Source organism: [Actinomadura] parvosata subsp. kistnae (assembly GCF_900323885.1).
Classification (GTDB): Bacteria; Actinomycetota; Actinomycetes; order Streptosporangiales; family Streptosporangiaceae; genus Nonomuraea; species Nonomuraea composti.
Window position 1 is genome coordinate 680314 of record NZ_OOHJ01000022.1, and the last position, 57070, is coordinate 737383.

Here is a 57070-nt window from a genome sequence, read left to right on the forward strand (position 1 = left end):
CCGGTGGAGACCGTGGTGGACAACCGCAATCTGGGGGCGCGCGGCGAGGCCGCCGTCCGGGTGAACGGCGAGCGCTGGAACACTGAGGCGGCGAAGGCCGGCGGCCACGGGTGGGCGGGCGCCGCGCGGGGACGGCGGGCCGGGGTCACCTGGATGCACGTGCCCGGCCACGCCGGCTACGTCTTCCCCTCCCCCGCGGACGTGCACCTCCTGCTGGAGGCGCGGACCGGCTCCTGGCGGGACGTGAACGCCGGCGGCTCCCCCGACCCGATCACCCGCCGCTACCTGACGATGTGGCTGGACCACGGCCGCGACCCGGCCGGCGCGGCCTACGCGTACGTGCTCATGCCCGGCGCCACCGCGCAGGCGACCCGCGCCAGGGCGGCAGCAGGGGGCCGGCTGCGGATCCTGGCCAACGACCGGGACGCGCAGGCGATCAGGGTGCCGGAGCTGGGCCTGACGGCGGCGAACCTGTGGGCGCCGGCCCGCGTGGGCCGGATCGCGGCCAGCGCTCCGGTGTCCGTGCTCGTCCGCGAGCGCGCCGACGGCACCGCGCAGCTCTGCGTCTCGGACCCGCCGCGCGGCGCCGCCGCGCTCGCGCTCACCTGGGACCGCCCGGTACGCGAGGTGCTGTCGGCCCCACCGTCGGTCCGGGCGGCCGGCACGGGCGACTCGTTGCGCCTGACCTTCGGCGACCTGCGCGGCACGGCGGGCGCCACCCAGAAGATCACGGTCTCCCTGGCGTGACACCCGCGGGCCCGCCATCACCCGGGGCCGACGCCAGCCGGCGTTCTACCGCAGGGCCCCGGGGTCGCGCTCTCCCGGCCTGACCACGGCGGACAGCAGGCGGTCGGCCTCGGCGGCGATGCGCGGCAGGTCGGCCGCCGGCTCCTCGGAGCGGGCCAGCAGCATGCCGCCCTCGCACAGCGCGCCGAAGACGAGCCGGGCGCGGGCGTCGAGGTCGCCGTCCGGCGCCAGCCCGGCCGCGACGGCCAGGCTCAGGCCGTCGCGCAGGATGCGCAGCATGTGATCGTGCTCGATCGCCCGCACGGTCTCCCACCCGAGGACGGCGGGCGCGTCGAGCAGCACGATCTGCCGGAACCCGGGGTCGAGGCAGTGCTCCAGGAAGGTGCGGCAGCCGCGCCGCAGCGCCGTCCACACGTCGTCCTCCTCGGCGGCGACGGCGAGCAGCTTGGCGTCCACCGCCTCCAGCTCGGCCACGAACGCCGCCCGGAACAGCTCCGCCTTGCCGCCGAAGTGGTGGTAGGCGGCCCCCTTGGTCACTCCGGCGGCGGCGGCGACCGCGTCGATCGAGGTGGGCGCGTATCCGGCGGCGCCGAACCGCTCCCGCGCGGCCCGCACCAGCCGCCCCGTGGTCTCGTCGGAACGCTCTGCCTGGGTCCGGCGGATCATCGTGCTCCCGTTGACTTACATACTCGCGGTACGTAACTTCGAACATAGTTACGTACTCGGAGTATCTCAGTGGAGCGCTCATGTCACCACCGCACATCGCCGTCTACGGCGCCACCGGCCACACCGGCCGCCTGGTGGCGGCCGACCTGCACGACCGGGGCATGCAGGTCGTCCTGGCCGGGCGCGACGGCAACAGGCTCAAGACCCTGTCCGAGGAGCTGGGCGGCGCCCGCGTGCACCAGGCCGCGATCGACGAGCCCGCCGCGTTACGCGACCTCGCCGGTTCGGCGGACGTGCTGATCCACTGCGCGGGCCCGTTCACGGACACCGGCGCGGCGCTGGCCACGGCCGCCGCCGAGGCCGGCTGCCACTACGTGGACCACGCGCTCGAGCAGCACCACACGAAGTGGATGTTCGAGGCGATGCAAGGCCCAGCCCGCGCGGCCGGCATCACCATGGTCACGGCCATGAGCTTCTACGGCGGGCTGGGCGACCTGCTCGCCGGGGCCGCCGCCACCGGCCTGACCGGGATCGACCGGGTGATCACCGCGTACGCGGTGTCCGGCTGGCGGCTGACCACGGGGGCCAGGAAGACGGCCGAGCTGCTGTTCGCCGACACCCGGCGGATCACGTACACCGACGGCGCCGAGCACGTCGGCTATGTGGAGCCGCGCAACGCCGTCTTCCCGTTCCCGCCGCCGCTCGGGCCGCGCACGATGATCGCGCCGGTGCCGTTCCCCGAGGTCGTCACGGTGCCCAGGCACGTGGCGGCGCGGCAGGTCGAGGCGCAGCTCACGGCGCACACGTTCGAGGAGGAGCAGGCGTTCACCAGCGAGCACGTGGACGCCCAGACCAGGGCGGGCTCGCAGTTCACGGTCGCCACGCAGGTGATCACGGAGGGCGGCGGCGGCCGGGCCGGCCAGGCGCGCGGGCAGGACCTGTGGCGCATGAGCGCGCTGGCCTCGGTCGAGGCGGCCGTCCGGCTGGCCGGCGGGCGGGGCCCGGGTCCGGGCGTCTTCGGCCCGGCCGAGGCGTTCCCCGCCGAGCCGTTCCTGCGGGACCTGGAGCGGCTCGGCCTGTTCCGGCTCACCTTGCAGGAGGCGAGATGATCCCGGCCACCTTGCAGGAGGAGAGATGATCATGCCCACTTCGGAGGAGGAGAGATGATCCTGGTCACGGGGGCGGCCGGCGGGCGGCAGGGCTCGACCGGGCGGCACGTCGTGGAGCTGCTGCTGGAGCGCGGCGAGAAGGTACGCGCCTTCGTGCGCGCCGACGACCACCGGGCCGCCGCGCTGCGCGAGCTGGGCGCGGAGGTGGTGGTGGGCGACCTGCGCGAGATCTCCGACGTCCGCCGCGCCATGCGCGGGATCAGCCGGGCGTTCTTCACCTATCCGGTCACGGCGGGCCTGATGGACGCGACCGCCGCGTTCGCCGCCGCCGCCAAGGAGGAAGGGGTGGCGCGCGTCGTCGAGGTGTCGCAGCTCGACGCCCAGCCCGAGGCGGGCACGCCGCGGATGCGCCGGCACTGGCTGTCGGAGCAGGTCTTCGACTGGGCCGGGGTGGGCGCGGTGCACCTGCGGGCGGCGGTGTTCTTCGAGAACCTGGCCGTCGTCGTGGCCGCCGCGGGCCGGCTGGCGCTGCCGCTGGGCCCGCCCACGACGCGGATCCCGCTGGTCGCCGCCGAGGACGTGGCCCGCGTGGGGGCCGGGCTGCTGCTCGATCCGGCTCCGGCCGACCCGGTGTGCCCGGTGACGGGCCAGATGTCCACCGCCGGGGAGGCGGCGCGGGCGCTCGGCGTCGAGTACGTGGACGTGCCGCCCGACGAGTGGGAGGCGGGGGCGATGGACGTGTACGAGGACGCGTACGCGGTCGAGCACCTGACCCACCTGTGGGCGCTCTTCCGCTTCATCGGCACCGGCGACCACCCGCTCTACCGGGTCACGGAGACCATCGAGCGGTATGGCGGCCGGCCTCCCCTGACGCTGCGGGAGTTCGCGGCCGGATAGCCGACCCCTTTTCCGACAAGATCGCGCCATGTATGGTCAAGGAAAGAAAGTTTCACCCATGGAGGAAGAGTGGGCAAGAAGCTTCACCTGCTGGCGCTCCCCCTGGCCGCCGCCGCCGTGACCGCCCTCGGCGCCCCGGCACACGCCGCCACGGGGTACGACCGGTGCCAGGACGGCTACTACTGCATGTTCTCGGGCCTCGACGGCACCGGCGACATCATCCAGATCAAGACCGACACCCCCGACCTGGCCGCGCTCGGCATGGCCGACCGTGCCAAGTCCGACTGGAACCGTACCGACTCCTGGATCCACCTCTACTCCGAAGCCGGCTACGGCGGCTGCTCCGCGGTGACCCAGCCGCGCGACAAGGGCAACTTCTTCGTCAGCTTCCGCGACTTCTTCGACTCCGTCCGCTTCGACGGCGCGAACGGCCCGTCCTGCTTCGCCACGTTCAAGGGCTCGGTGTCCGACTCGCACGGCTGACCGGAAAAGAGAAACCCCCGGCCGGAAGGGCCGGGGGTTTCCTCATGCGGCGGTGATCAGGAGGTGAAGCCGACCTCGCCCCAGTTGAAGTACTTGTAACCGGGCGCGCCGTAGTTCGCGACCGTCTTCTTCACGGCGCGGATGTCCGGGAGCTGGTACAGCGGGATGGTGTGCACCATGTCCCAGATCAGCTTGTCGGCGGCGTTGGCCAGCTCGGCGGCCTTGGCCGGGTCGGTGGCCTTGCCGACCGCGTCGATGGCGGCGTCCACGGCCGGGTCGTTCGACTTGGGGAAGTTGCTCTCGGAGCCGGTCTTGTAGATCTGGGGCAGACCGCCGAACGGCAGCGGCGTGCCGATCCAGGAGAACGCCACCAGGTCGAAGTCGCCCTTGATGATGAAGTCGGTGAAGAACTTGTCGACCGGGACGGTCTTGACCTCGACCTTGACCCCGGCCTCCTTCAGCATGGCCTGGGTGAGCTCGCTCTCCGTCTTCGAGGTCGGCGTCGAGGCCGGGATGACGAAGTCGAGCGAGAGCTCCTTGCCGTCCTTCTTGCGGACCTCGCCCTCCTGCTTCCAGCCGGCCGCGTCGAGCAGCTGCTTGGCCTTCTCCAGGTTGTACTTGCCGAGGTCACCGGAGTTGTCGACGTAGCGCTTGTCGTTGTTCATGAAGACGTGGTTGCCGAGCGTCTGGATCGGCCACTCCATGTCCTTCAGGTCCGACTGCGTGATCACGTCACGGTTGATCGCGTACTGGATCGCCTGGCGGACCGACTTGTCCTTCAGGAACTCGCTCTGGTTGTTGACCGTGATGTGCCGCCAGTTCGGGCTGAGCGCCTTGCGGATCTCGGCGTTCGGCACCTCCTTGGCCCGCTTCAGGTCGGCCGGGCTGCCGCTCGGGATGTCCACGGCGTCGAGCTCGCCGTTGGCGAACGCGTTGACCTCGGCGGACGGGTCGGGGATGGCACGGAAGATCAGCTTGTCGAGCTTGGCCTTCTTGCCCCACCACTTGTCGTCACGCACGAGCGTGAGCGTCTTGGTGCCCTCGTCGATGGACTCGACCTTGAACGGGCCCGCGGTGACCGGGATCTTCTGCAGGTAGTCCTTCTCGACCGCCTCGGGCGAGCCCATGTGCTCGGCCGGGAACAGCCACGAGGTGGCCCGGGTGAACAGGCCCTGCCACTCGAGGTACGGCTCCTTGAAGGTGACGACCGCGACCTTGTCCGAGTCGCCCTTCTCGATCGACTCGATCTTGTCCCAGCCGTCGGTGGAGGCCGGCTTGAACTTCTTGTTCTCGCCGTTGTTGGCCTTCCACTCCGCCTGAAGGTCCTTGTACGTGATCGGCGTGCCGTCCGACCACGTGGCCTTCTCGTTGAGCGTGTAGGTGACGACCTGCTTGCCGTCCTTGGTCTCGTTCTTGATGTCGGTGACGTAGTCGGGGTTCGGCGTGAACTCCGCGTTCTCGTCCGACAGCATGAGCTGCGGCATGATCGGGTCGAGCATGACGGCGGTGTCGCGCTGGTTGCCGTCGACGTGGTTGCCGTTCCACTGGGTCGGCCACTGGCCGATGGAGAGGGTGAAGGTGCCCCCGTCCTTCACCTGCTCGTACGGAACGGGGTTGATGGCGACCGACGGCGTGGACGCCATCTGCTCCTGAGCCTGCTTCGACTGCTCGGCGTTCGGCTGCTTGTTCTGCGAACCGCCGCCTCCGCCACAAGCGGCCACGGCCAGGGCCAGGACCGCCAGCCCAGCGGCCGCACGGTAACGAACCTTCACTCTTCCTCCTGATTATCCGAGGCCGTGATGACCTCGATCTCCTCCGCGTAGTGGCAGGCGGCGCCGTGATCGACGACGTTCGCCAGCCGGGCAACCGAGGGCTCCTCGTCCACACACCGCCGGCGCTCGGCCTCGCTGAGCCGGGCGAACTTGGGGCAGCGGGTGCGGAACCTGCATCCAGACGGCGGGTCGGCCGGGCTGGGCAGGTCGCCTTCGAGCAGGATCCGCTTGCGGGTGCGTTCCATCTCGGGGTCGGGCAGCGGGATCGCCGACAGCAGCGCCTGCGTGTAGGGGTGCGCGGGACGGTCGTAGACGTTCGCGACCGCCCCGATCTCGGCGATCCTGCCCAGGTACATGACGGCCACACGATCGGCCAGGTGCCGGACCACGGCCAGGTCGTGCGCCACGAACAGGTAGGACAGGCCCAGCCTGTTCTTCAGCTCCTCCAGCAGGTTGATCACGCCTGCCTGGATGGAGACGTCGAGCGCCGACACGGGCTCGTCCAGCACCAGCAGCTTCGGCTCCAGGGCCAGCGCGCGGGCGATGCCGATGCGCTGGCGCTGGCCTCCGGAGAACTGCTGCGGGTAACGCTCGGCGTGCTCCGGCGCCAGGCCGACGAGCCGCAGCAGCTCGGCGACCTTGGCGGCCACGTCCTTCCTGCCGTGCGCGCGCAGCGGCTCGGCGATGATGTCGCCGACCGGCATGCGCGGGTCGAGCGCGGCCATCGGGTCCTGGAAGACGATCTGCAGGTCCCCGCGCAGCGCCTTGCGCGCGGTCTTGTCCAGCTTGGCGCTGTCCTTGCCGAGCACGACGACCCGGCCGTCCTGCGGCGGTTCGAGCTGCATGATCTGCTGCAGCGTGGTGGTCTTGCCGCAGCCCGACTCGCCGACCAGGGCCAGCGTCTCGCCCTCGGCGATGTCGAAGCTGATGCCGTCCACCGCGAACACGGTGCCGACGCGGCGCTTGAAGATCGCGCCCTTCATCAGCGGGTAGTGCTTCTTCATGCCGTCGAGCTCCAGCACGGTGGCGCGCTCGGTGCGCGGCACGCGGACGACGTCGCTCGGCGGGATGACCGGCACCGGGAACACGTCGGCGCCCGTGAGCCCCTTGTGCTCGATCTCGTGCGCGCGGATGCAGGCGACGTGGCGCCCGCCGCCGAACGGCGTCAGCGGCGGCTCCTCGTCGTCGCACATGTCCACCTTCATGGGGCAGCGCGGCGCGAACGGGCAGCCCGGCGGCAGCGAGGCGGGCGAGGGCGGGTTGCCCTCGATGGGCACGAGCGGCCCCTCCTCGCCGTCCACCCGGGGGATCGAGGCGAGCAGCCCCATCGTGTACGGCATGCGCGGCCGGTAGTAGATGTCGTCCACCGGCCCCTGCTCGACCGGGCGGCCCGCGTACATGACGAGCACCCGGTCGGCCATGCCGGCGATGACGCCCAGGTCGTGGGTGATCATCACGATGCCGGCGCCGGTCTCCCGCTGCGCGGTCTTGAGCACCTCCAGGACCTGCGCCTGGATGGTGACGTCGAGCGCGGTGGTCGGCTCGTCGCAGATGAGCAGGTCGGGGTCGTTGGCGATGGCCATGGCGATCATCGCGCGCTGCCGCATGCCGCCGGAGAACTCGTGCGGGAACGCCTTGGCCCGCAGGTTCGGGTTGGGGATGCCGACGAGGTCGAGCAGCTCGACGGCGCGCTTGGCGGCCTTGTCCTTGGCCATCTTCTGGTGGACGCGGACGGCCTCGGCGATCTGGTCGCCGATCGTGTAGACGGGCGTGAAGGCCGACAGCGGATCCTGGAAGATCATGCTGATGGCCTTGCCGCGCACCTTGACCAGCTCGTCTTCCTTCATGCCGAGCAGCTCGCGGCCGTGCAGCTTCACCGAGCCACTGACCACGGCGTTCTGCGGCAGCAGGCCCATGACGGCGAGCGAGGTCACGGACTTGCCGGAGCCCGACTCGCCGACGATGCCGAGCACCTCGCCGCGCTCGACCTCGTAGCTGACGCCGCGCACGGCCTCGATGCCGCCGGGGAAGGTGACGGTGAGGTCCCTGACCTCCAAGATGCTCACGAGTTGCTCCCCGGGTCGAGTGCGTCACGCAGGCCGTCGCCGATCAGGTTGACGCTGAGCACCAGCGCGACCAGCAGGCCGGCGGGGAAGGCGAACAGCCACGGGTAGCCGGTGGCGTTGCGGGAGCCCTCCGCGATCAGCGTGCCGAGCGAGACGTCCGGCGGCTGGATGCCGAAGCCGAAGAAGGACAGCGCGGCCTCACCGATGATGGCGCCGCTGACGTTCAGGGTGGCGTCGATGATCAGCAGGGAGGCCAGGTTCGGGACGATGTGCCGCAGGATGATCTTCCAGCGCGGGATGCCCATGTAGACGGCGGCGAGCACGTACTCGCGCTCGCGCAGCGAGAGCGTCATGCTGCGGACCACCCTGGAGGTGATCATCCAGGAGAACGCGGCGAGCAGCACCACGAACCACCACCAGGTGCCGTCCCTGAGCTTCGGGGAGATGATCGCGATGATCAGGAAGCTCGGCAGGACGAGCAGCAGGTCCACGCCCCACATGAGGACCTTGTCCACCCAGCCACCGAAATATCCGGCGAACGCGCCCACGATCGCGGCCACGCCGGTGGAGATCACCGCGACGAGCAGGCCGATGATGATCGACTTCTGCATGCCGCGCAGGGTGACGGCGTACATGTCCTGGCCGATCGAGGTGGTGCCCCACCAGTGGTCGGCGTCGGGAGCCGACATGAAGGCCATGAAGTCCTTCTCCTGCCAGTCGTACGCGCCGAAGTACGGCCCGACGTACGCCAGCGCCACCAGCAGGAGCAGCGCGATGAACCCGTAACGGGCCTGCTTGTTGCGCAGCAGGCGCCTGAAGACGACTTTCGAGCGCATCTCAGCTCACCCGCACCCGAGGATCGAGGGCCGCGACCAGCAGGTCCGACAGGAACGCCGCCGCGAGCACGCACACCGCCGCGAAGAACGTCACCGCGGCCACCGAGTTCACGTCGTTCTGGTTGATCGAGTCGACCAGCCAGGCACCCATGCCGTGCCAGTTGAAGATCTTCTCCGTGAACGTGGCGCCCGTGAACATCGTCCCGAACGCGAACGCGAAGTACGTCGCCGACGGGATCAGCGCGGTGCGCAGCGCGTGCTTGGTCAGCGCCTTCCTGCGCCGCAGGCCCTTGGCCATCGCGGTGCGCACGAAGTCCTGCCCCAGCACGTCGAGCATCATGTTGCGCTGGATCCGGCTGTAGAAGGCGATCGAGCCGAGGCTGAGCGAGATCGTCGGCAGGATGAGGTGGTTCAGCCGGTTGACGAACTGGTCCCATCCGGACAACTGCGGGTTGTACTCGCCGGTGTACTCGATCAGCGTGAAGCCCAGCCCCCTGTTCAGGTTGTACGTCGCGATCGCCAGCAGCGTGGCGAGCACGAACACCGGGATCGCCATGATCACGAAGGAGGTGACACCTATTAACCGGTCACTGAGCTTGTACTGCTTCACCGCGGAGAACGCGCCCAGCGCCACACCGAGGGCGAAGCCCAGCAGCGTGCCGATGAGCAGGAGCCGGAGGCTGACCATCACGCGTCGGCCCATCTCCTGGTTGACCGAGCCGCCGTTCCAGGTCTTGCCGAAGTCTCCGGTGACGACCCCCTTGGCCCAGGTCGCGTAGCGCGTGAGCACCGGAGTCTTGTCGTTCAGGTTGTAGGCATCAAGTGTGGCGTCGATGGTCGCCTCGGGCACGGGAGGTTGCCGGCCCTCGTACGCCGCCCGCGGGTTCATCGTGGTGGCCGCGAGCATGTACGCCAGACTGGCCGCGATGGCGACCAGGATCACATTTATTGCCAACCTGCGGAGCAGGTACTTGCCCATCACTCTCCGTTCGCGCTGACCGGAGGCGCAACCTTCCTGTTCGGAGAGGCGCCCCCCGCAACGAAAACCCATCTCGCATCGTGAAATGACAACGCGATGTCGGGATGGCGATCAGGGCGCAGAATATAAGCAAAAATATAACAGTCAGAAACAGGGGTATATAACGGTAAGGTCACCGACAATAGATCAACGAGCCACTTGAGACCCTGTCAACACGGGCCTCCACCTGCGGAAACGCGGCTTACCAGAGGGCCACTGAGACCGCTCCCATAACCCTCTGTGTCACAGAATCCGGACATAAATTGCACGATCTACAAAGGCCCTCATATCATATTGACTTGGGGCACTGTAACGCGGGTCCGGCTCATCTTCTCTCGCCGCTTGTGCGTGCCGTCATCGGGCTACGGCATCCACTTGCCGCCCGCCACGTCGATCGTGAGGCCCGTGAGCCACGAGGACGCGCTGTCCGAGGCGAGGAACGCCGTCACGTTGGCCACGTCCAGCGGCGTCCCCAGACGGCCGAGCGGGTGCTCGGCCAGCATGCGTTCCTTGAACGCCGCCGGCATCCGCTCCTCCAGGCGATCCGTCATGATCGTCGAAGGCGCGACGGCGTTGACCCGGATGCCCGCCGGGGCCACCTCGTGCGCGAGCTGCCTCGTCAGCGCGATCACGCCCGCCTTCGCCGCCGTGTACGCGATGGAAGCCGAGGTGGGCGTGCGGGCCGCCAGCGACGACATCGTGATGATCGAGCCACGGCCGCGCTCCCGCATGCCCGGCAGGAAGCTCTTGATGACCAGGTACGTCGAGGTGAGGTTGGCCTGCACGGTGGCCTGCCAGTCCTCCTCGGGAAGCTCGTCGATCGGCCGCGGCCGGCCACCCGTGCCGCCGCCCGCGAAGATCGCCAGCACGTCCACGGGGCCGAGACGCCGCTCGGTCTCCACGCGCATGGCCTCGATGGCGGCGAAGTCGGTGGTGTCGGCCCCGATCCCGATCACCTCACCTGATCCTCCGGCCCGCTGTCCGGCGCCCTGCTCGACGCCCTGCTCGACGCCCTGCTCGGCGCCCTGCTCGACGCCCTGCTCGACGCCCTGGTCGGCGTGCTGTGCAGCGCCCTGGTCGGCGTGCTGTCCGGCATCCTGAACGGCGTGCTGTGCGGCGTGTTCCACGGCGGAGGCGAGGGCGGCCGGGTCGCGGCCGTTGACGACGACCTTCATGCCCTGCTCGGCCAGCACCCGGGCGGTCTCCTTGCCGATGCCACCAGAACCGCCGGTCACCAGCGCCACTTTGCCCTGCAGATCCGGAAATCTCATGACTGCGCTCCCTCGTGGGGTGGGGTCCGTCCTCTCCCACCCACAGTGCCCTGCACGAGGGGACACGGCATCGGGCCCGGGGCGCGCCTCCACCTGCGCCCCGGGGACTGGGGACACCACCCAGGCCCTACTCCCGGCGGGTGCGGCCGACCGCGCCCCCTACTCCCCCGGTCGTAGCGGACGCTCTGTCGGCTCGCGCTCCTCCTAGAGCTTGTACGCCCGCCGCGCCGTCCCGGCGAACACCTCCTCCCGCTCGCTCTCCGACAGCCCGGCGCACAGCTCGTCCGCGGCCGAAACGACCTGGTCGTACCCGGCCGCGAGCAGGCAGACGGGCCAGTCGGAGCCGAACATCACCCGTGAAGGGCCGAACTCCTCCAGCACCACCTCGGCGTACGGCCGCAGGTCGGCCACCCGCCACGACTCCCAGTCGGCCTCGGTGACCATGCCCGACAGCTTGCAGAAGACGTTCGGGTACGCGGCCAGCTCCCTGATCCGGCCGCGCCACGGCTCCAGCTCCCCGGAGGCGATCGGCGGCTTGGACAGGTGGTCGAGCACGAACGTCAGCTCGGGCAGCGCGGCCACCGTGTCGACGGCGGCGGGCAGCTGGTGCGGCAGCGTCAGCAGGTCGTAGGCGAGCCCGGCGGCGGCCACGGCGGCCAGCCCGCGGCGCACGTCGGGCCGGTTGAGCCAGGCGGGGTCGGCCTCGGACTGCACGCCGTGCCGCACACCCACCAGCCCGGCCGGCAGCGCGGCGAGCGTGTCGGCGGCGTCGGGCGAGGTCAGGTCGACCCATCCGACCACTCCGGCGACCAGGTCGGACCCGGCGGCCAGGGTCAGGAACTCGCGGGTCTCCTCCAGGTCGGCCAGCACCTGGACCAGCACGGTACCGGTCACCCCGGCGGCGGAGGCGGGCCCGGCGAGGTCGTCGAGCGTGTACGTGCGGCGGACCGGCGCCATCCTGTCGCCGTCGAGCCAGGCGTGGGGGCGGGCGGACAGGTCCCAGACGTGGTGGTGGGCATCGATGCGATTCACGGCAGACATCCTATGTATCCGGTAAGAGTGATCAACAGTGGCGAACGACGGCCACACCCGGCGAGCCGTGCCCGCGACCGTGACCGGCCCCATGTCGAAAAGCTCCCGCCCGCTCCGACCAACGTGCGAAACGTCAAGAGACCAGGGAGTTCTTGGACATGGGAACCAATCGAGCGTGGTGGGGGCTGGTCGTGCTCCTGCTGCCGACCTTGCTCGTCGCGATGGACATGACGGCGTTGTTCCTCGCGCTGCCGCAGCTGAGCGCCGACCTGGGCGCCGGCGGCGTCGAGCAGTTGTGGATCAGTGACGCCTACGGGTTCATGGTGGCCGGCCTGGTCATCACGATGGGCACGCTCGGCGACCGGATCGGCCGCCGGCGGCTGCTGATGATCGGGGCGGCGGCGTTCGCGGTGCTGTCGGTCGTGGCCGCGTGCTCGACCAGCCCGGTGATGCTGATCGTCGCGCGGGCCCTGCTGGGGGTGGCTGGGGCGACGCTGATGCCGTCCACTCTCGCCCTGATCACCAACATGTTCCCGGACGGGCGGCAGCGCGGCCGGGCCATCGCCATCTGGGCGACCTGCCAGTTCACCGGCGGCGCGCTCGGCCCGGTGCTGGCCGGGTTCCTGCTGCAGTACTTCTGGTGGGGCTCGGTGTTCCTGGTGGCCGTGCCCGCGATGGCGGTGCTGCTGCTCGCCGGGCCGGTCCTGCTGCCGGAGTTCCGGGGCGGCCGGGCCGGGCGGCTGGACCCGGCCAGCGTCGGGCTGTCGCTCGCGGCGGTGCTCCTGATGGTGTACGGGATCAAGCAGCTCACCGTCGAGGACGTCCCGGTGGGGCCCGCGGTGGCGCTGGCCGCGGGTGCCGCCCTCGGTTTCGTGTTCGTCCGCCGTCAGTTGCGCCTGGAGTCGCCGCTGCTGGACCTGCGGCTGTTCCGCAACCGTCCGTTCACGGCCGTGATCGTCGCGCTCGTCTTCGCCGGCATCGCGATGGCCGGCACCGGCCTGCTGGTGACCCAGTACCTGCAGAGCGTGCTGGGCTTCTCGCCGGTCCTGTCGGCGATCCTGTTCGCCCCCATGGGCCTCGGCACGGCCGCCGGCACCATGCTCGCCCCCGCGCTGGCCCGCCGGACGAGCCCCACCTCCGCGATCGCCGGCGGCCTCGTGGTGTCGGCCCTGGGCAGCCTCCTGCTGATCTTCGTCGGCACGGACGGGCCCACCGCCCTCCCCCTGGTGATGACCGGCATCACCGTCCTGGCCCTGGGCACCGGCCCCCTGTTCGCGCTGGGCACCGGCCTGATCGTCGGCTCCGTACCGCCGGAGCGCGCCGGCTCGGCCGCGGCCCTGTCGGAGACCGGCAACTACTTCGGCGGCTCGCTCGGCTTCGCCCTGCTCGGCGTGGTGGCCGCGATCGTCTACCGCAGCCACATGGACGGCACCCCCACCACCACCGACTCCCTGGCGGGCGCGATCGCCGCCGCCGCGCGACTCCCCGCCGAGCAGGCCGCGGTCCTGCTGGACACCGCCCGGACGGCGTTCACAGCCGGCCTGCACGTCAACGGCGCCGTGGCGGCGGTCATCTTCACCGGCCTGGCCGTACTGATCCCCACCATGCGCCCGTCGACCTCCACCGCAGAAGCCCCGCTCGGAGAAGCACGTGGCGCCGACATTTCCCCCGCTTCCTGACAGATCGAGCACATCCGGCAATATTGAACTCGACTTATAATAAATCGACTTCTATATTGTTCGGATGGGCGTCGACAAACCGTGCGAGATCTTCGACCGCGAAGTGGAGTGGGCCGAGCTGGTCGACTTCATCAACGACCCGTCCCCGTACCCGACGCTGGGCGTGGTGTCAGGAAGGCGACGCCAGGGCAAGACCCTCTTGCTCGGCTCACTCTGCGACGCGGCCGGCGGCATCTACATCGAAGGCACCGAGGCGCTTCCCGCCGAGCACTTCCATCTCATCGGCGAGCAACTGGCCGCCCGGCTCGCCAGCCCGGCCCCGCTGCACTTCACCTCCTGGCGCGCGGTCATCGAAGCGATCCTCGACCTGAAGACGTCGTCGCCGCTGCCCGTGGTCATCGACGAGTTCCCCTATCTGGTCAAGGTCTCCCCCGAGCTTCCGTCGGTGCTCCAGGCCGCCCTCGATCTGCGCCGGCGCAAGGGAGGGTCACCGATCCGGCTGATCCTGTGCGGCTCCGCTCTCACGTTCATGGGCGGCTTGCTGGCCGGGAACGCTCCCCTGCGTGGGCGGGCGGGCCTGGAGCTGATCGTGCCCACCCTGGACTATCGGCTGGCCGCCGAGTTCTGGCAGATCAGCGACCCCAGGCTGGCGCTGCTCACGCATGCCGTCGTCGGCGGGACACCCGCCTACCGCCGCGAGTACGTACGCGATGACACGCCCCGGTCCCTCGACGATTTCGACGACTGGGTCCGGCGAGCGGTACTCAATCCGGCGCGGCCGCTGTTCCGGGAGGCCCGTTATCTCCTCGCGGAGGAGCCGGACCTGCACGACGGAGCCCTGTACCACTCGGTCCTGGCGGCGGTGGCGGAGGGGAACGCCTCGCGGGGCGGCATCGCGGGTTACATCGGCCGCAAGTCCACGGAGATCAGTCATCCGCTCACCGTCCTGGAGGACGCCGGTCTGCTGGCCAAGTCGCCCGACATGCTGCGCGCGGCCCGCCCGCTCTACCGGATCACGGAGCCGCTGATCACCTTCTACCACGCGGTGATGCGCCCGGCCTGGCGGGAGCTGGAGCGGCGGCGCGCCACCGAGGTGTGGCAGCGCAGCCGCGATCGGTTCCTGAGCCAGGTGGTGGGTCCGCACTTCGAAGAGATCTGCCGCACCTGGGCCGCCGATGTCGCGGGCGCCGAAGCCTTCGGCGGCGTACCGGGTGAGGTCGGGCACGGGGTCGTCAACGATCCCCAGCGCCGGACCAGTCACGAGGTGGACGTGGTGGTCCTCGGAGAGCCGGACGGCGGGCCTCGCAAGGTGCTCTCCCTCGGCGAGGTCACATGGGGAGACACCATGTGCGAGGGGCACGTCGAGCGGCTCCGCCGCGTCCGCGACCTGCTCGCGGCACGGGGTTACGACACCCGATCGACCCGGCTGGCCTGCTACAGCGCCGCGGGGTTCACCGCGGACCTGCTGGCCGCGGAGGGCGACGAGCTCATGCTGGTCACGCCGGAACGCCTCTACGCCTGAGACCTCTGGCCCGCCGCTACGTGGCTGCCTGGTCGAGGGTGGTGGCGCGGGCCAGGAACAGCTCGCGCTCGCGGTCGTTGCGGGTCAGCTCCGCCGCGCGGCGGAACTCGGCGGCGGCCTCTTCCGAGCGGCCGAGCTTGGCCAGCAGGTCGCCGCGGACGGCGGGCAGGTGGGCGTAGTGGCGCAGCGTGCGCTCGGTCAGGAGGGTGTCGGCGAGTGCCAGCCCCGCGGCGGGGCCGTCGGCCATGCCGACGGCGACCGCCCGGTTCAGCTCCACGACGGGTGAGGGGGTGAGGTGGGCCAGGAGCCGGTAGAGGGCGGCGATCCTGGGCCAGTCGGTGGCCTGCGGGGTGCGGGCGCGGGCGTGGCAGGCGGCGATGGCGGCCTGGAGTCCGTACGGGCCGAGCGTGCCCAGCTCCTCGGCGCGGCGCAGGCCGTCGAGGCCGCGGCGGACGAGGAGGTGGTCCCAGCGGCTGCGGTCCTGGTCGGGGAGGAGGATCGGGGTGCCGTCGGGGGCCGTCCTGGCGGGGAGGCGGGACGCCTGGAGCTCCATGAGGGCCAGCAGGCCGTGCACCTCGGGCTCGGCGGGCATGAGGCCGGCCAGCACGCGGCCGAGGCGCATCGCCTCCTGGCAGAGGTCGGGGCGGGTCCAGTCGGGGCCGGCGCCGGCCGCGTACCCCTCGTTGAAGATCAGGTAGATGACTTCGAGGACGGAGGCCAGCCGGGCGGGCAGCTCGGCGGGCGGGGGCAGCTCGATGGGGATCCTCTTGTCGGCGAGCGTGCGCTTGGCGCGGGAGATGCGCTGGCCGACGGTGGGCTCGGGGGCGAGGAAGGCGCGCGCGATCTCGGCGGTGGTCAGGCCGCCGAGCAGCCGGAGGGTGAGCGCGAGCCGTCCCTCGACCGGGAGCTGGGGGTGGCAGGCGGTGAAGATCAGGCGGAGCAGGTCGTCGCCGATGTGGTCGTCGAGGTCGGCTTCCGCCCACTCCTGGCGCAGTTCCATGTCACGGCCGATCTGTTCGAGCTTGCGCTGGTAGGTGTCGCGGCGGCGGAACTGGTCGATCGCGCGGTGCTTGGCGGTCTGCGTCAGCCAGGCGCCCGGATTGTCCGGTACGCCGGTGCGCGGCCATTCCTCCAGCGCCGCCACCAGGGCGTCCTGGGCCAGCTCCTCGGCCAGCCCGATGTCGCCGGCCATGCGGGCCAGCGCGGCGATGACCCGGGCGGACTCGATGCGCCAGACCGCTTCGACCGCCCGGTGGGTATCGGCTACCGTCATGCGTCCTTGAATATCAGGCGGGCGGCGCGAAGTCCGCCGGCCCGAACAGCCGCAGCACGTCGGCCTCGCCCTCCCAGCCCGGCCACAGGTCGCGGTGCAGCCGGACGAACCGGGAGGCCCACTCGACGGCCTCCTCCTTGCTCCGCACCTCGTACAGGGCGTAGCTGATCATTTCCTTGGCCTCGGCGAACGGGCCGTCGCTGACGATCAGCCGGCCGCCGCTGATCTCGACCCGCGCGCCTTCGGAGCTGGGCGCCAGGCCGCCGGTGTCGAGCAGGGAGCCGGACTCGGTGGCCTCCTGGCCGAGCTTCATGATGGCGTCCATGAGGTCGGCCGGGGGCGGGCCGTCGGGCTGGGCGGTGACTTTGAGGGTGACGAGGTAACGCATGCTCTCAGTGCCCTTCGGTGATGATGGTGGCCGGGAGGGAGCGGGACAGGTCCAGCGACACTAGCGACATCCAGCACCAGAGGGCCACGATGCCGGCGACGAACAGGAGGTTGGCCCACGCGATCCCGCCGCCGCCGGCGATGCCGGCGAACGAGCCGAGGAACAGGGTGCCGGTGATCCGCGAGTACCAGGCCCAGCCCTGGCGGCCGTCGCGGGCGTACCGGGAGGCGATGACGTAGCAGGCCGCGCTCACGCACAGGAAGCCCACGCCGCCGACGGCCATGTGCAGGATCCCGGAGAGGGTGACGGTGCCGGGCCCCTCCGGCGTTCCGGCGGGGAAGCCCATGGCGGGGTCGGCGGGGAAGAGCGCGGCGCCGATCAGGCTCGCGCCGAACACCCCGACCAGGACGGGAGCCCAGCGGGCGCCGCGCCCCGGGGCCAGCGCCCGGCGCAGGCCGGCGGCGGCGGCGAGGGTGGCCAGGGCGGTGAGGACGAAGTTGAGCGTCTGGATCCAGCCGACGTCGCCGCCCGCCAGGTAGCTCCAGGGGTGGCGGGCCAGGTCGAAGCCCTCCCTGGTGAACGCCTGCGCCAGGGAAACGGTCACGTACATGGGGCCGGCCAGGACGCCGCAGGCGAGCAGGAGGCGCGGGCGGGAGGAGGAGCGGGCGAGCTGGGTCATAGTGATCCACCTTTAGGTCGCGGGGGCCGGCGGGTCCGGCCCTCTGACCAGGCGGCGAACGAGCCGGGCGGATTTCGACACGATCCGCTGGATTTTTTCGGCGAAGCGATCGGGGCTCACGAGCCTTGAGAGGTGACCGGTTTCGAGGGGCGCGACGTGTGGGTGAACGGCCGCCGCGCGCAGAGCCGCAACAACCGGGCCGCCGCCGTCGTCCAACCCCGCATGGGCAGTGCACTGATCGACGGGGACCCGCAGCGGCTCGGCGGCTACTGGCTGGCCGGCCGGCTCGGCGCGGGCGGCCAGGGGGTCGTCTACGAGGCGTACGACCCGGCCGGGGCCCGCGTCGCGATCAAGGTGCTGAGCGGGGACCCGGCCGGGCATCCGGGGCTGCGCGAGCGGATGGCGAAGGAGGCGGTCTCGGCGCAGCGGGTGGCCTCGTTCTGCACGGCCCGGGTGCTGGACGCCGACCTGGAGGGGCCCCGGCCGTACATCGTCAGCGAGTACGTCGAGGGCCCCAGCCTGCGGGCCGCCGGGCGGGTCTTCGCCGGGGACGAGCTGCACCGCCTGGCCACCGCGATCGCGACGGCGCTGACCGCCATCCACGACGCCGGCGTGGTGCACCGCGACCTCAAGCCCGACAACGTGCTGCTCGGCCCGGACGGGCCCCGCGTGATCGACTTCGGCATCGCCCGGACGCTGGAGATGTCGCTCACCTCGACGGGCGTGGTGACGGGCACGCCCGGTTACATGGCGCCGGAGGTGTTCTCCGGGGAGCGGGCGGGGCCGCCGGCCGACGTGTTCGCGTGGGGGGCGGTGGTCTGGTTCGCCGCCACCGGACGCGACCCGTTCGCCGGGGAGGCGCTGGGCGCGGTCATGCACCGCGTGCTGTCCGCCGAGCCCGACCTGTCGGTGCTGCCGGACTCCCTGCGCGGGCCGGTGCGGGCGGCGCTCGCCAAGGACCCGGCCCGCCGCCCGTCGGCCCGCGAGCTGCTGCTGGGCCTGGTCAGCGGCGACGGCAGCCTCGACACACCCCGCCTGGTCAGCGGCGACGGCAGCCTCGACACACCCCACTTGATCAGCGCCGACGGCAGCCTGGACACACCTCACCTGATCAACGGCGACGGCAGCCTCGACACCTCGCGGCTGCTCTCCCTGGGGGTCGATGACGGGCGGCGGGTGGCCGTCCCGGCTCACGACCCCGCGCTCGGCGTGCTCGCCGAGGACGCCTACGCGGCGCTCGCGCCCGAGGACAGGGAGCTGGTGCCCGAGCTGTTCCTGCGCCTGGTCACGGTGACCGACGCGGGCGAGCTGGCGCTGCGCGAGCCGCGCAGGTCCGAGCTGCCGGACGGGGTGGAGCGGGTGCTGGCGGCCTTCCCGTACCTGGTGTCGGCGACCGATCCCGTACGGCTGCTGCGCCCCGCCCTGCCGCTGGCCTGGCCCCGGCTGCGGGCCTGGGTGGAGGCCGACCGGGACGGGCTGGCCGTGCACCGCCGGATCAGCGCGGCGGCGGGCCGCTGGCAGGAGCACGGCCGCAGGGACGGCGACCTGTTCTCGGGCAGCACCCTGGACGACGCCCTGAGCTGGGCCGCCGCCGGGCGGCGCAACATCACGCTGACCCCGGCGGAGCGGGACTTCCTGGCGGCGGGCGCGGAGCTGACGCGGCGGCGTTCCAGGCGTACCCGGCTGGCCGCCATGGGGCTGGCGGTGCTGCTGGTGGTGGCCGTGGCGGCGGGCGGGACGGCGGTGTGGCAGAGCGTCACGCTGGCCGAGCAGGGCGCCACGCTGACGCGGCAGCGCGACGCGGCCGAGTCGGCCCGGCTGGCCGCCGCCGCGGACGCGGCCCGTGACCAGGACCCGGTGCTCGGCCTGCTGCTGAGCGCCGCGGCCGGCCGGTTGTCGCCCACGGACGAGGCCCGGTCGAGCCTGGTGGCCGCGCTGGCCGACCCGGCCGTGGCGGCCTTCCGCGACCCGGACACCGGCCCCGACGTGGTGCGCTCGCTCACCCCCGACGGCCGCTCGCTGGTCAGCGTGAGCTCGCGGGAGGTCAAGGTGTGGGACGTGGCGACGGGCCGGCGCGCGGGCGGCTTCACCGGCCTGCCCGGCAAGCGGCCCCGCCAGGTCTCGGTCAGCGAGGACGGCCGGCTGCTGGCGATCGTGGACGACACGGGCATCACGGTCAGGGAGCTGAGCACGGGGCGGCAGCTCGGCAAGCGGCTGGACGCGCCCGAGGAGGTGGACGTGCGGGCCGGGTTCAGCGGCGGGCGGTTGCTGGTGACGATCGGGCAGGGCACCTCCGTCCTCGACTGGCGCAGCGGGAGGTCGACCGCGCTGCCCACGATGTCCGAGGCGGCCGTGCACCCGGGCGGCGGCTACGCGGTGGCCGGACGGGAGCTGTTCGCGCTGCCGTCGGGAAAGAGGCGGGCGGGATTCGCCGACATCTGCGCCGCCTGCGGCAGCGTCCCCGTCTTCAGCCCCGACGGCCGCCGCCTGGCCGTCAGCGACGACACGGGCCTGACCTTGTACGACACGCGTACCCGCGAGGCGCTGCAGTCGTTCGACGGGTGGGAGTTCCGGGCGGTGCCCGTGTTCAGCCAGGACGGCAGCCTGATCGCCGGCTTCGGCGAGAGCGTCACCGTGTGGCGGCCGGACGCCGAGGAGCCGCTGCTGATCAGGCGGGAGCTGGAGGGCCGGGCGAGCCAGGCCGTGTTCGGCCCCGGCGGGCTGCGCTACCTGAGCGAGGACACGGTGGTGACGCTGCGGCCGAGCCCGCCGTCCGACGAGCCCATGGACGCGGTGCGGCTGAGCGGCGACGGCCGCTCCCTGGCCACGCACCGGCTGGACGCCACCGACATCACCGTGGACGGCAAGAGCCGGCCGGTGGGCGCGGTCGAGGCGTACGACGCCGACTTCGCGTTCAGCCCCGGCAACGGCCTGCTGGCCGTGCGCGACGGCGAGGAGGTCACGGTCCGTGACACCGCCACGTGGCGGGAGCTGGCCCGGCTCACGCCCGGCTTCGGCAACACCAGCGAGCCGAACGTCGCCCTGCCCACCTCCCGCGGCCTGTGGACGGCGGGCGAGAAGACGTTCACGCTCTGGTCGCTGCCGGGCGGCCGGCGGCTCAAGGACGTGCCGAGGCCGCGCCTGCTCGGCTGGGCCACCGGCGCGGACGGGCGGCTGGCCGGGCTGGACGCGGAGCGGCTGCAGGTGGTGGACCTGGAGAGCGGCCGGCCGTTCGGGCCTCCGCTGGCGCTGCCGGAGCAGGCGCAGGACGTCTGGTTCAGCGCGGACCTGAAGCGGGTCGCGGTGAACTTCTCCGGCAAGGTCGGCGTCTGGGACCCCGCGACGGGCGCGCGGCTCGGCGACTGGCTGCGCACGGACGACGCGGCGTGGGACGGGGCGTTCTCGCCGGACGGGCGGCTGTTCGCGTTCGCCGCGCAGGACAAGACGCTCAGCCTGTGGGACGTCGAGCGGGGGCGGCGCATCGGCCCGCCGATCGAGCTGGCCGACAGCGCCCGCTCCCTCGCGTTCACGTCTGGCCCGGCCGAGCTGCTGGCGATCGGCCGGGGCGGCCGGCTGACCAGGCTGCCGACGACGGTGGAGCGGCTGGCGCAGGCGGCGTGCGCGCGGGCGGGCCGCGACCTGACGGCCGCGGAGTGGCGCCGCCACCTGCCGGACCGGCCGTTCGAGCGGAGCTGCCCTTCCGCGAGGTGATCTTCTTCCGGTACGCTCCCCTGCTGGTCTTCGTGAGGAGCAGCCGCCATGAACGCTTCGATCCGCCTCGGCGTCGCCGCCGCGCTGGCCTTCGTGACCGTGGGCTGCACCGCCGCGCCGGACGAGCCGCCCCCGCCACGGCCGGAGCGCGGCACGATCAAGGTGGGCGTCATGCCCACGGCCGACGCCGCGCCGCTGTTCGTGGCGATCGAGAAGGGCTACTTCGAGCAGGAGGGCCTGGAGGTGCAGCCGGTGACCGCCACGGGCGCCGGCGCGATGCTCCCGCAGATCGAGGCCGGGGTGCTGGACCTGGGGCAGACCGACTACGTCACCACCATCCTGGCCGCCGAGCACGGCAAGCGGCTCAAGATCGTCGGTGCGTCGGCGCAGGCCGGACCGGCCGGCTACGCCCTCGTGGCCGCGAAGGACTCGAAGATCGGCTCCGTGCGGCGGCTCAAGGGCAAGACCGTCGCGGTCAACAACCTCATGGGCGCCGGCATGCTCCGCGTCATCGCCATGCTGAAGGACGCCGGCCTGGACCGGGACGACGTCACGTTCGTCGAGAAGCCGTTCCCCGACATGCCCGCCATGCTCGCCGCGGGGAAGGCGGACGCCGCGTTGCTGGCGGAGCCCTACGTCAGCACCGGCGCGGCGCAGGCGCTGCTGCGCGCGGTGCCCGACACCGTGCCGGGCCGGTTCACCGACCTGCCGACCAGCGGCTGGGTGACGACGGACAAGTGGCGCTCCGAGCATCCCGCGACGCTGGCGGCCTTCCGGCGCGGGCTCGCCAAGGGCCTGCGGGCCGCGGCCGACCGCAAGGAGGTGGAGGCGGTGCTGCCGGCGTACACGAAGATCACCGCGGCGGCGGCCCCGAACGTGTCGCTGGGCGCCGTTCCCACCGCCGTGGACCCGGGGCGGCTGCAGCGGGTGGCCGACCTCATGCGGCAGCACGGCTACGTCAAGAGCTCCCTGGACGTGCGCGCGCTCATCGCCGAGCCCTGATCCCGGGGGCCGGGGCCGCCGGAGGTGCCCCGGCCCAGCAGCAGCGTCCCCAGCCACAACATCGCCATGCCCAGGGCGACCAGGGCCGAGCCCTCGCCCTCCTCCCACGTGGCCACCGCCAGCAGCGCCACGCCCGCGACGGTGACGGCGGCGCTGACGGGCGTGACCCGGCGCAGCAGGGCCAGGACGACCGCCTGCGCGAGCACCGCGGCGTAGAAGAGCTGCGCCCCGGCGCCGTACACGACCGGCTCGACCCCGGGGAAGCCCCTGACGTGCTCCAGCAGGCCGCTCATGGCCTCGCCGTCCGCGGCGGTGAGCCCGGCGTACAGGCCGATGCCGAGCTGGGCGAGGTTGGCCGCCACGCCGAGCAGCGCCAGGCCGGTCACCGTGTCCACGGCCACCCGCCACCCGCCCGCGACCGGCCCGGCCAGGCCGCGCACGGCCAGCGTCATCACGCCGAACATCGCGAACGCCGCCAGCCAGGCCACCTGCGCCGCCGTCCACCAGAGGCCGGGTTCCAGGCCGCCGCCGAGGGGGCGCAGGAGGAACCAGCCGGCCAGCAGAGCGGCCGGGCCGGCGGTGAAGGAGATCTGGGCCAAGCGGTTCGCGGGGTTCATACCTGCCACGATGCCGCCTGAACGGTGCCCGGCTCATCCGTGACCGTCCCTGATTTCCCCCTGGGCCGGGATCAGGGACGACCTCAGGTGTCAGGTGAAGTAGCGCATCCAGACGTACAGCCAGGCCAGCACCGTGCTGAAGGCGGTGACGACGATGCCGTACCGGGTGAACTGCCAGAAGGTGATCTTGTGGCCGTTGCGCGCGGCGATGCCGATGGCCACCACGTTCGCGCTGGCCGCGACCGCGGTGCCGTTCCCGCCGAAGTCGGCGCCCAGGGCGAAGGCCCACCACAGCGCCTGGCCGGTCTGCGGGTCGGGGGCCGCGGCGACCACGCCCTCCACGATGGGGGCGGTCGTGGCGACGTACGGGATGTTGTCGAAGAACGCGCCCAGCACGCCCGAGCCGAACAGCAGCGCCGTCGCGGCCACAAAGTAGTCGTCGCCCAGCGTGTCCAGCGCCCACGTGCCGATCGCGGCGATCACGCCGGTGTGCACCAGGCCCGCGACCATGACGAACAGCCCCATGAAGAACACGAGCGTGGGCCACTCGACCTCGCGCAGCACCTCGGAGACGTTCGCGCGGGAGACCAGCAGCATCACGCCCGCGCCGACCAGCGCCACGATCGACGGGTCGACGTGCACCACCGCGTGCAGCCCGAACCCGGCCACCACCGCGGCCAGCACCACCAGGCAGCGCGCGAGCAGCCGCGGGTCGGTGATGGCCCGCCGCTCCTGCAGCGCCATGACCTCGGCCACCCGGTCGGCGTTGTACTGGAACGAGCCGGCGAACAACCACCGGGCCGACAGCACGAACACGGCGAAGATGACCACCACGATCGGCGCCATGTGCACGAGGAAGTCGTTGAAGGTCAGGCCCGCACGGCTGCCGATGATGATGTTCGGCGGGTCGCCGATGAGGGTGGCCGCGCCGCCGATGTTCGAGGCCAGGACCTCCGCGATCAGGTACGGCTGCGCGGCGATCCGCAGCCGGTTGCACACCACGATCGTGACCGGCGCGACCAGCATGATCGTGGTGACGTTGTCAAGGAACGGCGAGGCCACGGCGGTGATCGCCATCAGCATCACCATCAGCCGGTACGGGCGGCCCGCGACTTCTTGGCGGCCCAGATGGCGAGGTAGTCGAAGACGCCCGTCTGCTTGATGACGCCGACGATGATCATCATGCCGAGCAGCAGGAAGATGACGTTCCAGTCGATGCCCTCGTGCTCGGCGAAGAACACCCCGGCGCCGGGGATCAGGCCGAGCACGGCCATCAGCCCGGCGGCGATCAGCACCACCTTGACCTTGTTCGCCTTCTCCGTCGCGATGAAGTAGAAGGCCACCAGGAAGATCGCCAGTGCGGCGAAGGCGCTCATCCGGCCTGCCCCGGCGGCCCGGACCGGTCCGCGGCGCCGGTTGAGTGCGTGCGGGGACAACAGCGGATCATGGTGACCTCCGTGGGGTGGGCATGCTTCGGCCCGGGCGGGCCTTCGGCGCCCGCCCGGTGAGCCGGGAAAGGTGTCGGGTCACGCCGACCGGCGTCTAGGCCGGCCGGCGCGGGTGTCAGCCGTCCTGTGCCTGGGTGCTTCCGCCGGACAGGGCCAGGCAGGTCAGCAGGCGCTCCAGGGTGATCGCGCCGGCGAGCACGCCGTCGCGGCCGACGACCGCGACGATCGGACTGCGCAGCCTGGCCATCAGGGCGGCCACCTCGAGCAGGGTCGCGTCCAGCGGCACGGTGGCCGGCGTGGCCGGCTGGCGCGGCAGGCAGTCGCCCACCGTCAGCTCGCCCAGCTCGCCCCAGAACAGGTCGGCGTGCGCCTCGTCGATCGTCCGGCAGAGCGCCGGATCCTCCTGGTACGCCCCCGGCACCGCGAGCCGCAGCACCTGCGTCCCCGGGAGCACGCTCGACGGCCTGCCCGTGCCGTCCACGACGATCAGGCCGGGCATCCGGCCCATCGCCATGATCCGCACGGCCTTGGTGACGGGGTCGTGCGCGGTCACGGTCGGCAGGTTCACGGCGATGTCGCTGGCTTCCACGTCGCTGTCTCCCTCCGGCTCCCGTCCATCCTCCCGGCGGAGGTCATGCGGCGGCTATCGGGTCGAGCACCCATCTGGGCAGGGATAGAACATGTAGGGACGGGTTTCTCAATGGGGGTCAGACCGCATGGACAACCACACCGCAGGACGAAGAGGCTAGAGGCGATGAACGATCGCGCGAGGGGCGGCACCGGGGATGCGCCGCCGGCCGGGACGCGCCGCGCGGGCGCGCCGCGCGGCGCGTCCCGGCCGGCGGCTCAGGGCCTGTTCCGCCGGCTGGTGGTGATCAACGGCCTGGTGTTCGCCGCCGGGACGCTCGTACTCGCCGTCTCCCCCGCCACCGTCTCCGCGCCCGTCGCGTGGGCCGAGGTGCCGGTCCTGGTGATCGGGCTGGCGGTGATGCTCGTCGCCAACGCGCTGCTGCTGCGCCGCAGCCTCGCCCCGCTGGACGCGCTCACCACGCTCATGCAGCGCGTCGACCTGCTGCGCACCGGCGACCGGCTGCCCGGCGGCGGCAACCGCGACCTCACCCACGTCATCGACACGTTCAACGCGATGCTGGACCGGCTGGAGGCCGAGCGCAGCGCCAGCAGCGCCCACGCGCTGGCCGCGCAGGAGGGCGAGCGGCAGCGCATCGCCCGCGAGCTGCACGACGAGATCGGCCAGAGCCTCACCGTGGTGCTGCTCGGCCTGAAACGGGTGGTGGACCGCGCCCCCGCCGACCTGAAGGAGGACCTGCACGGCGTTCAGGAGACCGTGCGGGCCAGCCTCGACGAGGTCCGCCAGGTCGCCCGCCGCCTGCGCCCCGGCGTGCTGGAGGACCTCGGGCTGCACAGCGCGCTCAGCGCCCTGTGCACGGACCTGTCCCGCATGAGCGGCATCCCCGTCACCCGCTCGGTACGGCCCGACCTGCCCGCCCTCGGCGCCGACGTCGAGCTCGTCCTCTACCGGATCGCGCAGGAAAGCCTCACCAACATCGCCCGGCACGCCCACGCCGAGCACGCCAAGCTGTCACTCGCCCGCGAGAACGGCCACCTGGTGCTCCGCATCACCGACGACGGCCGCGGCGGCGCCCTCCAGGAGGGCGCGGGCATCCGCGGCATGCGCGAGCGCGCCCTGCTCATCGGCGCCCGCCTCACCATCGACTCCCCGCCCGGCGACGGCACCCGCGTCAGCCTCGCCATCCCCTGCGATCGGAGCACGACCCTGTGAACAAGACCCGGATCCTGCTCGCCGACGACCACGCCCTGGTCCGCAGGGGCCTGCGGCTGATCCTCGACGCCGAGCCCGACCTGGAGGTTGTCGCCGAGGCCGCGGACGGCGCGCAGGCCGTGGCCGCCGCCTCCGAGGACGACGTGGACCTGGCCATCCTCGACATCGCGATGCCCCGCATGACCGGCCTCCAGGCCGCCAGGGAGATCTCGCGGCGGGCGCCCGGCATCCGCATCCTCATCCTGTCCATGTACGACAACGAGCAGTACTTCTTCGAGTCGCTCAAGGTCGGGGCGTCCGGCTACGTCCTCAAGTCCGTCGCCGACCAGGACCTGCTGGAGGCGTGCCGGGCCACGATGCGCGGCGAGCCGTTCCTCTACCCGGGCGCGGTCACCGCGCTCATCCGCGACTACCTGCAGCGCGACCGGGAAGGCGAGCGCATGCCGGAGAGCATCCTGACGCCCCGGGAGGAGGAGATCGTCAAGCTGATCGCGGAGGGCAACTCGGCGAAGGAGATCGCGGAAACCCTCGTCATCAGCGTGAAGACCGTGGACCGGCACCGCGCCAACATCCTGCAGAAGCTCGGCATGCGCGACCGGCTGGAGCTGACCCGCTACGCCATCCGCGCCGGCCTCGTCGAGCCCTGACCTACCCTCCTGATCACCTCAGCAAGACCGGCCCGATTGAGGTCGGCGAGCAGACCCGGCTGGCAGAGGAGGCCGAGAGCGAGCAGTCGGCACGCCCAGCGGCCGATATGGTCGCCGCCCGTCCTCGCCTGGCCCGCTCTCCCGCCGCCGCCGTCACTCTCGGAACGGTCAGGACCTGGTCGGTACGGGGGATGCGCCGGCACGGGCCACCTGTCACGACCGGCCTCCCGTGGGTGTAGAGGCACACAGGCCTCGGACCCGCCGGCGACGCCGCCCACCGGTTTTGAAGACAGGGGTGCCCACCAGAACACGCACTTCCAACCCCGTAACCCTCACGGCAGGACGGACGACACCATCCACCCAAAACCGGAACTATGCACAAATAAGCCCGATTTAGGCTCATAAAGCATTGAAGATCAATTATTGATTTTTGTGATCATGAAATATCTTCACTACACACATCAGCAAAGACGGCACACCAAAGCGCGGCATGTCCCATAATGCTCCCGTGGCCAAGCACAGTACGACCCGCCCTCCCGGATGGTCTCGCCCTTTTTCAGTGCGGTTTCACGCTCTTGCCCTGGTCGCTCTCGCCGGGGGGATATTGCTCGTCAGCTTCGGCATAGGGGCCAATCCAGCAGTGGGCAGCATAGCCGGGACGATCCTGGCCATCGGCACATTGGTCGTGACGGCCGGCTACAAGATACAGAAGATTCCGACGATCGGCCGTACCGTCTGCCGGTGCATGGTGATACTGGCCCTCATCACGGAGTCCGGTATAGGCGCGTTCTGGATCGGATCGATCTGGTACGCGCGTTCACGGGCGATCGACCTACGCTCAAAAATCGAGCTGCGCGACCATTTCGGCATGCGGCCCGACGTCGATTTCGCCACCCTTGACATCGACATTCCCGAAGAGCGGGACGGCATCGAGCTCACCTTCCAGGCCACCGACCGGGACCCGGCGCTCGGCATCTGCGCGCCCTTCACCAAGATTAGCGCGACACCCGCCTCCAACGGCAGCTCTGCGACTGAGATCGAGGTGCAACCCGACGAGGCCATGTGGCTTGGCCTCGCACCCGGCAGCAAGAAACTGCAGCTCCGGATAACCGTCAGGAACACAAAAGACGACGCCAACTGCCGGGTGAATCTGTCAGTGCGCCGCGCGATTCTCATGGACAAATGACCAGCAACCGAACCAGGAAAACCGATGCCCGGCAAAAACTCGATCCTGCGCCCCGTTGCGCTGGCCGTCCTGCTGACGATCGCAGGCTGTGGCGGTCCGTCCACCACCCAGGAGCCCTCGATACTCGTCGGCACGATCAGTGTGGGAATGGCCGATGACGCGCCAGGTTTCGCGCTGAACGCGATACGTCCGACCGGCATGGACGTCAACGTCGCTACGGCCATCGGGCGGGAACTGGGGCTGCCCATAGCGCCCAGGCCCATCACCTCGGCGGACCGGGAGCCGGCACTGAAGCGGAAAACCGCGACCCTCGTCATCCACACCTACTCCATCACGGCGGATCGCAACAAGAACGGCATCGACTTCGCCGGGCCCTACATGGTCAGTACCCAAGCGCTGCTGGTCCGCGATGACAACAAGAAACTCGGTACTGTGGCCAGTCTGAAGGACCAGACCATCTGCACCGTCCAGACCACCACCGGCGGAGAGGTGGTGATCCCCGGCGCCATCATGGGAAAGAGCGCCACGATCCAGCCCACTACCCGTCAATGCGTCGAGGCGGTGCGCGGAGGAGACAACGCGGCCCTGTTCACCGACACTCTGCTGCTCTACGGATATGTGCAGGCGAATCCCGGAGTGTTCCGCATCATCCTGCCCGGTGTGTTCGGGCAGAAGCAGTACTACGGCGTGGGCCTTCTGGGCAATCACCACGCCGATTGCGTCCGGCTCAACCAGGCGATCACCAAATACCTGAGTACGCAATGGCGCACGGATTTACTGAGCACGCTCCCGGAGGCGGCCAAGGACTTCCCCGGCGGCGATCAGAGCGCCGGAGACTTCGAGAGCACGTTCAAGCCGACTTCCGAGGACATGGAACGGCTTTCGTGCCAGCTACGGACCTGACCGCGAACGCCCTGCCCGGCGTGTACGCGGTCGACGGCGAGCCACTCGTGCGCTGAACCTGCTCGGCCAGCCCCACGACGCCAGGCGCGCCTCAAGTGCCTTTGACCAGCAACGGCAGGCCGCCACGGTGATGCCGCCTTCTCGCCATGGACGATCTCGCCGGCGCCAGAGAATGTGGCCACACCGGTGATCGCCTCCGTAACCTCGCGACGGCTCAGGAGCCCGCTCGCGATCGCGGCCTTGATCGGGCCGTGGAGCGCGATGTTACGTTGAAGGTCAAGCGTGCCCGATACCTGCGCGAAGGACGTGGTCACCGTGCTCTACCTCTTCGGCTTTGATCGGATCGGCGTGGCCGTGAGCGACATCTACTTCGTCGACCCTAACCCGCTCGAAGGCCAGGAGGGCGCCGAGCGCGGCGTGCGGCTGGAGCTGCGCCGGCTGGAGAGCGGCGAGCTGAAGGGCTCCATCTACTCCTCCCGCCCCATCACCGTCGACCGGCCGATCTGGCGGGTCGACCTCCTGGAGTCGGTCACCGGCACGCCCGGCAGCTTCGACCGCACCCACCACCACCCCGGGGTGAAGGGGTGGGAGCCGGGGCGGCGGGTGTTCGACGAGCGGCTGTCGCAGGAGCCGCTGAAGTGGCTCGGCGAGCGGCTGGCCGACCTGGAAGGCGTCTTGGACGAGGCCGGCGTGGGACGGGACGAGGTCAGCCCGGCCGACGTGAGCGGCCTGCGGGAGCGCACCCCGGAGATCGTCGAGACGGTCGCCCGCCTGCTCGACACCGTCCGCACCGCCGACCCGGGCGGCCCGGCCGGGGCCGACTCGGCGACGAGCGTGCGGGCGAGCTGGTTGTGAAAGCCGGTCAGGCTCAACGCCTCGGCGTAGGGGAGACCGACGTGGACGGCGACTCCTGAGGCAGGCTGGTCGGGTCCTGCAGCACCCTGGTGATGGCCGCCCCTGCCAGCGCGGTGGCGGCGGCGGTCGCGGCGGCCACCAGCACGGTGACCGTGGGTGTCGTCAGCGACCGCACCGTACGCCAGGTTCGCACGGCCGACCAGGGCAGCGCCGCCGCCTGCAGCAGCCGGCGCTCCCAGTACAGGCCGAGAAGGAGACAGATGAGCAGCAACTGGCCCACGCGGACGGCGGCGGCGGGAAGTAGCTCGCTGTTGGACAGCACCAGGTTGGCCATCGCGATCGTCTCGGCGGGCAGGAGCGCGAGCAGGAGGCAGAGGGCCTTGCCGATGGGGCCCTCTCCGCGCAGCCAGGGATAGAAGTAGCCGTAGACGAACGCAGCGACGGCCGGATACACCATCCAGCGGAGGTAGTCGGCGACGTTGTACGCGGTGGGATCGTCGTCGAAGAACCACCACTTGTGCAGCCACACGCCGTAGCAGGTGAACAGCATCGTCAGGACGAGCCCGGCTTTGAGTCCGGTCAAGCCGTTCTCCCACGGCGAATGACCAGCGGCGGAGTTGAAGGCGGCCTGGCGAATGGTCAGGCCACCGCGCCGGTGGACACCTCCCAGGTCGAGTTCGTGCCGCTGTTTGTCGAAGTCGCTGACACTAAGCTCACTGGAGACCAAGCGCCCCTGCGCACCACGCATCAGATCGAGCAGCGAATCCTCCAAGATGCGCCGCCGCAGCTCCAGCCTGATCAGCCTGTGGTGCACGCGCGGCCGCACTGCGGCCAGGCGCCCGGCCTGCCGGGCTCGGGCGAGTGGGAGAAGCCAGGTGAAAGCGGCCCAGGTAGCGAGGGTCGAGTAGAGAGCGGGCCAGGTGGTGGTCAGCGGGTACATGAGGGCCGAGATGCCCAGCGCGATTCCCACGGCGCGGACGCAACGATCGTCGAGGCGGCGCGAGCCTCGCAGGACCATGAGCAGGACGAGGGGCAGCAGCACCTGTAAGCCGTCGAAGGCCACGAAACCGATCCAGTTGGCGGGATCGTTGCCGTAATAGGTCGTCCCGGTCCATAAGGAGTACTCCGGCCATGCCCGGACAGCACCAATGACGTCGAGATAACCGGCGGCGCCGCAGACGATGATCGCGGCCATTGCGAGGTTACGGCGCGGGAATGGCAGCACATCGAGCAGGGCGAAGGTCGCCGGGCACAGCAGCAGGCCAAGCATGAGATAAGCCCAGATGGGTGGATCGCTGGCCAGCAGCCACATCTGGTACAGGCAGGCGGCCACGACCATCTGAACGGCCGGCACGGGACCTGCCGGGAGCGCTCGGGGCCCGGCGAGCACGTGCAGCGTCAGGCAGGTCGCCGGCACCGTACCGGCCAGCGCGATCGCGCAGGCGGACCAGGGGATGGATGCTCCCTCGACCTGCGCGTAGAGCAGCAGGAGGACGGCGAGGAGGGCGGTGAGCACCCAGCTGAGGACGGTGTCGCGGTGGTCCCACAACCGTACGCGCCGCTGGTGCCGGATCCAGAGGGTGGCGCCTTGGGGCACGACCGTCAGGAGCACGCAGGCCGTCGCGACGGAGCTGACGGCCCAGGGCAGCAGGCTGGCGCCGCCGAGCACCAGAGCGGCAAGACAGAGCAGGGGCGAGGCGCACATGAGGATCTTCTGCTCTCTGGGGGCGTCCGGACGTGCCGAGCGGCGGGCGAGCACCAGCACGACCCAGGGGCACAACGCGACGAACGACCACACCAGGGCAGGCGCCCACCACGTCAGCGCGTTCGAGACCTCGTCCTCTTCCTCGGGATCCTCCTCCTCGGGATCCTCCGTCAGCTGGACGTCCGGTGCCCCAGCCACGCGGACACGGACGATCAGACCCTCCATCGTGGAGGGTGGGCCGGTGAGCGTGGCCGACCATTCCGTCTGCTCCTGCGGCAGCGCCGGGCGGATGCCGACGATGTTGCCGCCGCGCACCCCGAGACGAAGCGCCTGCGACTGCAGGGGATGCGCAAGAGGAGGGTGTTTGTCGAGCCAGGACCCGAAGGCGAGATCGGTGACGTGGTCCGAGGACTGGCCGAGTGTGGCCGCAATGCGGGTCTCGCCGGAGAGCAGCACGTCCACCTCCCTCGACAGCGCGGTCGATCGCAGGACAGGCGGGTCGACCCGGCTGAGAGTGGAGAAGTCGCTCCCACCCGCGCCGTAGCCGATGTACGCGACCGGCAGCCCGGTGGCGAACAGGAAGTCCTCACCATCGGTGAACCGGCCCTGGCGGATCACGGACACGAGCGGGTCTGTGACCTCCAGCCGCAGGACGTGCGTCTGCAGGACACGATCACCATCGTCGGCGAAGACGATGTCGAAGCTCGAGTCGGCGCTGCGCGGTGGGTAATCCGTCCTCCACAACGACGGCAGGAAGGCCAGCCCCAGTGGCGCCTGTTCGCCCGTGTCGTTCACCACCTCCCGCGCAGGGCGCTCCGTCTGCATGCCGGCCCACACGGAAGCCGCAACCGCGATGGACACGAGCAGCGGCACCGCGACCGCCCGGAGGAGACGAGCTCTCCCGCCCATAGGTTCATAGTGGATGCGGCCGCACCCCGTGCGGCCGTCATCAGCGAAATCTCGTCTCGATGGTCACTCGGTCGAGGCCCTGCCACGGACGCGGTCGGCGAGCTCGGCGACCGCGCCGACCAGCTCGGGGCCGGTGAGCAGGGTCAGGTCGTTGTGGCCCGCCCCGGGCACCTCCACCGCCGTCGCCCCGGCGGCCTTGGCGACCGTGCGGCTCAGGTCGGGAGGGACGGTCGTGTCGCCGGTGCCGTACACGACCACGACCGGGGCCCGGACGGCGGCGATGGCGTCGGCGACGGGGAAGCGGTCGCGCAGGAGGGCGCGTACCGGCAGGAACGGGTAGTTGACCTGGCCGGCGGCGGCCAGGTCGGTGAACGGGGAGCGCAGCACCAGGCCGTCGGGCGGGCGTTCCAGGGCGAGCCGGGTCGCCACCGCCGCGCCTAGGCTCTCGCCGAAGTAGATCACCTTCGGGGTGTGGATCGCGTCGCGGGCGGCCAGGGCGTCGAGGAAGAGGCCGTCCTCGGTGGGGGTGCCCGGGTTGCCGCCGTAGCCGCGGTAGTCCATGAGCAGGACCGGCAGCCCGCGCGCGGCCAGCGCCCTGGCCAGCGGGGCGCGGTGCAGCCGGTTCCCGGCGTTGCCCCCGGTGACCAGCACGGTCACCGCCCGGTCGCCGGACGTCTCGTTGGGCAAGTCGCCGGGCGGGGCGGCGGGGACGTACCAGGCGGTGAGTTTCAGGCCGTCGCGGGTCGTGAGGGTGATGTCGCGCGCGCCCGGGATCACCGTCGCGGCGGGCGGCACGGGGGCGGTGTCGGGCAGGTAGATGAGCCGCCGCTGGAACACCCACAGCAGCCCGAGCAGCAGGAGCAGCACCGCGGCGACGACCAGGGCGGTGCGCGCGAGCGTCGTCACGAGGACAACGGTACGCAGGCGCGCACCGGCGCGCCCACCGCCACCGCCCCGCCCCGCCGCCGCCGCATCCCCCGGCCGCCGAGGGCGCCGGTGCACGGCCGTGCGGGTTACACGAGCGTGCCGGCCTGGATGACGTGCCGCACGTGCTTGGGGTCGGCCAGGACGCTGATGTCCGCCAGCGGGTCGCCGTCGAGCACCACCAGGTCGGCGTGCGCCCCGACGGCGAGCGTGCCGATCTCGCCCGCGAGCCCGACCAGCTCCGCCGCCCCCGTGGTGGCGGCGCGCAGGACGTCGAGGGGCCGCTGCACCTCGGCCCGGAGCCGGAACTCCTGGTTCTGGTGCCGGTGCATGCCGCCGAGCAGGTCGGTTCCGTACGCGAGCCGCACCCCGCCGCGCGCGGCGCGGTCGAGGGCGGCGAGGCCGGCGTCGAGGACTTCGTCGACCTTGCGCCAGCTCCGCTCGGGCAGGCCGAACTCGCGCCCTTCCTCCTTGAGCGCCCAGTACGTGACGAGGGTCGGCACGAGGAAGGCGTCGTGCTTGAGGAAGAGCTCCACGCTGGTGTCGTCGATGAGGTTGCCGTGCTCGATGGAGCGCACGCCGGCCTCCAGGGCGCGGTTGACGGCGCGGGCGGTGTAGGCGTGGGCGGCGACGTACCGGTTGGCGGCTTCGGCCTCTTCGACGGCGGCGCGCAGCTCGTCCATGGAGTACTGGGTGGAGTCGATGCGGTCGGTCGGGGAGGCGACGCCGCCGGAGGCCATCATCTTGATGTGGTGGGCGCCTTTGCGCAGCTCGTCGCGGGCGGCGGCGCGGACCGCGTCGACGCCGTCGGCGACGCGGCCGACGCCGGCGCAGCAGGGGTGGTCGTCCTTGAGGTGTTCGCCGCGGCCGCGGAAGTCGGCGTGCCCGCCGGTCTGGCTGAGCCCCTTGCCGCAGAACAGCAGGCGGGGCCCGCGGACGAGCCCTTCCGCCTGGGCGTCGGCGAGCCCGAAGTCGGCGCCGGAGGCGTCGCGGACGGTGGTGAAGCCGCGGCTGAGCATGTCGCTCATGATGCGGGCGCTGTGGGCGGCCACGTAGGAGGGGGACATGGAGCCGAGGGTGCCGAGGTTCGCGGTGGAGGCGGTGACGTGGACGTGCGCGTCGATCAGGCCGGGTACGACGCGGGCGCCGGCCAGGTCGATCACCCGGGTGTCGTCGGGGGCGGTGAGCCCGTGGCCGGTCTCGGCGATGCGGCCGTCGGCGCAGCGCAGGTCGGCCTCGGTGTAGTCGCCGGTCGCGACGTCGAGCAGCAGGGCGTTCTTCAGGAGCAGGCTCATGCGGCACCGGCCTTGAGGTAGGGGGCGGCGTCCTGGGCGATGGCCTGGGCGGCGGCGAGCGAGGCGTCGTCGTAGGTGCCTTCGGCGTCGAGGATGTTGAGGACGCCGAGCACGTCGCCGTCGTCGCCGAGGACGGGCACGTTGATGATGGAGGAGCAGCCGAGGCTTTCGATCAGCTCGTGGTCGGCGAAGATCTCGCGTACGGCGGCGCGGTCCTTGCCGAAGTACGGCCGCCGCCCTTCGATGCAGGTGGCCAGCCAGCCGGCGGCGACCTCGACGGTCTTCTCGCCGCCCACCGGGTACTGCTCGGGGTGGCTGCTGTGCACGCGGCGCAGCGCCCGCCGCTCGGGGATCCAGGCGAGCACGGTGAACAGGCGCACGCCCACCTCCCTGCGCACTCTTTCCTCAAGCTCGATCATCGTCTTGCCTCCTCGGTCGTCTCGGTCAGCTCTTCCAGTGATCGCCCTGCCGTGGCCAGCCCGAACACGATCACGCACACCACCCCGGCCACCAGCACCGCCGTGGTCAGCCCGAACACGCCGGCGAAGCCGAGGCTCGCGGCGGACGCGCCGATGATCGTCGGTGCGAGGATGCTGCCGACCCGGCCGAACGCGCTGGACAGGCCGGTGCCGGTGGCGCGGATCCAGGTGGGGAAGACCTCGGGGGTGTAGGAGTAGACGCCGGCGTACGTGCCGTTCAGGAAGAACGACAGCACCGCGCCCGCGACAGTGATCATGACGGGCGAGTCCATCTGCGACAGCCAGAACGCGCTGACCGCCGAGCCCGCGAGGTAGAGCGCGATCGTGTTCTTGCGGTCCATGCGCTCCGACAGCCAGGCGGCGGAGAAGTACCCGGGGATCTGCGCGAGGTAGATGATGATCGAGAACTCGAAGCTCTTGGTGACCGTGATGCCGCGGCCGATGAGCAGCGTGGGGATCCAGGAGAAGAACCCGTAGTACGAGAACGTGATCACGAACCAGATCAGCCAGATGACGGCCGTGCGCCTGGCCATGGCCGGGCTCCACAGGAAGCGCAGGGCGCTGAACAGGTTCACCTTCGGCGGGTCGGCCGTGGGGGCGACGGCGGTCTCGGGCACCGGCGGCAGCGGCTCGCCGGTGGCCTTCTCCACGCGCCGCTCCAGGTCGGCGACCACCCGCTCGGCCTCGGCCGCCCGGCCCTGCTGGAGCAGGAAGCGCGGCGACTCGGGCAGCGAGCGGCGCCACCACAGCAGCATCACGATGGGCAGCGCGGTGATCACCTGCGCGATCCGCCAGCCTTCGTCGAACGTCGGCACGACGAACCGCCCGATGAGCGCCGCCATCACGAACCCGAACGAGAAGAACCCGGCCAGCGCCCCGATGAACCAGCCGCGCCGCTTGGCGGGCACGAACTCGGACAGGAACGGCGCGATGATCGCGCTCTCCGCCCCAGCCCCGGCGCCGGCCAGCACGCGCGAGCCGAGGAACACCTCGTAGTTGGGGGCGAACGCGGCGACCACGGAGAAGACGGCGTAGAAGGCGAGCGCGTACATCATCACCTTCTTGCGGCCGATGCGGTCGCCGAGCAGGCCCGCGACGGTCGCGCCGAACAGGAACCCGAACGGCGTGGCCGACCCGATGATGCCGAGCTGGACGTCGGACAGGCCCCAGGCCGCCTTCGCGCTGGGCAACAGGAACGCGACGACGGCCGAGTCCATGCCGTCGAAGGTGTAGCCGAGGCCGCCGATCAGGAGCAGGACGTAGTGCGGACGGCTCAGCGGGAGCCGGTCCAGACGGGCCAACAAGGTCATCGAGCAACACCTTTCGCCAGGTCATGGCCCTGCAGGTCGATTGCGCAGCAACATATAGTGCAAATCAGCAAAATTGCAATGGTCTTTGCAGGTTTCGGTGGTCACGACCGCGTAGCATGCTGACCCGACCACCCCGCGAGGAAAGGGCCCACGTGACGGAGACCGCCACCGACAGCTACCAGGACTGGCTGCGCGAGCGGCTGCCGGTGCGCGGGCTGCGCGGCAAGGCGGCCGCCGTGCTGGAGGTGCTGCTGTCGCAGCCGCGCCGGGCCGCGTTCGGCTCCGCCGGGGAGCTGGCGCAGCTCGCCGGCGTCAACGTCGCCACCGTCACCCGTACGGCGCAGGCCCTCGGCTTCGCCGGCTGGCCGGCCCTGCAACAGGAGTTGCGCGCCCGGTACCTGTCCTCGCTCAGCGCCGGGCAGGTCGCCGCCGAGCACCGGGGCACCGGCTCCCCCAGCGCCCGCTCGCTGCGCCGCGACCTCGACAGCCTCGCCCTGCTCAACCGGCGCCTGGACGAAGGCGTGCTGCTCACGATCGCCGAGGCCGTGGCGGGGGCCCGCCGCACCGTCATCGTCGCCGACGGCAGCTACGCGGCCGTCGGCATCGCGCTGGCCCACAACGCCCGCCTGGCCGGCTACCCGGTGCACGCCGTGACCGGCGGTGACGCGGAGCTGGCGAACGTGATGGCCGCGATCGGCGAAGGCGACGTGCTGATCGCGATCAGCTTCTGGCGCCTGTACGAGAGCACGGTGCTGGCCGCCAACGAGGCCCGATCGCGCGGCGTGCGCGTGTTCGCCGTCACCGACGCCGCCAGCCCGGCCCTGGCCGGCGCCGCCGAGCAGGTCGTGATGGTGCCGGCGGAGGGCGAGGCGTTCTTCCCCTCGCTGACGGCCGGCATCGCCGTGGCCCAGGCGCTGGTCACGCAGCTCGCCGCCGTGGATCCGGCGCGTACGGGGGCCTCGATCGAGGCGGCGGAGGCGATGTGGGACAAGTTCGGCCTCCTCCACCGCCGGCCCGCCGCCCCCGACCAGCGCTCAGCCCTCCCAGGAGGCCACGGCGCCGACCACTCGGCCCCCTGAGGAGGCCACGGCGCCGATCACTCAGCCCCGTGCGGAGCCGGCGGCGTCGAGGATCAGGCTCGTGCGGAGCCGATGGCGTCGAGGATCAGGCCGATCACCTCGTCGCGGCGCGGCACCAGGTAGAAGTGGCCGCCGGGCAGCACGTGCAGCTTGAACCCGGCGCGGGTCAGCTCGCCCCACCCCTCGGCGAGGGCCGCGTCCACTTCGGGGTCGGCGTCGCCGATGATCGCCGTGATCGGGCAGTCCAGCGGCTCGGCGGGGCGGCTGCGGTAGGTCTCGGCGAGCCGGTAGTCGGCACGCATGATCGGCAGGATGTACGCGCGCACGTCGGGCTCGTCCAGCAGCTCGGGCGCGGTGCCGCCGAGCCGCCGCAGCTCGGCCACCAGGTCCTCGTCGGTGGCGCGGTGCACGGTGCCGGGGCGGGGCACGTGCGCGGGCCGGCGCCCGGAGACGATCAGGTGGGCGGGCCGGATCCGCAGCGCCGTCTCGTACGCGAGCACCGACCCCATGCTGTGCCCGAACAGCACGGCGGGGCGGTCGAGCAGCGGCCTCATGGCCTCGGCGATCCGGTCGGCGAGCAGGTGGGCGTCGCTGACGGGCGCCTCCCCCATCCGGTCGGCGCGGCCGGGGTACTGCACGGCCCGCACCTCCACGCCCGGCGGCACCGCCCGGTGCCAGTCCCGGTAGGCCGCGGCGGCGCCGCCGGCGTGCGGGAAGCAGAACAACCGCAGGGCGGCGTTCGGGCGGGGGTCCAGAGCGTGGAACCAGGTCATGCGGTCTCCTGCGACGGCCGGGGGTCACGGTCACCTCCTACTGAACCAGCCGTCCCGGACGGACGTCACGCGGGCCCGGCCGCGAGCGGAAGCCCGCGTCTGGACGAGCGTCGCACCGGCCCGGCCGTAACCGGAAGCCCGCCTCTGGACGAGCGTCGCACCGGCCCGGCCGCAAGCGGAAGCCCGCCTCTGGACGAGCGTCGCACCGGCCCGGCCGTAACCGGAAGCTCGTCCCCGGCGGCATCGCGGCGGGGACCCGGGCCCGCGTAAGATCCGTGCGTGATCTCCTTACGGGTCGTCATCACCGCTGTCGTGGCGGCGGGTGTGCTGATCGCGGCCGGGGTCCTGGTGCTCGGCCGCGGCGGCGAGGCGGAGCCGGCGCGCGAGCGCCTGGTGCGGGCCGCCACCACGCCCGGCCCGACCGTGCTGGTGGACGCCCGGGGCACGGTGCTGGCGGAGTTCACGGGCGAGTGCGGGAGCAGCCGGTACGCGTACGTGTGCGAGCGGGTGCGGGCCGAGCTGAAGGCGAACGCCCCGGAGCTGCTGACGGGCAAGCCGGGCCTGACGATCAGGACGGCGATCGACCCGCGCGCCCAGGAGGCCGCCCAGCAGGCCATCGACCGTCACGTCGGCCGCGCGGACGAATACCTCGCCCTGGAGGCGATGGTCGCGCCGGGCAGCGGCGAGATCAGGGCGCTGGCCGCCAGCCACGACGACCTGCGCGGTTACAAGGGCTTCCAGCAGGGCAGCACCGCCATGGTGTACACGCTGGCGGCCGCTCTGGAGGGCGGCCTGCGCACCGGCGACGGTTTCCCGTTCGCCGCGAGCTACCGGGCGCCGACGTACGCGGCGTTCAAGAACTGCAAGGGCCAGAACGTCGGCGACCCGACCCACAGCGTGCTCAACTTCGAGCACGGCGGAGGTGGCTTCACCACGCTGGAGTCGGGCACCCTGGCCAGGGAGAACACGTTCTTCGTGCAGCTGACCGAGCGGGTCGGGCTGTGCGAGAGCGTGCGGATGGCGCAGCGGCTCGGGCTCGAACGGGCCGACGGCCTGCGCCTCCAGGAGTTCGAGACGTTCGCGCTCGGCGTCAACGAGGTGGACCCGGTCGCGGTGGCCACCACGTACGCCACTCTCGCCGCCCGCGGCCTGCACTGCGCGCCCCGGGTGGTGACGGAGGTCAGCGACCGGAGCGGTTACCGGCGCTCGTTCCCGCCGCGCTGCGAGCAGGCGCTGGAGGCGCCGGTGGCCGACGCGGTGACGGGCGTGCTGGAGCGGGCGCTGGCCAAGGGCCCGCTGGAGGGCCTGGGCCGCGACGCGGCGGGCATGGACGGCACAATGGGCTCCAACGCCAGCGCCGGTTACGCCGGATACACGCCCGCCCTGGCGGCGGCCGTCGCGCTCGGCCACCCCGACGGCTACCGGCGCCCGCTCACCGGCGTCACCATCGGGGGCAAGCGTTACGCGGAGGTCGAGGGCACCACCATCCCCGGCCCCATCTGGAAGGACTCCATGAAGGCGGCCCTGGACGGCACCGAGGCCACGTCCTTCACCCCACCCGACACCACGCGGTTCGGCGGGTGCAGCAGGGCCTGCGCCGACTGACCCGCGAGCCAGGAGGTCCGATGAGACCCGTGGATCGCGCCGAGTACCTGGGGTACACACCCGCCACCGAGAGCCGCCGGCTGATCGCGAACGGCCTGCCCAAGGAGCTGCCGGAGACGCTTGGGGGCCGGCACCGGTTCACGCCGCTGTCCCTGTTCGTGGGCGACCGCCTGGCGGCCACGGCCTTCGCCCGGCTCGACGGGGTGGGCGCGTTCTGGCTGGACGTGTGGCTGCTGTCGCCCAAGCGCGGCGGCCGCTGGAACCTGCGCACGGGCGGCACCGTCGCGGCCGACCCGTGCGACGAAAACGTGCTGCGCCCGCGCCCGGCCGCCGCCGCGCTCGACGGGCACGCCGACGCGGGCGACAGCACCCGCTACAACGCCAGCCCCGTGCCGTGGCTGCGCCGCCCCTACCGGTGGGTCGGGTACGGGATCGTGCGGCTGTCGGCCGAGGTGGGCGTGGTGCGGCTCGGGGAGCGGGACATCATGGTGCCGGAGCACGGGCTGCAGGCGCTGGCGTGGCGCCCGGGCCGCCACGGCGTGCCGGCGGACCTGCTCGGCCACCGCGGCGAGCATCTCGCGGTCCTCACCCTGCGCTGACCGGCCCGGGTGAAAGGCGAGCACCCCTCGGCGTTCATCCCGCGCCGACCGGCCCGGGTGCGAGGCGGGCGAGGTGCCGGTCGACGAGGGCGATCACGTCGTGCGGCGAGTAGAGCCCGATCAGCGCGGGCTGCCCCAGCCCCTGGGCGAGGGCGAACAGCGCCCGCGCCTCCTGGTCGGGGTCGAGCCCGGCGGCGAGCTGCCCGGCGGCCTGCGCGGCCCGGATCTGGCCGGCGTAGAAGTCGAGCACCAGCGGCAGCCCGGCCCGGACCATCGCGCCCAGCTCGTCGGAGACCACGGACCTGGCCAGGAAGGCGAGCCCGACGCGGGCCTCGAAGCGGCGGGTCTCGTCGAGCGGCAGGACCTCCAGGATCGCCGCCCGCAGCAGGCGCAATGGGTCGTCCTGGTCGGCGGCGGCCACGCGGAGCGCGATGCGCGCGTTGAGCTGCTCCAGCGCCACCCGCAGCATCTCCTCCTTGGTGGCGAAGTAGTGCTGGACCGCGCCCATGGACATCCCGGCCTCGGCGGCGACCTCGCGCAGGCTGACGCTGTCGAGGCCCTTGGCGTCGATGATCCGGTGCACGGCTTCGGCGATCAGCAGCCGCCGCGCCTGGTGATCGACGATCTTAGGCATCCAGGAGCGGCTCCAGCTCGGCGACGGCGTGGTCGCGGTGGACGTTGAGCGTGGTGACGGCGTCGTCGGCGGAGCGGCGGCGCAGCGCGTCGAGGGCGGCGCGGTGCTCCTCGATCACCCGCTCCCGGTTGCCCGCGTCGCCGTAGTACATGGACCGGTAGGCGTCGGTCGTGTCCCACAGCGTGCGGATCAGGCGGGCCAGGCGCGGCCGGCCCGCGCAGTCGAACAACGTCATGTGGAAGGCGCGGTTGGCCGTCGCCATGGCGGCGACGTCGCCCGCCGCCGCGGCCCGCTCGACCTCCTCCTGCGCCGCCTCGATGCGGCCGAGGTCGTCGTCGGTGAGGCGGGCCACCGCCGCGCGCACGGCCTCCTCCTCCAGCAGCTCGCGGATGCGGTAGACCTCGCGCAGGTCGTCGAGGGAGAGCATGACCACGCAGTAGCCCTTGTGCGGCTTGTAGGTGACCAGCCCCTCGCCTTCGAGCGTCTTGAGCGCCTCGCGCAGCGGGACCCGGCTGACCTGCAGCTCCTCGGCGAGCGCGTCTTGCCGGATGGGGGTGCCGGGGCGCAGGCGGCCGGTGGTGATGGCGCGGCGCAGCTCTCCCAGCACGAACTGCTGGGCGGTGGGCGGCCTGCGTCGTGCCTCGTCCGGACTCACTGCCTCAATATCTCACGAACCCAGGCATCGTCCTGCCCGAGCGCGGGCGGCGGGCGGTGGTAGGAGGGCGGGGTGGCGCTGAGGCGGATCGGGTTGGCGACCTGGCCGGCGCCGCCCAGCTCGACGGACGGCTCCAGGCCGAGCTCGCCGGCCAGGGCGAAGGCGGCGGCCAGGTCGTTGATCGGCCCGCACGGCACCCCGGCGGCCGTCAGCCGCTCGAACCACTCGTCGGCCGTGCGCCCGGCCAGGGCCGCGTTCAGCTCGGGGACCAGGGTGTCGCGGGCGGCGACGCGGTCGGCGTTGGTGGCGTGGCGGGGGTCGTCGGCGAGGTCCTGGCGGTCGAGGGCGAGGCAGAGCGCGCGGTACTGGCGGTCGTTGCCGGCGGCGATCACGATCGGGCGGTCGGCGGCCTGGAACACCTCGTACGGGACGATGCTCGGATGCCGGTTGCCCATGGCCTGCGGGACGACGCCGGCGGCGGCGTAGGCGGAGGCGTGGTTGGTCAGCGCCGACAGCAGCGACGACAGGAGCGAGACCTCCACATGCTGACCGGCCGCCTGCTCGGAGGCGGCGCCGCCCAAGCGGCCGCCCTGGCCTGTCTGGTCGCGATGGCGGAGGGCGGCGAGGATGCCGAGGGCGGCGTGCAGGCCGGTGATCACGTCCACCAGCGCCACCCCCGCCTTCGTGCCGGGCCCGCCGGGCTCGCCGGTGACGCTCATCAGCCCGCCGACGGCCTGCGCGATCAGGTCGTACCCGGGCAGCTCGGCCCCGGCCCCCGACCCGAACCCGGTGATCGAGCAGTACACCAGGCCGGGGTTGAGCGCGCGCAGCGCCTCGTAGCCGAGGCCGAGCCGGTCCATCGTGCCGGGCTTGAAGTTCTCGACGAGCACGTCCGCCCGCGCCGCGAGGGCGCGCGCCACCTCGGCGTCGGCGCGCAGGTCGAGCGCGATGGAGCGTTTGTTGCGGTTCACGCCGAGGAAGTACGTCGCCTCGCCGGAGGGCGCGTACGGAGGCCCCCAGGCGCGGGTGTCGTCCCCGGTGCCGGGCCGCTCGACCTTGACGACGTCGGCGCCGAGGTCGGCGAGCAGCATCGTGCAGTAGGGCCCGGCCAGCACGCGGCTGAAGTCGGCGACCAGCAGCCCGGACAGCGCTCCGCTCACGCCGGCGCCCCCAGGTAGACGGTGACGGTGCGGGTGTAGAACTCCCTGGCGGCCCGTCCTTGCTCCTTGGGCCCGAAGCCGCTCTGCTTGGCGCCGCCGAACGGCACGTACGGGAACGTGCCCGCCGACTCGGAGTTGACGTGCAGCACGCCGACCTCCAGCCGGTCGATCGCCGCCAGCGCCGTCCCGAGGTCGCGGGTGAAGACGGCGGCGGACAGGCCGTGGTCGCTGAGGTCGGCCAGCCCCAGCGCCTCCTCGGTGCTCGACGCCCGCACGGCTCCCACGACGGGCCCGAACAGCTCGGTGCGCCAGAAGTCCACGCCGGTGCCCGGCAGGTCCAGCACGGTCGGCGGCACGAACCAGCCCTCGCGCTCCAGCGGCTCGGCCCCGGCCAGCGGCTTGGCGCCGGCGCCGACGGCCTGCCGCACCCCGGCGGCGACGCGGTCGCGCGCGGCGGAGCTGACGAGGGGGCCCATCTCCACCTCGGGCGCCAGCGGGTCGCCGACGACGAGCCGGGCGGCGCGGTCGGCCACCCGTTCCAGCAGCTCGTCGGCGACCTGGGTGGCCACGACGAGCCGCGAGGTGGCGGTGCACTTCTGCCCGGTGGACCGGAACGCCCCGAGGCAGACCTGCTCGGCGGCGTGGTCGAGGTCGGCGTCGGCGAGGACGACGGAGGCGTTCTTGCCGCCCATCTCGGTCTGCACGGGCTTGCCCAGCTCGCCGCAGCGCGCGATGACGGCCCGGCCGACGGCGGTGGAACCGGTGAACGACACCGCGTCCACGCCGGGGTGGTCGACGATCGCCGAGCCGGCCTCGGCCTCGCCGTACACGAGGTTGAGCACGCCGTCCGGCAGCCCGGCCTCGGTGAGCGCCCACGCCAGCCGGTAGGCGAGCAGCGGAACGAGCGAGGACGGCTTCCAGACGACGGTGTTGCCGTAGGTGAGGGCGGGGCCGATCTTCCAGGCGGGGATGGCGATCGGGAAGTTGAACGGCGTGATGAGCCCGGCGACGCCGATCGGCTTGCGGACGACGAGCACGCTCTCGCCGGGGCGCGGGGAGGCGAAGACCTCGCCGCTGTCGCGGTCGGCCTCGCTCGCGTAGTACCGCAGGATGCGGGCGGAGCCCCGGACCTCGGCGACGGCCTCGGGCAGCGTCTTGCCCTCCTCGCGGGCCAGCTCCGCGCCCCACTCCTCGGCGGCGGCGTCCACGAGGGCGGCGGCGCGCAGCAGGATCTCGGCGCGGGCGTGGTGCGGGGTCGCGGCCCAGCCGGGCGCGGCGTCGCGGGCGGCGGTGATCGCCCGCGCCACCTCGCGCGCGGAGGCGAACCGGCCGCGCGCCACGACCTCGGAGGGCCGCGCGGGGTTGGTGTCGGCGAACTCCTCGCCCTCCCCCTCGACCCAGCGGCCACCGATGAGATTCAGAACGTCCATGGTCAACGCACCCTAACTGTGTCATATTGGATTTTCAATATTGGATCCAAAATATGGAGACCGCCGATGATCGCACCCACCGCCCTGTTCGCCCTGGACACGCTGCTGACCGACGAGGAACGCGAGATCAGGAGCACGGTCAGGCGCGTGTGCGACCGGGAGATCCGGCCGCACGTCGCCGGCTGGTTCGAGGCCGGCGAGCTGCCCGCGCGCGAGCTGGCCCGCACGCTCGGCTCGCTCGGCGTCCTCGGCATGCACCTCGACGGGTACGGCTGCGCCGGCATGGGCGCCGTCGCGTACGGCCTGGCCTGCCTGGAGCTGGAGGCCGCCGACTCCGGCCTGCGCAGCCTCGTCTCGGTGCAGGGCTCCCTCGCCATGTACGCGATCTGGAAGTACGGCAGCGAGGAGCAGAAGCAGGAGTGGCTGCCCGCGATGGCGGCCGGGGAGCGCATCGGCTGCTTCGGCCTGACCGAGCCCGACTTCGGCTCCGACCCCGGCGGCATGCGCACCACCGCCAAGCGGGAGGGCGGCGACTGGGTGCTGAACGGCACCAAGCTGTGGATCACCAACGGCTCGGTGTCGGACGTCGCCGTGGTCTGGGCCCGCACGGACGAGGGCATCAGGGGCTTCCTCGTGCCGGCCGGCACCCCCGGCTTCACCGTCAACGACGTCAAACACAAGGTCTCCCTGCGCGCGAGCGTGACCAGCGAGCTGGTGCTCGACGGCGTGCGCCTGCCCGCCGACGCGATGCTGCCCGGCGCCAGGGGCCTGTCCGGGCCGCTCGGCTGCCTGAACGAGGCCAGGTTCGGGATCGTGTTCGGGGCGATGGGGGCGGCGCTGGACTGCCTGGAGACGGCCATCGCCTACGCCTCCGACCGGGAGGTGTTCGCCCGGCCGCTGTCGTCGTACCAGCTCACCCAGGAGAAGCTCGCGGACATGGCGCTGGAGCTGGGCAAGGGCCTGCTGCTGGCCGTGCACCTCGGGCGGCTGAAGGAGGCCGGCACGCTCACCCCCGAGCAGGTGAGCGCCGGCAAGCTGAACAACGTGCGCGAGGCCCTGGAGATCGCCAGGAAGTGCCGCACGCTGCTCGGCGCCGGCGGCATCACCCTCGAGTATCCGGTGATCAGGCACTCCGTGAACCTGGAGTCGGTGCTCACCTACGAGGGCACCTCCGAGATCCACGCGCTGGTCATCGGCAAGGCGCTGACCGGGATCCCCGCGTTCAAGTAGGGCCGCTCAGAAGGTCTGCCAGGTCGCCTCGGTGACCTGGCAGGGCCCGCCCTGGTGCACCCGCAGCCGCCCGGCCGGCAGGTCGAGGCCGATCGTGGCGAGCGTCTCCCAGCGCTGGTTGAGCGGCTGCGTGAGGTCGGGGTGGGCGCAGACGGGCGCGCCCTCGGGGGCGTGGCTGAGCATGGCCAGCGCCCGCGCGTTCTGGTCGGCGCCGCTCAGCCCCTCGACGTGGGCCTCCAGGTGGCGGAAGCGGTCGTAGGTGCCGGGCCGCTCGGTGGCGTGCCGCTCCCCCGCCGCCAGGCCGGCGTCGAGGAAGTGGTTGCAGTGCAGCAGGACGCCGTCGGGGCCCGGTGGGATGGCCGCCACCCCGGCCGGGGAGATCTCGATCGAGGCCGCCTGGTGCTCGGTGACGACGGTGATGACGGTCGAGGCCGACACCCTGGCGGAGCGGGCGATGCCGGTCGCCTCCTCGACGGTGGCCGCCTCGTCGAGGATGCGGCGGGCGATGAGGTGCACCGGCACGCCCAGGTCGGCGGTGTCGGAGTCGTGGCGCAGGATGTTGAAGTGCACGCCGAGCCCGGCGTCGGTGACGCCGATCTTGGCCAGCGTGCCCGCCTCCGTGAACGTGCGCACCACGCGGCCCGAGTCGAGCTCGTACTCCCATAGCACCGGCGCGTCGCGCAGGTGGTCGTGCCAGTCCCACGTCTGCACCGTGCGCGGCGGGCCGTCCGGCGGCAGCACCACCGACGTCGAGCACTCGCCGTGCCCCACCATGTCGATCGCGGCCAGGATCTCGGTGCGGGCGTTGATCACCGCGACCTGCCACGGCTCCAGCCCCGCGCCCGCCGCGATGCCGGCGATCTCCTCGGCCTGCGCCGGCGCCCAGTCGCCGATGGCCTCCAGCGCCCGCTCGCCCCACGCGCGCACCTGCCCCGCGCCGGCCCCGGCGACCGCGAACAGGTCGGTGTAACCGGCCAGGTTCGCGGCGATCCGCCCGCGCAGGTGGGTGCCGAACTCCTTGCCACGGGCCCGCGGATCGGTCTGGCTGCTGGTGAACGTGGGAAAACTCATGACCTGCCCATCAACTCGGCGAGCCGCGGGTTGTCGGCGGCGGCGGAGGCGCGGACGCGGGCGTACCGCTCGGCGTCGATGTCCTGGCTCAGCTTGAACACGCTCTGCTGCGTACGAACACGCACGCGAAAGGCCACTACCCCGGGCAGCAGCGCGCGGAACCTCTCCCGCGAGGCGGGCGTCGGCTCCCACGACGGCGAGCGCAACGACTCCGCCGCCGCCACCGTCCGCTCCACCACCTCCAGGGCGTCGTCGATCAGCTCCACCCGGCCGGTCACGTGCACGGCCGCGTAGTCCCAGGTCGGGACGGCCGGGTCGGTGCCGTACACCGTCGGCGAGACGTACCCGTGCGGCCCGGAGAACACGACGAGCACGTCGGGTGACGACTCGAAGGAGCGCCACTGCGGGTTGGCCCGCGCCATGTGCCCGACCAGCGTGCCCTCCTCGCCCGGCAGGACGGGGGCGTGCGTGGCCACGGGCACGCCGTCCACGGTGCTGACGACCAGGGCGAACGGGTTGCGCCTGATCAGCTCGGCCTCCTGGGCGGGGTCCTGTGCCGCGTACCGCGGGGCTGTCCACATGCCGCTACTCCGCCGCGCTCAGGATCGCGTCCCACGCGACCTCGGAGGCCAGCGTGCCCAGGCCGGTCGGCTTGACGCCGCTCAGCTCGACCTCGTCGGTCGTCATCGCGAACATCGTGTCGCCGTCCGTCAGCGTGTGGAACGGCTGGATGCCCCGGTGCATCGAGCTGTGCACCTGGCGGCCCACCTGCAGCAGCTCGACGTCCGACAGCTTCACGTTCGTGACCATGACGGTCAGCGTCGTGTTGCCCATCACGGCCGGGGCCTCGCTCAGCTCGGCGTAGTCGGCGCTCGGGTGGCGGCGCTCGCCCAGCTCCGGATGGTAGTTGCCGCGCACGACCCGGCCCTGCCGGTCGACCACCGCGCCCACCGCGTTCACCACGGTCGCCACCAGCACCTTGACCTCCCCGAACGTGCCGAAAGCGGCGCCCTGCCCGGCGAACTCGGCCCGGCCGAAGTCCACCTTGCCCGCGCTCGCCGTGCGGCCCGCGCCGCACCGGCCCACCGGGAACTCGCCCTCCCTGGCCCACCGCAGCGCGGCCCGGCCCAGCTCGGCGTCCGGGTAGACGGCGGTGTCGCGGCAGGAGAAGTCGTAGATGACCGCGCCCGACACCAGCTGCAGCTCGTCCCACTTGGTGACGTTGTTCCGGCGCGACAGCAGCTCGTCGCTCACGCCCGCCGCCGCGGCCAGCCCGTACACCGAGCCGCCCGCCAGGCAGATCGCGTGGTTGAAGTCGTAGCCGCCGCTCATGCCGACCGCGCCGCCGCGCGCGTCCACGGCCGTGCGGGCACCTTTCGGCAGGTGGATCACGGTGCAGCCGGTGGGGCCCTCGCCGTACTCGGCGGTGCCGACGAGCACGCCGGGCAGGTCGAACGCGACCGAGCCGCGCCCCGGGCTCGGCTGCGGGGTCAGCGGCAGGTCCGCGTTGCGCGGGACGCCCGGCGCGAACGCCGACGGTGTGGCGAGCCGATGGGTCACAGTGCCTCCAGCAGTTGCTTCGAGTACTCGTGGGAAGGGCCGGCGTAGAAGGTGCGGGTGTCGGCGGTCTCGACCACCTCGCCCCGGCGCATGACGGCGATCCGGTCGGCGACGTAGCGGACCGCGCCGAGGTCGTGGGAGATGAACAGGGCGCCGAAGCCGTACTCCGCCTGCAAGTCCTTGATCAGGTTGAGGATCTGCACCTGCACGGAGACGTCCAGCGCGCTGACCGCCTCGTCGAAGACGATGAAGGCGGGCCTGGTGACCAGGGCGCGGGCGATGGAGACGCGCTGCCGCTGGCCGCCGGACAGCTCGTGCGGGTAGCGGTCGGCGAAGTCCGCGCCCAGGCCGACGTGCTCCAGCATCTCGGTGACGGCGGTCCGGTCCGTGCGGCCCAGCACGTCCAGGGGCTCGGCGACGCTCGCGCCGACGCGCATGCGCGGGTTCAGCGACCAGTGCGGGTGCTGGAGCACGGCCTGCATGCGGCCGGCCAGCTCGCGGCGGCGCTTCGGGAACGGGCGGCCGTCGAACCTGACCGTGCCCGACGTGGGGCGGCGCAGGCCGAGCGCGACGTGGCTGGTCGTCGTCTTGCCCGAGCCGGACTCGCCGACCAGGCCCAGCGTCTCGCCCTCGGCGACCTGGAGCGTGACGTGCCGCATGGCGTCGAGGTGGATGCGGCGCAGCGGCGGGCCGGCGGCGAAGGTGACGGTGACGTCGTCGAGTTCGAGGATCACGCGGTCACCTCCGTCGTGTTCGGCGCGGGCTCGATCGGCGCGGGCTCGATCGGCGCGGGCTCGATCGGCGCGGGCTCGATCGGCGCGGGCTCGATCGGCGCGGTCAGGCGGTCCTCCAGCTCGATCGCTTTGTGGCACAGCACGTCCTGCTCCCTGACGCGGACCGGGGCCGGGCGCTCGTGCGCGCAGCGGTCCTCCGCGAACGCGCAGCGCGGCGCGAAGGCGCAGCCCGGGGACGGGCCCGTGAGCACGGGCGGGCGGCCCGGCACCGGCTCCAGGCGCACCCCGTGGGCCGCGGCGGCGGGCGCGGACCTGGCCAGCGCCGCCGTGTAGGGGTGGGCGGGGTGGCCGAGCACCTGGGCGGCGGGCCCCGACTCGACCACGCGCCCGCCGTACATGACCGCCACCCGGTCGCAGCGGCGGGCCACGGCGGGCAGGTCGTGGCTGAGCCACAGGATGCTGGTGCCCGCCTCGGCGGCCAGCGTGAAGATCACGTCCGACACCTCCTCGCGAACCTGGCTGTCCAGCGCGGCGGTCGGCTCGTCGGCGACCAGCAGGTCCGGCGAGGTGGCCATGGCCATCGCGATCGCCACCCGCTGCGCCATGCCGCCGGAGAGCTGGTGCGGGTACGCGCGCAGCACCCGCGGATCGTCGAGCCGGACCCGGCCCAGGTGGAAGCGCACGTCGCCGCCGCGCCCGAGCACCAGGCGGAGCTGGTCGCCGACGCGCATGGTCGGGTCGAGCGAGCCGATCGGGTCCTGGAAGACGAACCCGAGGTGCTTCCTGCGCAGGTGCCGCAGCCTGGCGGCGGGCAGGTCGAAGACCGGCTCCCCCGCCACCAGCACCTCCCCCTCGGTGCGCCGGGCGGCGCGCGGCAGCAGCCGGCCCACGGCGGAGCCGAGCGTGGACTTGCCCGACCCGCTCTCGCCGACCACCCCGACGCTCTCGCCCTGTGCCACCTCCAGGCCGGCGCCGTCGAGCGCGCGCGTGCGGGCGTAGTCGATCACCAGGTTCCGTACGGAGAGCAGGCTCATGTCAGTGACCTCGTCTCTCGGGGTTCGAGCCGGTCGCGCAGCCCGTCGCCGACCACGTTGATCGCCAGGATCGCGGCCACGAGCACGACGCCGGGGCCGAGGATCAGCCAGGGCGCGGCGATCATGTACGTGCCGCCCTGCTGGATGAGCACCCCGAGCGAGGCCTGCGGCGGCTGCACCCCGAAGCCGAGGAAGCTCAGCCCGCCCTCGACGGCGATGCCGACCGACAGCGCGTACGTGCCCTGGACGGCGATCGTGCCGGCCACGTTCGGCAGCACGTGCCGCACGAGCACGCGCGGCAGCCGGGCCCCGCTGATGACGGCGGAGGTGACGTAGTCGCGCTGCGCGACGGCCACGGCGGCGGCCCGCACGAGCCGGGTCATCAGCGGGATCGTCACCAGCACGATGCTGGCCAGCGCCGCCGTCTGCCCGGGGCCGAGCACGGCCGCGACCAGGATGGCCAGCACGATGGCGGGAAAGGAGTAGAGCACTTCCACCAGGCGCATCACCAGCTCGTTCAGGTAACCGCCACGGTATCCGGCGAGGATGCCGAACGCCGCGCTCAGCACCGCCGTGACCAGCACGGCGATCGACGACAGCAGCAGGGTCGTGCCGACGCCCTCCATGACGCGGGGCAGCACCGAGCGGCCCAGGTTGTCGGTGCCGAGCCACCAGCCGGGGCCCGGCGGTTGCAAGCGCGGGCCGACGATCGCGTCCGGGTCTCCCCGGCGCCGACGAGCGAGCCCAGCGCGAACAGCACCAGCACGGCCAGGCAGGCGAGCCCGCCGATGGACAACCGATCGAGCCTTCTCATGCCCGCCTCCCCGCCATGACGCCCAGCCGGGGGTCGATGGCCCCGACGAGCAGGTCGATCAGCACGTTCATGACGATGAACACCCCCGCCGCCAGCAGCACCCCGGCCTGCACCACCGCGTAGTCGCGGCGGCCGACGGCCTGCACGATGTAGGAGCCGACGCCCGGCAGGTTGAACACGTGCTCCACGATCAGCGCGCCGCCCAGCAGGTACGCGGTCGTCGTCCCGATGAGCGTGACCACGGGGGTGGCGGCGTTGCGCAGGATGTGGTGCCTGACGATGGACCACGGCGACTCGCCGCGCCCGACGGCGGCCGTCACGTACGGCTCGACCAGCACGCCCATGACGGCGTCGCGGGTGGTCCTGGCGGTCACCGAGATGGAGAAGACCGACAGGACGGCGGCGGGCAGGATCATCGTGGCCAGGTTCGCGGCGGGGTCCCGGGTGAGCGGCACCCAGGAGCCGACCTGGAGGCCGAGCGCGTACCGGGAGAAGACGAACACGACCAGGCTGCCCAGCACGAACTCGGGCACGCTGACGCCGAGCCCGCTGAGCAGCCGGCCGGCCGCGCCGCCGCCGGTCGGGCGGGCCCGCACAGCGGTGAGCACGCCCAGCGGCACCCCGAGCAGCACGCTCGCGGCCACCGCCAGCACGGTCAGCTCGGCCGTGATCGGCAGGCGGGCCAGCAGCTCCGCGCCGACCGGCTGGCGGCTGATCATGGAGAAGCCGAAGTCGCCGCCGGCGACGGCGGCCAGCCAGTGCCCGTATTGCACGAAGACCGGCTGGTCGAGCCCGTAGCGGGCGGCCAGCTCCGCCTTCTGCTCGGGGGTGGCGAACGGCCCGAGCACCGTCTCGGCGAAGCCGCCCGGCATCAGGCGGACGGCGGCGAAGATCAGCACGGAGACGCCCAGGAGCGTGGCGGCCGAGCTGAGCGCCCGGCCGGACCACCACATCAGCAGCCGCATGGCTATCGCGACTTCTTCACGCGGGCGTCGGCGACCAGGCGCAGCACGTTGCCGTAGCCCTCGGTGGCGTACAGGCTCGGGCTGAGCTGGTCGGCCCGGTAGGCGACCGTGGCCGGGCGGGTCACCAGCGGGATCATCTGGGCGTCCGCGTCGGCCTTGGCGCACACCTGGGCCAGCGCCTCGTCCCTGCCCTCCGCCTGCTTGTTGGCCGCGTCGATGAGCGTGCTCAGCTCCTTGTCCGGCTTCATGAAGCCGGCGTTGAAGCCGGCCGTCTCCGGGTTCCACCACTTGGTGACCATGCCGGGGTCGGCGTAGCCGGCGAACCACGACAGGGCGGCGTCGAACTCGGCGGGCGCCTTGCCGTACACCTTGCCGGACCAGCTCGCCTCGTCCATTTGCTCGATCTTGACGGTGATGCCGGCCTGCTGCAGGTTCTGCTGGATGACCTGGGCGACGGCGGGGGCGGGCTCGGTGTTGAAGATGGTCAGTGTGAACGACAGGCCCTCGGCGCCCGCCTCGGCCAGCAGCTTCTTGGCCTCCTCCACGCTCTTCGCGGCCGATGGGAGCGTGGCCGGGTCGCACGAGCCCGGCAGGCCGGCCGGGGTGATCGCGGTCGGCTTCCCCTTGCCGCCGAGCGCGATGTCGGCGATCTGCTGGGCGTCCAGCGCGATATTGATGGCCTGGCGCACCTTGGGGTCGGCGAGCTTCGAGCCCGGCTTCAGGCTGTTGAGCATCAGGTAGTAGAAGTCCGTGGTCGCCTGGGTGACGACCTTGACGTCCTTCGCGCCGGCCAGCATCGACGCCGAGTCCACGTTGCCCAGCGTGGCCAGGGCGGCGCCGCCGTTCTGCAGGGCCGCGATGCGGGCGGCCTCCTCGGGGGCGATCGTGATGTTCAGCGTGTCGGCGGCCGGCTTGCCCTGGTTCCAGTACGTGTCGTTGCGCTTGAACGTCCACGACACGTCCTGGCGGTGATTGTCCACCACGTACGGGCCGGTGCCCAGCAGCGTCGTGGCCGGGTCCACCGACTTGTCGCCGATCTCCTTCATCGGCAGGATCGCGGCCGGCACGTTGGCCAGGGCCGCGAGGAACGGCGTGTACGGCTCCTTCAGCGTCACCTTGACCCGGTCGTCGCCGTCCTTCACGATCTCGTCCACCGGCCCGAGCTGGCCCGCCCACACGCCCTTCGAGGCCAGCAACCGCTTGAGGCTGCCCACGACGTCGTCGGCCGTCATCTTCCTGCCGTTGGAGAAGGCCACCCCCTTGCGCAGGTGGAAGACGTACGTGCGGTCGTCGGGGGTGTCCCACTTCTCGGCGAGCAGCGGCTGGACGCTGAAGTCGGGGCCCACCGTGACCAGCGTCTCGTACGACAGCGACAGCAGCTGCCAGGTCGTGGCCACGTCGGCGAGCTGCGGGTCGTAGCCGGTGGCGGCGCCGCTGTCGATGTGCACCTGGAGGTTGAGCGTGCCGCCCGGGGCGAGCGCCTGGTCGGCGACGGCCAGGAAGCCGGGGGCGGCCGTCTCCTGGGCGGCGGCTTGCGGGGTGGTGGTCGTTCCGGTGGCGGCGCAGGCCGAAGCCAGCAGGGCTGCCGCGACACCGCAGGCCAGGCGCGGGTAACGCATGGGCCTCGTCTCCTCTTAGTGGCAGGATGAGCGTCCGGAGGCGCTCGGCGGGACGTCGAGCGTGGGGTTGCGGTCGAAGAAGCCGACCGGCTTGAGAACGAACCCGCAGGTGTCGACCGGCATGATCGGCCAGTCCTCGGTGCGGGGGAAGTGCGTCAGGCCGAACGTGTGCCACAGCACGATGTCCTGCCCGTCGATGTCGCGGTCGGCCCTGGTGTAGGCGGGCAGGCCCGCGCCGCCGGGATGCTGGTTCACCAGGTCGCCGGCGGGATAGCGCTCCGCGGGGTGGTAGCGGGTGACCCACAGGTGCCGGGTCGCGAACTCGGCCCTGCGGTGGATGCTGGACCCCTCGGCGGCCATCAGCGTCGGCTTGCCCTCGGGGAACAGCGCGTAGCCGACCGGGCCGCCGAGGCGGTTGCGCACGCCGGGGTTGACGACGTGCCAGGTGCGCTCCGCCTTCAGGTCGGCGTCGCGCCCGGCCTCCCGCTCGGTACGCAGCCGGGTCGCCGCGCGGCCGAACGCGTTGCCGTGCTCGCTGTCCAGCCGCCTGGCCTCGACCTCGTCCACGGCGTTGGCCACGCCGTCCACGGTCATGTCGAGCCGGGCGCTGAACAGGTGCTGGTGGTACGGCGCCGCCAGGCCCGGCGCCACCTCCGAGGCGTACGGGGCGGCCCGGTCGTCGTAGGCGCCGGTGAAGACGATGCCGGTCGCCTTGACCTCCAGCTCGATCGTGCCGTCGAGGTAGAGGTACCAGTAGAAGCCGTAGTCGTAGTTGCCGACAGTGACGAAGAACGAGATGACCAGGCGGCGCTGCCTGCGCGTCTCCCGGGAGCCGTTGGCCGGGTCGGTGTGCTTCCACAGCACCCCGTAGTCCTCCTCGTGCATGCAGATCGCGTTCTTGATCACCTTTGGCACGCCGGCGCCATCGGTGACGACGACGTCGAAGTAGGTGATCTCGCCGAGGCAGTCGCAGCCGAGCTCCAGGGAGTTGGCGAGCTTGCCGAGCTGGTACTCGCCGGTGTCGAAGTAGTTCTGCCAGAAGCGGATCGGGCTCGGGTCGCCGTACGGGACCACCATCTCGGCCACCGACGCCCGGTAGACGATCGGCCGGATGCGGCCGCCGTCCTCGAACCCGATGCGGTGCAGCGTCAGGCCCTCGCGCATGTCGTAGCCGAGGCGCAGGCTCCACTTCTCCCACGTGACCAGCGGGCCGTCGACCGTGAAGCTGGGGCCCTCCGGCTGGGTGATGTGGATGGGCTTCTGCGTGGTGCGGTGCTCGACGTTCGTGTAGTCGCCGCTCTCCTGCGGGATCGGCTGGGGGCCGGTGTCGACGATCTCCAGCACCTCGCCCTTGACCAGGTCCACGTACGCGACCAGGCCGTCCACGGGGTGCGCCCACGGAAGGCTCTCCGGGGTCGGCATCAGGTGCGCCAGCACCCTGGCGACCCGCCGGCCCTCCTCCTTCGGCAACGCGAAGTGGCCGGCGCTGAGCGCGGCCAGGTAAACGCTCGCCGGGTCGTCGATCCCCCTTCTCGCCAGGGCCTTCGCCCAGCCGGGGTCCTCGCGCAGCACCTTGCGGACGAGGGCGTGCTCCTCGTCCAGCATCGGCACCTGGCCGTCGGTCAGCGGGTCGATCGGCCCCGTGGCCGCCACCCGGCCTTCGCTGATCGACACGACCACGTCCTGCGCGGCCTCGGTGGCCAGGTCCAGCAGGAGCGCGCGGGCCTGGCGGGCCGGGCGGGCGGCGCCGTCCTCGTACGCCAGCACCTCACCCTTCGGCGGCTCCTCCAGCCCGAGGTAGGCCACCCGGACCGTCTCCGTCAGCAGGCCCTCGGTCATGAGAACCCGTCTGACCTCGTCGATCTCCTGTGCGGCGAGCGGGTCGAGAGGGTGGGGACACTTTCCGGCGGACAGGTGCAACGTTCGGCCCCTTTCTGCTGCCGGAACGTTCCGGCAAGTTTCGCGATAACCTAACCGCGTCCGCCGGAGGGCACAAGACCTGGAGCCCAGCCGAAACACATCGTTTACGGGACGCGCGGCGCGGAAGGGGCGCGGACGGGCCGCTAGGAGCAGGGCGCGCGCGGAAGGGCGCGGACGGGGCGCTAGGAGCAGGGCGCGGGAAGGGCGCGGACGGGCCGCCACGAGCAGGGCGCGCGGAAGGGCCGCGGGCGGGGCGCTACGAGCAGGGCGCGGAAGGGGGCGCGCATGGGCCGCCACGAGCAGGGCGCGGAAGGGGCGCGGATGGGTCGCTACGATCAGGGCGTGCACGCAGACGAGCCGGTCACGATCCTCACCGTCGCCCGCGAGGCGGGGGTCTCCAAGACGACCGCCTCCGACGCGTTGCGCGGCTCAGGACGCGTCTCCGAACGCACCCGCGAGACCGTCGTCGCGGTCGCCGAACGGCTCGGCTACGTGCCCAACGGCTCGGCCCGCCACCTGCGCAAGGCCAGCACCGGCACGATCGGGCTGCACGTGCCCGAGGTGCTGACCCGCTCCTCGTACTACATGTCGTTCGTGTTCGGCGTGGTCGAGCAGGCCGCCCGGCACGACTACGACGTCACCCTGATCACCTCGGGCCAGCGCCGCGCCCGCCCGCCCCGCGTGGACGGCCTCGTCCTCGGCGACCCGCTCGGCGGAGACCCCGTCGTGGAGAGCCTGATGGCCACCGGGCTGCCGACCGTCTCGTGCGAGCGTTTCCCCGGCTCCCGGCAGGCGGACGGCGTCGTATGGTCCGAACACGCGCTCATGCTCACCCGCCTCCTCGACCACCTGCTCGCGACGGGGGCGAGACGGCCGGGGCTCATCGTGGCGGGCGACGAGAGCGACTGGGCGGCCAGCGTGCACCGGGGATACCAGGAGTGGTGCGCCGGGCGGGGGGTCGCGCCGCTGGTGAGCAGGGTCTCGTTCGACGCGACCGGCGACGAGGTCCGCGCCGCCGCCCGCGCCCTCCTCGGAAGGGGCCACGGCGCGCCCGGGACCGGCGGCGGCACGCCCGGGACCGGAGGCGGCGCGCTCGCGACGGGCGGCGGCGCGCTCGCGCGGAACGATGACACGCCCCGGACCGGCGGCGCGGAGGTGCCGATGGACGCGCTCGTGTGCGCTCCCGCCGGGGCGGCGACCGAGGTGGCGCCGCTGCTGCGGGAGGCCGGCGGCAGGGTGCGGCTCGCTTCCTGCGTCGACAGCGCCGCCACGCGCCAGGCCGACCCGCCCATCACCGCGATCGACCTGCGGCCGCGCGAGGCGGGGGCGAGCTGTGCAGAGCTGCTGTTCGAGCTGCTGTCGGGCACGGCACAGCCGGGCACGGAGCGCGTCCACCCGATCGAGCTGCAGATCCGCGCCTCCACCGCACCCCGCCCGTAGAACCGCCCGTAGAACCGCCCGTAGAACCGCCCGCAGCAGCCCGGCGGGTCAGGCGAGCGTCGCGGCGATCTGGTCGGCGGCGGTCGCCAGCCAGTCGGGCCGGGCGTTGCCCAGCAGGTGGTCGCCGTGCGGAATGCGCAGGTACCGGCCGTGGGGCGCCAGCCGGGCCAGCGCCGCGCCGTCGGTCACGCCCGGGATGACGTCCTGGCCGCCGTCCACCACGAGCAGCGGGCAGGTGATCGCCGGGGCGAGCGCGGACAGGTCCACCCGGCCCGCGAAGCGGCGGGCCGCGTCCTCGCCACCGGCGCGGCTGACGAGCAGGTCCCGCACGGGTTGGGGCAGCTCGTCCCAGTCCAGCCGGAAGGGGCCGCTGACGGTGACCGCGGTGACGACGCGGGGCTCCTTCGCGGCGCTCTCGGCGACGTAGTAGCCGCCGAGGCTGAGCCCGACGAGCCCCACGCGCCGGGCCCCGAGGGCGTCGGCGACCTGGCCGATGACGTGGTGGTAGTCGGCGCGGA

General features: G+C 72.2%; 49 protein-coding genes and 2 pseudogenes (2 of these 51 running past the window's edge). 18 read left to right on the top strand and 33 right to left on the bottom strand.

Annotation, left to right across the window (positions count from 1 at the left end; translation table 11 throughout):
- Positions 1-747: the 3' end of a polysaccharide lyase 8 family protein gene (locus KIS93_RS45850; RefSeq protein ID WP_222107889.1), read on the top strand. Its footprint begins 1806 nt before the window's first position; 747 of the gene's 2553 nt are visible here — the last part of the coding sequence; the start codon falls outside the window, past its left edge; its stop codon occupies positions 745-747.
- Positions 748-792: 45 nt separating this feature from the next.
- Here the strand turns inward: KIS93_RS45850 and KIS93_RS45855 are convergent, their stop codons facing one another.
- Positions 793-1413, bottom strand: coding sequence for a TetR/AcrR family transcriptional regulator (locus tag KIS93_RS45855; RefSeq protein WP_080041568.1), 621 nt, complete (start codon positions 1411-1413; stop codon positions 793-795).
- 80 nt (positions 1414-1493) lie between these two features.
- Here KIS93_RS45855 and KIS93_RS45860 point away from each other — a divergent pair, with 80 nt between their 5' ends.
- The 3 genes from KIS93_RS45860 (at position 1494) to KIS93_RS45870 (ending at position 3902) form a co-directional block, all read left to right on the top strand.
- Positions 1494-2522, top strand: a complete 1029-nt coding sequence (locus KIS93_RS45860) for a saccharopine dehydrogenase NADP-binding domain-containing protein (RefSeq protein WP_080041569.1) — start codon at positions 1494-1496, stop codon at positions 2520-2522.
- A gap of 54 nt (positions 2523-2576) precedes the next feature.
- Positions 2577-3419, top strand: a complete 843-nt coding sequence (locus tag KIS93_RS45865; RefSeq protein ID WP_080041571.1) for an NAD(P)H-binding protein — start codon at positions 2577-2579, stop codon at positions 3417-3419.
- A gap of 69 nt (positions 3420-3488) precedes the next feature.
- Entirely contained in the window at positions 3489-3902 is a 414-nt protein-coding gene (locus KIS93_RS45870; protein ID WP_080041572.1) for a peptidase inhibitor family I36 protein, read from the top strand.
- Between the two features lie 56 nt (positions 3903-3958).
- Here the strand turns inward: KIS93_RS45870 and KIS93_RS45875 are convergent, their stop codons facing one another.
- The 6 genes from KIS93_RS45875 to KIS93_RS45900 form a co-directional block, all read right to left on the bottom strand.
- Entirely contained in the window at positions 3959-5674 is a 1716-nt protein-coding gene (locus KIS93_RS45875; RefSeq protein ID WP_080041574.1) for an ABC transporter family substrate-binding protein, read from the bottom strand.
- On the bottom strand, positions 5671-7740 hold the full coding sequence (locus KIS93_RS45880) for an ABC transporter ATP-binding protein (protein WP_080041576.1): 2070 nt from the start codon (positions 7738-7740) through the stop codon (positions 5671-5673). Before KIS93_RS45880 ends, KIS93_RS45875 begins: the two co-directional genes overlap by 4 nt.
- Entirely contained in the window at positions 7737-8576 is an 840-nt protein-coding gene (locus tag KIS93_RS45885) for an ABC transporter permease (protein WP_080041577.1), read from the bottom strand. Before KIS93_RS45885 ends, KIS93_RS45880 begins: the two co-directional genes overlap by 4 nt.
- 1 nt (position 8577) lies before the next feature.
- A complete protein-coding gene (locus tag KIS93_RS45890; RefSeq protein WP_080041578.1) occupies positions 8578-9555 on the bottom strand; it encodes an ABC transporter permease in 978 nt (325 codons plus the stop codon).
- A 401-nt stretch (positions 9556-9956) separates the two neighbouring features.
- Positions 9957-10865 (bottom strand): SDR family oxidoreductase, encoded by a 909-nt coding sequence (locus tag KIS93_RS45895; RefSeq protein ID WP_080041579.1) that lies wholly within the window; start codon positions 10863-10865, stop codon positions 9957-9959.
- Between the two features lie 204 nt (positions 10866-11069).
- Positions 11070-11906: an amidohydrolase family protein gene (locus tag KIS93_RS45900; protein ID WP_080041580.1), complete on the bottom strand. Its 837-nt coding sequence runs from the start codon at positions 11904-11906 to the stop codon at positions 11070-11072.
- 140 nt (positions 11907-12046) lie between these two features.
- Here KIS93_RS45900 and KIS93_RS45905 point away from each other — a divergent pair.
- A pseudogene (locus KIS93_RS45905) lies at positions 12047-13576 on the top strand (MFS transporter); the annotation flags it as partial.
- 64 nt (positions 13577-13640) lie between these two features.
- Positions 13641-15098: an ATP-binding protein gene (locus tag KIS93_RS45910; protein ID WP_080041582.1), complete on the top strand. Its 1458-nt coding sequence runs from the start codon at positions 13641-13643 to the stop codon at positions 15096-15098.
- A gap of 16 nt (positions 15099-15114) precedes the next feature.
- Here KIS93_RS45910 and KIS93_RS45915 read toward each other — a convergent pair whose 3' ends face one another.
- Genes KIS93_RS45915 through KIS93_RS45925 form a run of 3 tightly spaced genes read right to left on the bottom strand, consistent with a single transcriptional unit; the run spans position 15115 to position 17438 of the window.
- Complete coding sequence (locus tag KIS93_RS45915; protein ID WP_080041583.1) at positions 15115-16371, bottom strand: RNA polymerase sigma factor; 1257 nt, start codon at positions 16369-16371, stop codon at positions 15115-15117.
- Between the two features lie 13 nt (positions 16372-16384).
- Positions 16385-16759: a YciI family protein gene (locus KIS93_RS45920; protein ID WP_080041584.1), complete on the bottom strand. Its 375-nt coding sequence runs from the start codon at positions 16757-16759 to the stop codon at positions 16385-16387.
- A gap of 4 nt (positions 16760-16763) precedes the next feature.
- Entirely contained in the window at positions 16764-17438 is a 675-nt protein-coding gene (locus KIS93_RS45925; RefSeq protein ID WP_080041585.1) for a DUF998 domain-containing protein, read from the bottom strand.
- A gap of 132 nt (positions 17439-17570) precedes the next feature.
- On the opposite strand from KIS93_RS45925, the gene KIS93_RS45930 reads away from it, so the two are divergent.
- Positions 17571-21149, top strand: a complete 3579-nt coding sequence (locus KIS93_RS45930; protein WP_186404815.1) for a serine/threonine-protein kinase — start codon at positions 17571-17573, stop codon at positions 21147-21149.
- 48 nt (positions 21150-21197) lie between these two features.
- Positions 21198-22151 (top strand): ABC transporter substrate-binding protein, encoded by a 954-nt coding sequence (locus KIS93_RS45935; protein WP_080041588.1) that lies wholly within the window; start codon positions 21198-21200, stop codon positions 22149-22151.
- On the opposite strand, the gene KIS93_RS45940 is transcribed toward KIS93_RS45935, so the two are convergent.
- The 3 genes and pseudogenes from KIS93_RS45940 to KIS93_RS45950 all read right to left on the bottom strand — a co-directional run bounded on the left by KIS93_RS45940 (position 22103) and on the right by KIS93_RS45950 (position 24805).
- On the bottom strand, positions 22103-22768 hold the full coding sequence (locus tag KIS93_RS45940; protein ID WP_080041589.1) for a hypothetical protein: 666 nt from the start codon (positions 22766-22768) through the stop codon (positions 22103-22105). The two genes, KIS93_RS45935 and KIS93_RS45940, sit on opposite strands and share 49 nt — an antisense overlap.
- A gap of 90 nt (positions 22769-22858) precedes the next feature.
- A pseudogene (locus KIS93_RS45945) lies at positions 22859-24144 on the bottom strand (ArsB/NhaD family transporter).
- 187 nt (positions 24145-24331) lie between these two features.
- Positions 24332-24805 carry a CBS domain-containing protein gene (locus KIS93_RS45950; protein WP_080041591.1) on the bottom strand — a complete coding sequence of 158 codons (474 nt, stop codon included), beginning with the start codon at positions 24803-24805 and terminating at the stop codon, positions 24332-24334.
- A gap of 165 nt (positions 24806-24970) precedes the next feature.
- Here KIS93_RS45950 and KIS93_RS45955 point away from each other — a divergent pair, with 165 nt between their 5' ends.
- From KIS93_RS45955 to KIS93_RS45975, 5 genes are all read left to right on the top strand, one after another.
- On the top strand, positions 24971-26017 hold the full coding sequence (locus KIS93_RS45955) for a HAMP domain-containing sensor histidine kinase (RefSeq protein ID WP_080041592.1): 1047 nt from the start codon (positions 24971-24973) through the stop codon (positions 26015-26017).
- Positions 26014-26664: a response regulator gene (locus KIS93_RS45960; protein ID WP_080041593.1), complete on the top strand. Its 651-nt coding sequence runs from the start codon at positions 26014-26016 to the stop codon at positions 26662-26664. The genes KIS93_RS45955 and KIS93_RS45960 overlap by 4 nt, the downstream gene beginning before the upstream one ends.
- 508 nt (positions 26665-27172) lie before the next feature.
- Positions 27173-27850: a hypothetical protein gene (locus KIS93_RS45965; protein WP_155128284.1), complete on the top strand. Its 678-nt coding sequence runs from the start codon at positions 27173-27175 to the stop codon at positions 27848-27850.
- A gap of 24 nt (positions 27851-27874) precedes the next feature.
- The gene (locus tag KIS93_RS45970; RefSeq protein ID WP_080041595.1) at positions 27875-28753 is read left to right on the top strand and encodes a transporter substrate-binding domain-containing protein; all 879 of its coding nucleotides are present in this window, start codon (positions 27875-27877) and stop codon (positions 28751-28753) included.
- Positions 28754-29035: 282 nt separating this feature from the next.
- Positions 29036-29608, top strand: coding sequence for a hypothetical protein (locus KIS93_RS45975; RefSeq protein ID WP_230465459.1), 573 nt, complete (start codon positions 29036-29038; stop codon positions 29606-29608).
- 13 nt (positions 29609-29621) lie between these two features.
- Here the strand turns inward: KIS93_RS45975 and KIS93_RS45980 are convergent, their stop codons facing one another.
- The 5 genes from KIS93_RS45980 to KIS93_RS46000 all read right to left on the bottom strand — a co-directional run bounded on the left by KIS93_RS45980 (position 29622) and on the right by KIS93_RS46000 (position 36230).
- The gene (locus KIS93_RS45980; protein WP_080041597.1) at positions 29622-32222 is read right to left on the bottom strand and encodes a hypothetical protein; all 2601 of its coding nucleotides are present in this window, start codon (positions 32220-32222) and stop codon (positions 29622-29624) included.
- Positions 32223-32285: 63 nt separating this feature from the next.
- Entirely contained in the window at positions 32286-33128 is an 843-nt protein-coding gene (locus KIS93_RS45985; RefSeq protein WP_186404816.1) for an alpha/beta hydrolase, read from the bottom strand.
- A gap of 107 nt (positions 33129-33235) precedes the next feature.
- Positions 33236-34441: a metal-dependent hydrolase family protein gene (locus tag KIS93_RS45990; protein ID WP_080041600.1), complete on the bottom strand. Its 1206-nt coding sequence runs from the start codon at positions 34439-34441 to the stop codon at positions 33236-33238.
- Positions 34438-34860: a GAF domain-containing protein gene (locus KIS93_RS45995; protein WP_080041601.1), complete on the bottom strand. Its 423-nt coding sequence runs from the start codon at positions 34858-34860 to the stop codon at positions 34438-34440. Before KIS93_RS45995 ends, KIS93_RS45990 begins: the two co-directional genes overlap by 4 nt.
- A complete protein-coding gene (locus tag KIS93_RS46000; RefSeq protein ID WP_080041602.1) occupies positions 34857-36230 on the bottom strand; it encodes an MFS transporter in 1374 nt (457 codons plus the stop codon). Before KIS93_RS46000 ends, KIS93_RS45995 begins: the two co-directional genes overlap by 4 nt.
- Positions 36231-36382: 152 nt before the next feature.
- On the opposite strand from KIS93_RS46000, the gene KIS93_RS46005 reads away from it, so the two are divergent.
- Positions 36383-37309 carry a MurR/RpiR family transcriptional regulator gene (locus tag KIS93_RS46005; RefSeq protein WP_080041603.1) on the top strand — a complete coding sequence of 309 codons (927 nt, stop codon included), beginning with the start codon at positions 36383-36385 and terminating at the stop codon, positions 37307-37309.
- Positions 37310-37362: 53 nt separating this feature from the next.
- On the opposite strand, the gene KIS93_RS46010 is transcribed toward KIS93_RS46005, so the two are convergent.
- Positions 37363-38082, bottom strand: a complete 720-nt coding sequence (locus KIS93_RS46010; RefSeq protein ID WP_080041604.1) for a thioesterase II family protein — start codon at positions 38080-38082, stop codon at positions 37363-37365.
- Between the two features lie 279 nt (positions 38083-38361).
- Between KIS93_RS46010 and KIS93_RS46015 the strand changes: the two genes are divergently transcribed.
- Both KIS93_RS46015 and KIS93_RS46020 read left to right on the top strand, forming a co-directional pair.
- On the top strand, positions 38362-39687 hold the full coding sequence (locus KIS93_RS46015) for a PBP1A family penicillin-binding protein (RefSeq protein WP_080041605.1): 1326 nt from the start codon (positions 38362-38364) through the stop codon (positions 39685-39687).
- 20 nt (positions 39688-39707) lie between these two features.
- Positions 39708-40286 (top strand): hypothetical protein, encoded by a 579-nt coding sequence (locus KIS93_RS46020; protein WP_155128288.1) that lies wholly within the window; start codon positions 39708-39710, stop codon positions 40284-40286.
- Between the two features lie 34 nt (positions 40287-40320).
- On the opposite strand, the gene KIS93_RS46025 is transcribed toward KIS93_RS46020, so the two are convergent.
- The 4 genes from KIS93_RS46025 to KIS93_RS46040 are packed head-to-tail and all read right to left on the bottom strand — an operon-like array spanning position 40321 to position 44165.
- Positions 40321-40920, bottom strand: coding sequence for a TetR/AcrR family transcriptional regulator (locus tag KIS93_RS46025; protein WP_080041607.1), 600 nt, complete (start codon positions 40918-40920; stop codon positions 40321-40323).
- Complete coding sequence (locus KIS93_RS46030; protein WP_080041608.1) at positions 40913-41575, bottom strand: GntR family transcriptional regulator; 663 nt, start codon at positions 41573-41575, stop codon at positions 40913-40915. The genes KIS93_RS46025 and KIS93_RS46030 overlap by 8 nt, the downstream gene beginning before the upstream one ends.
- Complete coding sequence (locus tag KIS93_RS46035; RefSeq protein WP_080041609.1) at positions 41572-42735, bottom strand: CaiB/BaiF CoA transferase family protein; 1164 nt, start codon at positions 42733-42735, stop codon at positions 41572-41574. Before KIS93_RS46035 ends, KIS93_RS46030 begins: the two co-directional genes overlap by 4 nt.
- Entirely contained in the window at positions 42732-44165 is a 1434-nt protein-coding gene (locus KIS93_RS46040) for an aldehyde dehydrogenase family protein (RefSeq protein WP_222107891.1), read from the bottom strand. Before KIS93_RS46040 ends, KIS93_RS46035 begins: the two co-directional genes overlap by 4 nt.
- 66 nt (positions 44166-44231) lie before the next feature.
- On the opposite strand from KIS93_RS46040, the gene KIS93_RS46045 reads away from it, so the two are divergent.
- Positions 44232-45395, top strand: coding sequence for an acyl-CoA dehydrogenase family protein (locus KIS93_RS46045; RefSeq protein WP_080041612.1), 1164 nt, complete (start codon positions 44232-44234; stop codon positions 45393-45395).
- Positions 45396-45401: 6 nt separating this feature from the next.
- On the opposite strand, the gene KIS93_RS46050 is transcribed toward KIS93_RS46045, so the two are convergent.
- From KIS93_RS46050 to KIS93_RS46090, 9 genes are all read right to left on the bottom strand, one after another.
- Positions 45402-46466 (bottom strand): C45 family autoproteolytic acyltransferase/hydrolase, encoded by a 1065-nt coding sequence (locus KIS93_RS46050; RefSeq protein WP_080041613.1) that lies wholly within the window; start codon positions 46464-46466, stop codon positions 45402-45404.
- Positions 46463-47047, bottom strand: a complete 585-nt coding sequence (locus tag KIS93_RS46055) for an FMN-binding negative transcriptional regulator (protein ID WP_080041614.1) — start codon at positions 47045-47047, stop codon at positions 46463-46465. Before KIS93_RS46055 ends, KIS93_RS46050 begins: the two co-directional genes overlap by 4 nt.
- Positions 47048-47051: 4 nt before the next feature.
- Complete coding sequence (locus KIS93_RS46060) at positions 47052-48026, bottom strand: P1 family peptidase (protein WP_080041616.1); 975 nt, start codon at positions 48024-48026, stop codon at positions 47052-47054.
- On the bottom strand, positions 48023-48760 hold the full coding sequence (locus KIS93_RS46065; RefSeq protein WP_230465460.1) for an ABC transporter ATP-binding protein: 738 nt from the start codon (positions 48758-48760) through the stop codon (positions 48023-48025). The genes KIS93_RS46060 and KIS93_RS46065 overlap by 4 nt, the downstream gene beginning before the upstream one ends.
- A complete protein-coding gene (locus KIS93_RS46070; RefSeq protein ID WP_080041617.1) occupies positions 48757-49794 on the bottom strand; it encodes an ABC transporter ATP-binding protein in 1038 nt (345 codons plus the stop codon). The genes KIS93_RS46065 and KIS93_RS46070 overlap by 4 nt, the downstream gene beginning before the upstream one ends.
- Complete coding sequence (locus tag KIS93_RS46075; RefSeq protein ID WP_222107892.1) at positions 49791-50489, bottom strand: ABC transporter permease; 699 nt, start codon at positions 50487-50489, stop codon at positions 49791-49793. The genes KIS93_RS46070 and KIS93_RS46075 overlap by 4 nt, the downstream gene beginning before the upstream one ends.
- A 115-nt stretch (positions 50490-50604) precedes the next feature.
- Positions 50605-51573 carry an ABC transporter permease gene (locus KIS93_RS46080; protein WP_080041619.1) on the bottom strand — a complete coding sequence of 323 codons (969 nt, stop codon included), beginning with the start codon at positions 51571-51573 and terminating at the stop codon, positions 50605-50607.
- 2 nt (positions 51574-51575) lie between these two features.
- Positions 51576-53192 carry an ABC transporter substrate-binding protein gene (locus KIS93_RS46085; protein ID WP_080041620.1) on the bottom strand — a complete coding sequence of 539 codons (1617 nt, stop codon included), beginning with the start codon at positions 53190-53192 and terminating at the stop codon, positions 51576-51578.
- Between the two features lie 15 nt (positions 53193-53207).
- On the bottom strand, positions 53208-55112 hold the full coding sequence (locus tag KIS93_RS46090) for a primary-amine oxidase (RefSeq protein ID WP_230465461.1): 1905 nt from the start codon (positions 55110-55112) through the stop codon (positions 53208-53210).
- 342 nt (positions 55113-55454) lie between these two features.
- On the opposite strand from KIS93_RS46090, the gene KIS93_RS46095 reads away from it, so the two are divergent.
- Entirely contained in the window at positions 55455-56552 is a 1098-nt protein-coding gene (locus KIS93_RS46095) for a LacI family DNA-binding transcriptional regulator (RefSeq protein ID WP_222107893.1), read from the top strand.
- Between the two features lie 48 nt (positions 56553-56600).
- Here KIS93_RS46095 and KIS93_RS46100 read toward each other — a convergent pair whose 3' ends face one another.
- Positions 56601-57070 carry the final stretch of an alpha/beta fold hydrolase gene (locus tag KIS93_RS46100; RefSeq protein ID WP_080041621.1) on the bottom strand. 577 nt of this gene lie beyond the right edge of the window, so only the last 470 of its 1047 coding nucleotides appear in the window; the start codon falls outside the window, past its right edge; its stop codon occupies positions 56601-56603.

Bases quoted from the DNA above. Each gene is read 5' to 3' on its own strand.
- KIS93_RS45910 (WP_080041582.1), top strand. From the start codon at position 13,641: ATGGGCGTCGACAAACCGTGCGAGATCTTCGACCGCGAAGTGGAGTGG.
- KIS93_RS45980 (WP_080041597.1), bottom strand. From the start codon at position 32,222: ATGGGCGGGAGAGCTCGTCTCCTCCGGGCGGTCGCGGTGCCGCTGCTC.
- KIS93_RS45900 (WP_080041580.1), bottom strand. From the start codon at position 11,906: ATGTCTGCCGTGAATCGCATCGATGCCCACCACCACGTCTGGGACCTG.
- KIS93_RS46045 (WP_080041612.1), top strand. From the start codon at position 44,232: ATGATCGCACCCACCGCCCTGTTCGCCCTGGACACGCTGCTGACCGAC.
- KIS93_RS45940 (WP_080041589.1), bottom strand. From the start codon at position 22,768: ATGAACCCCGCGAACCGCTTGGCCCAGATCTCCTTCACCGCCGGCCCG.
- KIS93_RS46080 (WP_080041619.1), bottom strand. From the start codon at position 51,573: ATGCGGCTGCTGATGTGGTGGTCCGGCCGGGCGCTCAGCTCGGCCGCC.
- KIS93_RS45890 (WP_080041578.1), bottom strand. From the start codon at position 9,555: ATGGGCAAGTACCTGCTCCGCAGGTTGGCAATAAATGTGATCCTGGTC.
- KIS93_RS46070 (WP_080041617.1), bottom strand. From the start codon at position 49,794: ATGAGCCTGCTCTCCGTACGGAACCTGGTGATCGACTACGCCCGCACG.
- KIS93_RS46055 (WP_080041614.1), bottom strand. From the start codon at position 47,047: ATGTGGACAGCCCCGCGGTACGCGGCACAGGACCCCGCCCAGGAGGCC.
- KIS93_RS45935 (WP_080041588.1), top strand. From the start codon at position 21,198: ATGAACGCTTCGATCCGCCTCGGCGTCGCCGCCGCGCTGGCCTTCGTG.
- KIS93_RS46025 (WP_080041607.1), bottom strand. From the start codon at position 40,920: ATGCCTAAGATCGTCGATCACCAGGCGCGGCGGCTGCTGATCGCCGAA.
- KIS93_RS46050 (WP_080041613.1), bottom strand. From the start codon at position 46,466: ATGAGTTTTCCCACGTTCACCAGCAGCCAGACCGATCCGCGGGCCCGT.
- KIS93_RS45885 (WP_080041577.1), bottom strand. From the start codon at position 8,576: ATGCGCTCGAAAGTCGTCTTCAGGCGCCTGCTGCGCAACAAGCAGGCC.
- KIS93_RS46020 (WP_155128288.1), top strand. From the start codon at position 39,708: ATGAGACCCGTGGATCGCGCCGAGTACCTGGGGTACACACCCGCCACC.
- KIS93_RS45920 (WP_080041584.1), bottom strand. From the start codon at position 16,759: ATGCGTTACCTCGTCACCCTCAAAGTCACCGCCCAGCCCGACGGCCCG.
- KIS93_RS46010 (WP_080041604.1), bottom strand. From the start codon at position 38,082: ATGACCTGGTTCCACGCTCTGGACCCCCGCCCGAACGCCGCCCTGCGG.
- KIS93_RS45955 (WP_080041592.1), top strand. From the start codon at position 24,971: ATGAACGATCGCGCGAGGGGCGGCACCGGGGATGCGCCGCCGGCCGGG.
- KIS93_RS46085 (WP_080041620.1), bottom strand. From the start codon at position 53,192: ATGCGTTACCCGCGCCTGGCCTGCGGTGTCGCGGCAGCCCTGCTGGCT.
- KIS93_RS46000 (WP_080041602.1), bottom strand. From the start codon at position 36,230: ATGACCTTGTTGGCCCGTCTGGACCGGCTCCCGCTGAGCCGTCCGCAC.
- KIS93_RS45860 (WP_080041569.1), top strand. From the start codon at position 1,494: ATGTCACCACCGCACATCGCCGTCTACGGCGCCACCGGCCACACCGGC.
- KIS93_RS45895 (WP_080041579.1), bottom strand. From the start codon at position 10,865: ATGAGATTTCCGGATCTGCAGGGCAAAGTGGCGCTGGTGACCGGCGGT.
- KIS93_RS45925 (WP_080041585.1), bottom strand. From the start codon at position 17,438: ATGACCCAGCTCGCCCGCTCCTCCTCCCGCCCGCGCCTCCTGCTCGCC.
- KIS93_RS45990 (WP_080041600.1), bottom strand. From the start codon at position 34,441: ATGAGCCTGCTCCTGAAGAACGCCCTGCTGCTCGACGTCGCGACCGGC.
- KIS93_RS45970 (WP_080041595.1), top strand. From the start codon at position 27,875: ATGCCCGGCAAAAACTCGATCCTGCGCCCCGTTGCGCTGGCCGTCCTG.
- KIS93_RS45915 (WP_080041583.1), bottom strand. From the start codon at position 16,371: ATGACGGTAGCCGATACCCACCGGGCGGTCGAAGCGGTCTGGCGCATC.
- KIS93_RS45865 (WP_080041571.1), top strand. From the start codon at position 2,577: ATGATCCTGGTCACGGGGGCGGCCGGCGGGCGGCAGGGCTCGACCGGG.
- KIS93_RS46040 (WP_222107891.1), bottom strand. From the start codon at position 44,165: ATGGACGTTCTGAATCTCATCGGTGGCCGCTGGGTCGAGGGGGAGGGC.
- KIS93_RS45995 (WP_080041601.1), bottom strand. From the start codon at position 34,860: ATGATCGAGCTTGAGGAAAGAGTGCGCAGGGAGGTGGGCGTGCGCCTG.
- KIS93_RS45855 (WP_080041568.1), bottom strand. From the start codon at position 1,413: ATGATCCGCCGGACCCAGGCAGAGCGTTCCGACGAGACCACGGGGCGG.